Source organism: Nodularia sp. UHCC 0506 (assembly GCF_034931045.1).
Lineage (GTDB): Bacteria > Cyanobacteriota > Cyanobacteriia > Cyanobacteriales > Nostocaceae > Nodularia.
Map to the genome: position 1 here is coordinate 28,781 of NZ_JAYGHH010000006.1, position 42,840 is coordinate 71,620.

Genomic DNA, 42,840 nt, shown 5'->3' on the forward strand with positions numbered 1-42,840 from the left:
TATGCTCAATAATTTCACAAATATGAAAAAACAAAGTACCCCTAGTGTCATAAAAACCTTTCCTATGTCCGCAAATACTGAAAGGTTGACAAGGAAACCCAGCCGTTAAAACATCAAAATAAGGTAACGATTTTAAATCAATCTTTCTGATATCCGATTCGGGTTTTTCTCCGAAATTATTCAAGTAAACCTGTTGACACGCCTGATCAATCTCACAAGAAAATATACACTCATAGTTAGCTTGTTCAAAAGCTAATCTAAAACCTCCAATACCAGCAAATAAATCAGCAAACTTTAATTCCCCCATAAATAAAAGTTAGTTAAACATTATTTAAATAGCCAAATTATACACCATAACAAATTTTACTTGTTTTTGATCTTGTTGATTTACAAATTAGTTTATCAGTAAAGGCGCATTTTGTGTGTAAGCTATGTTACACAGGATGCAATCTTAATGTTTTATCTATCAAATATTAACTAAATCTTAAAAGAAAAAATTCTGTTACCAAAGATACAGTATTTTTTATCTGTTAATTTTTCAATACAATAATAGCCTTTAATATATTGTCTGCCATAACCGTAAAATAAAGCTATCTCAAAGCATTGGTGATGGGGATCACTAAAATTCCAAGAAGATGTGTAATTATAAAATTAATTTATATATCTAAAGTGGGATGGTAAATTGAGCTAAAAATGAAGATAATTTATAAAACTTAAACAAATGCAAATCTAAAATTTTCTTTAAAAAATTTAGCCAGATTATGGCTATTTGTTGACTTGAAGTAAACACAAAGTATCTATCTACTGATTTAAGTCGCAGTTTTGTCAAATAATAAATAATTACAACCAGGGTTTTAAAATGAATACAATCCAAAAAATTCACTGTCCCAACTGTGGCAGTGGTGCGGAGCGTCACTATATTTCTGATAGTCAATTAACTCGGACACAATGCCCAAGTTGCGATTATTTGATGATTACTTGTACTGTTACTGGTAAGGTAATTGAAGCTTACGCCCCAGGGATTAGTGCCAAAAAACAATTGAGTGTTCAGGCTAAGTAAATAGAAGTCGTAAGGGCGCAAAGTTTTGCACCCCTAATACGTGATCTATTTACCTGAAAATACCTGTAACTCAGCACTTTTATTTACTTGCACGAAGTTGTCCACAAGCAGCATCAGCTTCTAATCCACGAGAATAACGGACACTCACAGCAGTATTGTGTTGTTTGAGAACGTTAACAAAAGCTTGGATGCGATCGCTGCTAGGGCGCTTGTAGTCAACTTCGCTGATGGGATTGTAGGGAATCAAATTTACATGGCTTTGAAATCCCCTCAAACATTTTGCCAGTTGTACAGCGTGTTCTGGTAAGTCATTGAACCCAGCCAATAGAACGTATTCAAAAGAGATGCGTCTTCTGGTGATTTCCACATATTCCCGACATTCATCTAACAAATCTTCTAGAGGATAGGGGCGGGCGCTGGGAATGAGTTTTTCTCTGAGTGCTTGGTTAGGTGCGTGTAGACTCACAGCCAGAGTGACTTGTAAATTGTGTTTGGCAAACTCACGGATGCGACCACGAATACCTACTGTAGAAACGGTAAGCGATCGCTGTCCAATCCCTACGTCTTGATTCAAAGATTTTAACGATCCTAAAACATTATCGGTGTTCAATAACGGTTCGCCCATGCCCATAAATACTACATGGCTAACGCGTTGCTGAAAATCTTCTTGCACAGTCAAAACTTGATCGACAATTTCATGTCTTTCTAGATTACGCGTCAAGCCACCCTTACCAGTAGCGCAGAAATCACACGCCATCGGACAACCTACTTGAGTAGAAACACAAACTGTCAGGCGTTTTGCTGTGGGAATGCCAACAGTTTCAATAATTTGACCATCTGCAAGTTTTAAAAGATATTTGATCGTCCCATCTGGTGCAACTGCACGATGATGTATGGTTGAACGTCCAATGGGGACTTCTGCAACTTCTGCACGCCATTGTTTAGAAAAAACAGAAATATCAGATAGCGATCGCACGCCTTTATGATAAATCCAATCGTGCAGTTGCTTACCTCTATAAGCAGGTTGTCCCTGTTGCTGAACCCAAAGGCTTAATTCGGTAACTGAAGCCCCTAATAAGGGCGGAATTATTTCTGATTTGACTGAATTAAGCTGAGAAACAAGTGGCGTAGCAGACATAAATATTTTATTTAAAATTTGATGCTAGATTTCTATGCTACAACTTTGGCTTCAACCCCGCATGACTAATTAACCCGACTTACATCAGTTTTTATGTATTTGAATTACATCTGTTGTCAAGGTGCAAGGCCTTGCGCCCCTATCATCTGGTCTATTTACCTGAAAATATCTATCATATAATTATTTTGTGTATGAGGAACGAACCGCAAAGTACGCTAAGTACACAAAGAAAGAAAGAAAGAAAGAAAGAAAGAAAGAAAGAGTATTATTACTTACAACTGAGGCAATTTTTGTACTTGATATTCGGCTGATTCGACAATTGGATAAGATTTTCCCATTGCTTGAGTAAATTGCTCTTCAATTATCTGTAAATCAGCTAAGGGTATGGCTTTCCACTGTTCTCTTGTTGCCCAACGAATGATTAAAATTAGTTCTGTGGGATCATTGGGGTCAATCCAAACTTCTTTCCCTAAAAATCCTGGATACTTAGCCAGTCCTGTTGTCCAAATTTCTGCATCCTTCTGGATATAATTTTCTCGCACTTCTGGAGCAACCCGAAACTTAAGTAGTTCGATAACCATACCCTTGAATTCCCTCTGTTGTGTTTACGAATTTGCCAAAATAGAGATGTAGGCTAAAAAAACCACTTTTCCACCATAGCTTGATTGCATACACTCAAGCAGCCTAGTCAGCTAGTGGGAAATCATGAAGAGGAAGGGAGTATGGATAATAATAACTGGTTACAACAGTTAATGATGCTCGGTATTGGTACAACGTCTTTGGTAGCCGAAAAAATGCGGCAAGTTAGCGATGATTTGGTTAAGGACGGTAAGCTTGATCCTGAGCAAGCTAAGGCGGTAATGGACGATGTTGTACAGCAATTAAAGTCAGAGCAGGGAAACTGGGAAGACCAAATGCAACGACAAATGCGGAATATGATGCAGGATTTAGGCGTGGCTCGTCAGTCTGAGGTCGATGAATTACGGGGGAGAATTGACCGTTTAGAGCGTCAACTGCGTGATTTAGAAAATAAGCTTTGGCGATAAAATGCCCTTTCTGATTTACACTTGATCGTGTCCTGTTGGTAATCTGCAAAATACCAGATTGCCTAATTAGGGAGAACTTATTTTGAAATCAATTTTACTCAGCGTGGGTTTCATGCTGCTATGTGTTGCGATTTTGGTAATAGCACAAGTTAGTAAAAATGTCAACTCTCCTACTGCTACTAATTTGACCGAAACTGCACCAGCACCCACCAGTGTCACACAAAACCAAACCTTGATTGCGAGCAATACTATGTCTGATGCCAATGTCGTAACCAACCCATCTGGACTGAAATATATTGAATTAGAAGAGGGAACTGGGGCGACTCCTGAACCTGGACAAACGGTTGTAGTTCACTACACTGGTACTTTAGAAAATGGGACTAAGTTTGATAGTTCACGCGATCGCAATAGTCCCTTCGAGTTTAAAATCGGTATCGGACAGGTAATAAAAGGTTGGGATGAAGGACTTAGCACTATGAAAGTAGGCGGTCGTCGTCAGCTAATCATTCCTTCCGAATTAGGTTATGGCTCCCGTGGTGCCGGTGGCGTAATTCCACCCAATGCCACTTTGCTCTTTGACGTAGAATTGCTGGGCGTTAAGTAGAGTGCTAAGTCAAGAAAGTGATTAGTATAAACTCAGTTGCTTTCGGGACTGACACTATCAATACGTCTGATATCAAGTCCGGTTAATTAATTGCCATTACCACAATTATTGAACCCCACCCCCAACCCCTCCCATATCAAAGGTTTATCCTTTTCTTCCCCCCGTTGCGGGGGGATTGAGGGGGGTGCGAGGAGGGGAGATAAAGCAAGGGTTTGGCGGGTTTTCTGCCGGGTTGAGTAAGTATTCAACCGGACTTGATGTAATCATCTGAGCGATCGCTATTTTTTCTTACCGAATTACGAATTACGTAAAGCCTGGGGCATAGCTGCGCTTAGAGCGAAGCTCCTCTGAAAGAGGCATTACGAATTACAAATTACGTTAGCGAAGCTCCTCTGAAAGAGGCATTACGAATTACGAATTACGAATTACGAATTATTAATAATTGCCTTGTTTGGCTAAATTTTTAAACTTTGTAAATTGCGGATCAAATAAAAGTTTCACAGTACCTGTGGGGCCGTTGCGGTGTTTAGCAATTATCACTTCTGCAATCCCACGATCAGGACTGTCAGGATTATAATAATCATCGCGGTATAACATCACAACTAAATCCGCGTCTTGCTCAATACTCCCACTTTCCCGCAAATCCGACAACATGGGACGCTTATTTGTACGTGCTTCCACCCCACGACTCAACTGAGATAGGGCAATTACTGGTACAGATAATTCACGAGCTAAACCTTTCAAAGAACGGGTGATTTTTGATAACTCTTGAACGCGGTTATCACCAGCACCCTCCATTAATTGCAGGTAATCTATAACAATTAATCCTAAGTCACTTCCCTGTTCGGCTTGCAATCGCCTGGCCTGGCTACGCATTTGGGTGATGGTAATATTTGCCGTGTCATCAATAAAAATGGGCATTTCTGAAAGCATCCCAATAGCACGGCTTAAAGGTTCCCATTGTGTTTGACTAATGCGCCCACTCCGCAGATAACCAGTTTCAATTCCCGCTTCACTAGCCAATAATCTCTGTACTAGCTGTTCTTTAGACATTTCTAAACTGAAAAAGGCTATCGGTAATTTATAACCAGCTGCAATATTGTGAGCCAAATTCAAGCAAAATGCTGTTTTCCCCATTGATGGTCTACCGGCAATAATGATTAAATCAGAACGCTGGAAACCACTGGTTAGGGAATCTAAATCATAGAAGCCGCAAGGAATACCAGGTAAGGCAATGCCTTGGTGACGAGTTTCAATATCTTGAAAAGTATTAATCAGGGTATCCGAAATGTGAGTTAAACCTGATTGGGGACGTTCTTGAGTAACACCAAAAACTTTTTGTTCAGCTTCATCTAAAACTATTGGTAATTCTTTCTCTGTTTCGTAACCAAGATGAACAATTTCGTTACCAGATTTAATTAACTGCCGCCGCAGGTACTTTTCCATTACCAAGCCGGCTAAGGCATCAATGTTAACGGCTGACACTGTGCGGTCTACGAGAGTGGCTAATTTGTTTCTGCCTCCAATGCGGGCGAGGATATCGTTATCAGACAGCCAACTGGTAACTGAAAGTAAGTCTGTGGGTTTACCTTGAGCGTGAAGGCGCAGCGCTGCTTGATAGATATCTTTGTGAGCGCTGATGTAAAATGCTATTGGTAAGAGGCGATCGCTCACTCTCCCAATGGCTTCTGGATCTAGTAAAATTCCCCCCAAAATCGCTTCTTCTGCTTCAATATTTTGGGGTGGTAGGCGATCGCTACCATCACCTTGAAAACTCAGTTCTTCAGACATAAGCAATTTTAGTTGGGAGATTTTGGATTTTAGCTTGGGGTTTACTATTACCCTTATAATCCAAAATTTAGGAAATCATTCTGTAGTGGTAAAGTTACCTGAAAAACTGTTGAGTAGAAAGTACTGTGAGCGTAGTCCGTGCTGAGTCCGAAAAAGCACTTGTGGTGCTGAATCAGGAAATTTCATATTCTTTCTTCTTACTCAGCACTCAGCACTACTAAAAGTTAGCTGGCTACAACTTCAATATTAACTTGAGCTGTTACGTCAGAATGTAGCTTGACTTCTGCTTGATAAGTCCCTAGATGGTTAATATCAGGAATGGTAATCCCACGTCGATCAATTTCTTGACTGGTAGCGGCTTGAATTGCATCTGCGACATCTTGGGTGGTAACTGTACCAAAAATTGCTTCGTTTTCACCAAGGGGTTTAGCAATTTGCAAACTGCCAATTTTTTCTAAAGCTGCTTTTTGTTCTAAAGCTTGTTGACGAAGTTCTAATTGGCGTTGACGCTCTTTCTCGCGACGGCGTTCTACTTGTTTGAGAATTCCGGGAGTAGCATGGGTTGCTAAATTCTGGGGAATGAGATAATTACGCGCATAGCCGGGAGCTACGTCTACTAAATCGCCTAATTTTCCCAGCTTGCTAATATCTTGATTTAAAACTAACTGTACACGTTTCGCCATCGGTTTCGTTTTTTCCTGTAAAATCTGATTAACTTGGGTTTTAGCAGCATAGCTTACAATCACCAGCAGCTTTGCTTATAACCTAAAGCTTACAGATCCTAGCGAATCGTAGGGTGCGATCGCAACTATTTATTCATCCAAAAATTCAGATGCGATCGCATCGCCGCATTTTGCTATCGTCTCAGGTGGGGCAAAATCCATTGCACTGGACTAGAATTAATCGCTTAAAACGTCTTTTTTCAGTTTACGAAATTGATTTTTCACTTGATCGAGGGTTGCTTGCAACTGACTTTTTTCTGCTGGTGCGGGTATATTCGCCGCAGGTAGCGCTGGATTGAGATGACGGTAATGTTCCCAAGTTTGCCAGTAAGGACAGCCGGGTTGAATCCGAATCCCCGCCCAATGCAGGTATTGTAGTGATTGATTGACTGTAGGATCAAAGAGAATATTACCTTCAGCCTGAAAGTGTGGTGTTCCTGCCCAATTGCCCGGTGCTTTACCCTCTCTGCGAACTACATTAAAGCGACGTGGAATCCGCTTCAGCAACATATAGTTAATAATTGGTTGGTCAGAGGTCTTTTCGGAAAAATCAAAGTATTCTGGATGGGCTGCACACTCGCTAAAAATTTCGTATAGATCATTTTCCGAGACTAAATTTTTCTTAGAACCCCAAAAACCACCATTAAAAATATCTTTAACTTCTGTTTCAGTAAATATTTTATCTTCTAATACTTGGGAACTAAAAACATTTTTGATTCCGCCCAAATGTTGATAATCGCAACAAATAAAATCTGATGTGGCCAGATAGTTCAAATTATCAATGATTTTTTCAAAAACGACGATATCAGTATCAATGTACAAAAATTCATCAAAGGGACCAAACCAACAAGCCTGCTTCCGAAATTGATTAGGGCGAGCGAAAAATTTACCCCCAAAAGTTTCATGTAATTTTCCCGCTAGACGATCAATAAAATCTAAGTCTTCATAAACTTTTACGCGATAATGTTGCTTCAGTGTGTCGGCTATTTGATGATAATTATCATCATAAGGAATCATGATAATGGGTGTATCTGCATCATGTAACCTGATACTATTCAAGAGAGCGATCGCCTGATCTAAAACCTTGTCATTAGCAATAATATAGATTCCGCGAGTCATGTTATTTACCTCCACCTGTTAATCCTAACTTTTTTAAAACTTTTGTAGCTAAACTGGGAGAGGCGTTATAAGCCTTGGCCTTAGTTGTAAACTTTGGTCGCTTGTCTGGTTCATGCAGATAGCGATAATATAAAAAAATATCCCGATAAGGAAAATCAATATTTTCTCCTTCACAAACTCGCTGGAATAACTTAGAACTCAAGCCAATATAGTGAAGATAAGTTAATCGTTTACCTTTGTCATATAAGATATTATCTTGCGCCTGAAAATGCTCAGAAATTACACAACAGCCTGTTTTTTCAGATTCTGGAAGTTCTAGAGCCAAATTACAATTAGAGATTCCTGAACGCATGACCATATAATTTAGAATAGTTTGGTCAGGAGCCATAGTGTAAAGAATTTCAGCTTCTCCTTGGCAAAGTTTTTCTAGTAACAATTCTTGCATTTGGACATCGAAAACCCCTTTTTTAGACGCATAAAATCCCGAACAGAATATTTCTGTTTGCAGTTGTTGTGGTGTAAATATTTCTGTTAATTTTGCAGAAGATTGATTATACACATGAGATAAATCTGTGTACTGAAAATCATATACTACCCAGTCACAATATTCTAACTGGTGAAAAATTTTTGTTAATGGACTCATTAATAAAGTATCAGCATCCATATAAACGAAACGGTCAAACGGCCCATCAAAAGCACCGTAACGTCTATGTGTTCCCACTCGATGATACTTATCATTCCCGAATTTCGACCAATGTTCTATGGCTGTGGGATGTGCGTCCCAAATCTTGCAAATAAATTCATCCCATCTCTGAATTGATTCTCGATCATCGTAAATTTGCACTTGGGGACGATGAGCAATTTCCGCAGCTATTTTTGCTGTATTGTGATCATAGGGATAAATGCAAACTGGCATTTCCTGTCCATAAATTGCTTCTATACTGTTGAGTAAAGCAATGACTTGTTCATAAACTTGGTCATTGGCAAGAGTACAAATACCATCCATATAAAAATCCTAAATTTATTCAGAAACTTTACCGACAAATTCCGATAACCAGTTAAGTAGATTCAATTTATGTAAAATAATTTGTCTAGCTTCTGCGATCGCATCTTTAGCAGCGTACCAAGCATCAGGAGTAGCTGTCACTTCCTGAATGTAGGCCAGACCTTTAGCATCTAAACTAGGTAAGCGTAAAAAACTACCCGGTGGTAATAATTTATCAGCTGCTGGACCACCATAGTAAATAGGTAGACACCATGCTAACAAAGCATCCCAAAGTTTCTCACTCACATACCAATTGTTATCAGCATAGTTTTCAATTGACAGATTATAATAATACGGTGCCATACCATACCATTTATTACCCAATTCACCAGACGTTTTTACCCATTTTGGCAAACCACGTCCATACAAGTCAAATTTAAGATGATTCTCTTGTAAAGATTGTAAAAAGTCCAATCTTTGGCGATGGTTAGCTGTGCGACTAATTCCAGAAGTAATCCAACTACAAGGAGCAACTTTTTCCGGTGGAGGCATTTCATTCAATTCTCGGAATGAGTTTGCATGATACCAAATTGCAGGCATATAGTCAGGAATGGGGGCGAAATCATCAGGGCCGGAAATATAACCGCAATATTTTTGAGCTTCTTGATAATTGAACTGATTTCGGTCAACAATCTCACTTAATGGTGGTTCTCGTAATAGGTATATCACCCGTTCTGGAGCAATTCCTTTGAGGACAGAGTTGATGTTTAATTCTGATTTTTGTCGTTTTTGATTTAACTGTTCCCACCAAGATTTTGGTTGGGGAGGTTTGGGAAAGTCAAACTGATACATCAGCAGAAAATCTGGTTTTGATGCCAGCGCCTGCATTTGTATGTTATCCCAAACACCAAATTGATGGGGGGTTTGTTGCCAGAGCCAATCGCCTCTTTTTTCCAGAGCGCGATAACTACTAATCATACCAACAGTTTTTTTCGCCATTGCTTTTTTAATTCTTAATTATCGATTTGTGGACTAAGCTCAGTGTATTTATTTTTTAATAAATTCTTTTTCATATTCTTTTAATATTGGCTCATTCATGAATCTAAAATATTTAATATTTCAGAGTAGTAGTTATGATTATTAACCCGATTTTCCTGAAGACTCTCAGGATAAGTACGGCAAAGTTTTAAGGCATCTTGCCAACCATCAGTTTGACACGAAAATTTGTTTTTATACGAGAATTCCCACAAGGTTTTTTTGAATAACGACAGCTTAATTTTTTGCTGTAACCACTTGGAAATAGGAAATATTCCAGGTGGATGCTTGAGAGTATAGAATTTACTACTAAATGGAAAAGATAAAACTTTTCTTCCCAGTAATGTACCCCAGTATGCGCCATGATAAGAACTAGTTAATATAGTTTCACCAGAACCCAGAAAATCCAAAATCTCCTCCAAGTTTTGATTATTATTAGTCATTTGAGGAAAATTACCAATTTTGATTTGAAACTTTTTATGTGAAAAAACTACAAATTCATGTTTAATTTCTCGCTTTTTATCAAATTCTGGATGCATACAACTAGGGCAAGGTACCCAATTATATTTATAGTTAAAATCTCTGATGCCAACCAAGTCAAAATTGCTCAAATATTGAGAGTAGTCAAAATTTTGAAGTTTTTGCAGATCAAAACTACTTCCGTATATCTGTTGTCCAATTCCCCAAGCAATTAACTTTGTATGTGATTTTGTTTCCATCAGTTTGGTAAGAGCAGGTAAAAACGGAGAGTATAAAAGCCCACCTCCACCAACAATAATGTGTTTATCTCTTATTTCATCAATATTGATTGTCCGGATATCTGCTTGTTCAACTGAGTATCCAGGAAAAGTAAAATATTTTGTAGGTGCAGAAAATAAATCTCCGATATTCGTGTGATCAATCACATGGTAATTAATAATGGATTTCATAACGTTAAGAATTTTTTAGCAAAATTTGTGTCAAGTATAGTGATCATAAATTAATAAGTGGGAGTTTCTAATTTTGGATCAAAATAGGAAGCCACAACATCATTTATCTCTGACATGAATCTCTGAGTAGAAAATAAATCTTTTTGCTGATTCAGCGATTGAAGTAATTTGTTTTGTTTAGCCGAATTACTTAAAACATCAATAATTTTCTCTACAGCTTCTTGTTCATTATTAAAAAATAATTCTTGATTATGTTGACCTACTATTTCAATTTGCCCCCCTTCACTTTTTACAAAAGGAACTGCACCAGCTTTCACCATTTCTGCAATAGATATCCCAAAAGGTTCTTGCTTGAAGTGAATCCCGTATTTACATTTACCTAACACTTGAATGTACTCTTTATAGGGAAGATTTTCATGTAATGTAATCCAATCTGAATTTTGTTTCACCATTTTTTTGACTAAATTCAGATATTTCCATTCATAAAAACCTCCTCCTCCTCCTGTTATATGTAGCTGAATATCAAAGCCTCTTTCACGAACCGTCTTGAGAATTTTTATGACTTTATGGGGCTGTTTAGCTTCTACTATTCTGCCACTGCAAATGAATGCTTCTTCTTTATCCATCCAATCTATATCAGGGGTTTCTATAACAACTGGGGGATACACTACAACATTAGCATTAATTCCATAGTGCTTATTGAAATTATCTGCAACACAATAAGAATTAGCGATAGAAATGTTTTGGAGTAGTTGTTTTTGAGAAAAAGCCGATATTTTTCTGTGAAAAGGTTTACCTTCAAGAACTTTGATCCAATGTACATACTGAATTCCTTTTTGACCCATATCCATTGCATTATATCCAGACATAACTAGGTCATATTTATGGCTATTTTGCTTAAATATACGAATTAAAAGATGAAAAAATAGCATTCGGAAATTATTGTTTTTGGCCATAATTAAATAACAAATAATGTCCAAAAATGGGGGGAGTATACTCTTAATTTTGATATCTTCGTCAAAAATACTTGTTCCATACATAGAATTAAGTTTTTTAAGTTGAATATCTCCTAAAGTAAATAATGTGATGTCATACTGGTCTTTTAATGCTTGGATAATCCATAACCCTACTGCTTCCGCACCACCACCCATGAAATATGGATAATAGATAGCTATTTTTTTCATAATCAATTTCTCTGTTGTTATCTAGAACTTCTTACTAAAGATTCAGGTCTACAATCGCTAATGATATTTTTATTTATACATATTTTAGATTTTTTCTAGTGTTTCCACACTATCCAGTAAATAAATAGCTAAATGATATGAGTCAGTAATTAATTCATTTTGTTGTTGCACATTATCTACTAAATCATCTGCAAGTAAAACTAGGTGGTTGATCATATTCTTGAGTTTTGTTTGAACTTCTTCAAAGATTTGCCTAGTGTTTTGCTCATGATCATTAATTTTATAAATTTTGTTCAGAAATGCCGATGATTGCCAGCTATTTTGTAATTGAATACTCTCTTGAAAAATTTCAATATTTGTAATAATTCTCAATGTTGATTTGTAAGATTCATTCAGTAATTCTTGCCTTTCTTGGGCATCATCTACCATGCCATCGGCTAAGAGTCTCAGGCAACCAATGATGGAGTTCAAGCGTGTACGAATTTCGTAAGAAATCCGCACAAAAAGTTGATGAGAGTTGCGAGAAACTTCTGCTTGTTCGCCAAATTGCATTTGATAGAGGCGCGAATAGTAACCATCTTTTTGTAAAAGTTCGTTATGGGTTCCTAGTTCTACTACACGTCCCTGATCAAATACGGCAATTTGATGAGCTTTTTGGACGGTAGAAAGACGGTGAGCAATTACTAAAGTGGTGCGATCGCGGCTTAAATCATCTATTGCCTCTTGCACTAAACGCTCTGATACAGTATCTAATGCTGAGGTAGCTTCATCTAAAATCAGAATTTCTGGGTTTTGCAACAAAGCCCTTGCAATGGCTAGGCGTTGGCGCTGCCCACCGGATAACATGACACCGCGATCGCCAATCATGGTGTCTAAGCCTTGGGGTAATTTGCTAATAAATTCATAGGCATTAGCTCGTTTACTGGCTGTGATAATTTCTTGGTCACTAGCACCGGGTTTGCCGTAGGCAATGTTATGTTTTACTGACTCATTGAAAAGAAAAGTATCTTGACTGACGATACCCATTGCCTTACGCAAAGTTTTGATATTAAATTGACGTAAATCAATCCCATCAATAGCAATATAGCCAGATACAGGGTCATAAAATCTCGGCAATAAATCAGCTAGAGTTGATTTACCAGCACCAGAACTACCTACTAAAGCTAAAGTAGTGCCTTTTGGTAAGTATAAATTTACATCCTTTAACACTAACTGATCATGGCCAGGATACGCAAAAGATATATGATTGAAATGTACTCCTTCCTGTAATTGTGTATAAGATATATTGCCGTTTGGCATTAATGGTTTATCATGGCGCTGTAAAAAATCAGCCACCATATCCACACTAGCTGAGTTATTAGCAAAGCTACTGCGAAGTGTATTTAACTGTGACACAAAAGGTAGCAGCCGCAGTAGGACTAATAGATATGTCAGGAGAACAGCTGAAAGCGAAGCAACTTGCTCTGCAAATAAAATTCTGCCTATAAATACAATCAAAATTAAAGATATCAGCCCCGCAACTTCGCTGATTGGGGCAATAATATTAGCATTTACCTGTGACTTAAATTCTGCTGTTTCACGGGCTTGAATTAATTCATTAATGTTTTGATAAGTTAAATCTTCATTCGCAGTTGCTTTAACTAAACGAATTCCGCTCAAGGTTTCTATCAGATTGTTAGTGAGCGTTTTAGACATTTCGGTTAACAACTTACCAAAATATTTAGAACGACTAATAGCAAACTGATTTACTAAGGTGACTCCAGCTAGTAAAATCGTGGATATAATCGTCAATTGCCAAGAAATTGACAATAAAATAAATATAAAAACTAAAATTGTAATTACAAGTATTATTAATTTAAGTATATTATTTACAGAATTAGCAGCACGGGGAATTTCTCCATTCAGGCGATTCATTAAATCACCAAGTTTCAAATTTGTATAATAATTAATATCAATATCTAGTAGTAACTTTATACCTGCTTTACGCATATCGGAGGTCAGGGTTCGGGATACAGAACTAGATGCCAAGCTACTAGCATAACTAGAAGCATTTTTTAGAAAAATTATAAATATAATTGAGGTTGCCATCAATCCCAGTCGATAATTTTCAGGAAAATTATCAAATGGAGACATAATCCCTCTAATCAGGGGCGGAGCATTAGTTAAATCTATTTCTTGCCCTACTATTTTTAGAACTATTGGCACAATCATGGCTGTGCTAATGCCATTAAATAAAGCTCCAGAAAATCCCAAGATTATTGTTAAAATAATTCTGCTTGGATAAGGCTTAATAAATGCGGTTAGTTGATTAAGATTAGACATAAATATTTTCGGAGAACCTTAGCAAATCGAACCGTCAAGATTTAATTTTTGATTTTCAGATTCCTGAAAACATTATAACTTTGTGAAAATTTATTGATCAAATTGAGCAATAACTTGAGATAGTGTCGCTGCCATAGTATCAACACTATAATATTTAACACACCTTTCTCTAGCCATTTGTCCTTTTGCCTTTGCTGCTTCTAAATTGTGGAATATCCACTGAATTTTTGCCGCTATTTGTTCTGGACAACTAGAATCAACTAAATAACCTGTTTCGCCCAGAATTTCGGGAATATCTCCTACTTTGGTTGCTAAAACAGGTTTTGCCATAGCCATACCATCAGTTAATTTCAAAGGAAATTGAGCTAAAGCGGCTGGGGTATTTCGCTGTGGAACCACAATAATATCTGCTGCTGCCACAATTTGGGGCATTTCTGTAGATGGATATTTTGGTAACTTGATGATCCAATGTCCCCATTTTTCCATAAGTTTAGCGTCATAATCATCATAGGGACTACCACCGACAATGACTAACCTTAAATCAGGCTCATTGAGTTGTTCTAAAGCTATTAAAACATCTTCAACTCCTTTGTATGGCCTTGGCGCACCAGGAAACATTAAAATTCGATATCCAGAAAGCCCATAACGGGCTTTACTTTCTTCAGGGTGATAATGGTCAGGATTAAACAAATCAGTATCTTTGCCGTTGGGCAAATATACACCACCAAATCGCTCTTTTAAAAATTGGGTATGAATTGTAATGGCATCAGCATTTTGTGTCATACCTTCAACCCATTTTAAATAAAGTGGGTGATCGGGATATCTCAAAGCACCATTTTTTTGAAAAATATCTCGTACAAATTGTTTGGGAGAGGGCTGATATTGCCATTTTTCGCCACCATGCCAGCTCATTTCCCAGTCATCTATATCTAAAATAATTGGTTGATGACTTTTGAGCTTTTTCAACATGGAGATACCGAAGGTAGTAGGTTTCGGCCTCATAGCATAAATAATATTACCATCAAGTTTTTTGAGAACTTGAGCAGCTGATTGCAGAAACTGCGGATAGTTATAGCCCATGACATGATTAACCGCGATTTCTGATTGAGGAATTACTGCTGCTTGTTCACCGAAAACAAATCCTAAAATTTCTACTTCATAATTAAGTTTTTGGAGTGCTTGAGCCAATAAAAATGAACGCACACCTCCACCACCCCATCGCCCAGCCCCCGCACTCGATAGATCGCTGACTAGTATTGAAACTTTTAATTGAGTTTTGCTTTGCTGTAAACTCACAATGATTTTGCTTGTGCTAATATTTACCAGAATATAACAGTAAATTGGCTATAGAGTCATGATTATAAGCGAAAGTATTCAGGTGGTTACATGATGGTTTTTATGCTTGCGTTAAAAATTACACAATAAATGTAACTTTGAATTGAGACTTTTTCCAGGGAGGTTTTACTGAGTAATAAGAATTAGCTTTGATGAACTTCAGTATTACTTACGTGTAAATACTATTATATATCATCATACTTTATTTAAGTATGACAGCTACAATAAACAAAATATAGACAGTTTCGTGAATTTGTGCAAGTAGTTCAGTGACTTACTGGGGGTCTAGGATAGGTAAAATACATGATTAGGGAGAAAGAGGAAATGCAGGTAATTCGTCTGGAGGCACTCTCAGACAACTATATATTCTTACTGTATAATCAGCGACAAAATATTGCTGCTGTTGTCGATCCGGCAGAGGCTGAACCAGTATTGCAGAAACTGGCTGGACTCAAAGCCGAGTTGGTAGCTATTTTTAATACTCACCATCATAACGACCATGTGGGTGGAAACAAGGAGTTAATCAAACATTTCCCCAACTTGACAGTGTATGCTGGAGCCGAGGATCGAGGCAGAATTCCCGGACAAGAGGTATTTTTGCAAGCAGGCGATCGCGTCCAGTTTGGCGATCGCACTGCTGAAGTTTTCTTCATTCCTGGACACACCCGCGCTCATATTGCTTACTATTTCCCCCCTGTTACATCTCGTGAAGCCGGGGAGTTATTTTGTGGTGACACCCTGTTTGCTGGCGGTTGTGGGCGCTTGTTTGAAGGCACACCAACGCAGATGGTGGAATCATTGAGTAAAATACGCTCTCTCCCAGATAATACCCGCGTTTGGTGCGCCCATGAATACACTTTAAAGAATCTGCAATTTGCTCTGACTGTGGATAGTAATAATACTGAATTACAAAGACGCTTCGACGAAGTAAAGAATTGCCGTAGTCGCCAAGAAGCTACTATCCCCTCATTACTGGGTATGGAGAAGCTTACCAATCCCTTTTTACGTTGGGAACAAACATCATTACAGTTAGTGACCAAAAGTAGTGATCCAGTACAGACTTTTGCTCGTTTACGGGGAATGAAAGATAGATTTTAGTTAATTTGACGCTGACGCAACTTCACTAAAACTTTATTTCGCCGCTTGAAGTCTACAAATTCCTCTGGACTCAGTGCGGTTTTTTGCTATGCTGGACGCTACATTAAGTTTTTAGACCAATGATTGAGCTATCCCTGTTGATTAAACAGTTCGGCTGCTTGTTGGAGAATTTTTGCTTTTGTTTCTTCGCCTTTAGACATAAGAATTTAAGGCTAATATGACATATATTTAATAGTCAATCAAGACTTGAAATGGGGGATCTTGTGCTGATTATGTACCATTGATCATGGACCAAACTCTCTGAGCATATTGTAGGAGTTTTTGCTATATGCGATCGCGCCTCATCAATCATCACACTGATGTTTTGCCGTTTACATTAGATATTCTGAACACAGTTATTGCACTCCAAACGCCTTGATTCCTTTAAATAAATAGTGCTGATCACTATTGTCCCGGCTTTCAATATGGCGCATTTAAATAATAAAAACTTATATTTTCATCCTGAAATCGGATTGATAGCATTCTAACTGCACACCTTTTAGCGATCGCTATCAAATCCTACTAATTTCTACCAATTTTCTCACCTTATGTATATAATGCAAGCAAGTGCTTACATTTGACCAAAACAGATTGCTTAATTATTTATTTATGGCGAGAAATCAACCACAATTTTTACAAAATTAAAATGTACCCACAAACTTCCTTTAACAACCTTATACCTTAGATAAGGTTTGTCAACCAAGCTAAAATTACAACTGCCCAGTCGATTTATCAGATAAGAAAATAAAGATGCTCAACTCTGAACCCCCTGAGTCTCCAGTTGCTGCTGAAATGGAACAGCAAGAACAAACATTTAAACCCAGTCCAAAACGACGTTGGCCGCTAATTTTGGGCATTGTCTTGTTAATTGCTGGTAGTGGCGGCGTTGGTTGGCACTGGTGGCAAAATAGCTTTGGAGGTAATGCACCAACAGGCGATAGAGCTGCTGCTGGCCAACCAATGGGAGTTCCTGTGAAATTAGCCACTGTAGAAACTAAAACTATACAAGACACTTCAGTAATAAATGGTTTTTTAGACTCTCCTGGCTCAGTCGAAATCAAGCCGGAAATTGATGGGCGCATCAGTGAAATTTTATTTAAAGAAGGCGATCGCGTCCAGAAAGGGCAAGTTATAATTCGTCTGCAAAGTGCCGACACCCAAGCCCGCCTACGACAAGCAAAAGCAACATTAGACCGTACCCAAGCCCGACTAGCAGAACTCAAAGCAGGTACACGTTCCGAAGAAATTGCCCAAGGCAAAGCGAGATTAGCTCAAGCTGAAACTCGTCTCAAAAATGCCCAAGGGGGAGCGCGTCCCGAAGAAATTGCTCAGGCGGAAGCTCAAATTGAGGTCGCTAAATCTGATCTGGAATTAGCACAGTCAAGAGGTCAACGATATCAACAATTAAGAACAGAAGGAGCTGTTTCTCAAGACGTATTAGAAGGATTTCTCGGAGAACAAAGAAGTGCTGAAGCTAGATTACAAGAAGCTCAAAGACGGCTCGACCAACTCCGCAAAAGCAGAAGTTCAGATATTAATGAACTAGCTGCGGCTTTAGAACTAGAAAAACAAAACCTCAGACAACTAGAGAATGGTCCCCGCCCTGAAGAAATTGCCCAAGCCCGTTCCCAAGTTATGGAGGCCGCAGCCCAAGTCCAGGTAGCCGAAATCCAACAACAATACACCAATGTTGTCGCTCCTCTGACTGGTATTCTCGGTGATATCCCGGTGAAAGTAGGAGATTTTGTCAGCGAGGGAGACGAACTCACCACACTCAGTCAAAATAACACTTTGGAACTGAATTTATCTATCCCTTTCAATGAAGCCGAAAGGTTGCGTGTGGGATTACCTGTCAAGGTTCTAGATGCTGAAGGCAAACCTGCCGCCACAGGTCAAGTCAGTTTTATCTCGCCTAACATCAATGTTAATACGCAAAATATTTTAGCTAAAGCCACTTTTGCTAATACCAGAAACCAAATACTCAATCGCCTGAATGTCAAAGCCAGAGTTATTTGGGATGAGCGTCCAGGAATCTTAATTCCCACTGAAGCAATATCTCGTATGGGTGGACAAACTTTTGTATTTGTGGCTGAAGCACCAGCAGAATCCAAACCAGGAATGCCCAACCTCATAGCTCAACAAAAACCTGTTAAATTGGGTCAAATTGAAGGAAACGATTATCAAGTTCTCGAAGGATTAGAAATTGGAGAAAAAATTGTTATTTCGGGAATTCTTAATCTCACCAATGGTGTGCCTATTATCCCTGAAGGCATGGGTAAAGGGAAACCGTAATTCGTAATTCGTAATTCGTAATTCGTAATGCCTCTTTCAGAGGAGCTTCGCTAACGTAATTCGTAATGCCTCCTTTCCTGCGGAACGCTACGCGAACGGAGGAGTTTCGCTCTAAGCGCAGCTATGCCGTAGGCTTTACGTAATTCGTAATTCAATATTTTTTGGATTCAGAATTTGAAAATTTAGATATTACAGCACTTTGCCAGTCAATGAAGTACACATCTGAATTGAGATTGTACATCTTGTGGGCTGGTAATATTGCTTTTGTGTACGTCACTTAGATGAAATGCGCTGTCAATGAAATCCCAAATTGGTTGACTAATTGCTAACTACTAATTTCTGAAATCTATGTTTGTTGATTTTTTTATTAAACGGCCAGTTTTTGCCACAGTTACTGCATTGATTGTGCTGTTATTGGGTTTGATTTGTCTCCCTACATTGCCCATCGCTCGTTTCCCAGATATTGCTCCTACTCAAATCAACGTCTCTGCTAACTTTAGCGGAGCTAGTGCTGAGGATGTCGAAAGCGGTGTGACGAACATTTTAGAAAGGCAAATCAACGGTATTGAAGGTATCCGCTACATTACTTCTAGTAGTAGTAATGATGGTTCGACTGATATTACAGCTACCTTTGATGCATCCCGAAATCCCGATATTGCTGCTGTGGATGTACAAAACCGGGTTTCTCTTGCCCAACCGCAACTACCAGAAACAGTACAACGCACAGGGGTTAGGGTTTCAAAAGAGTCTAGTAATATACTATTAGCTATTGGTATATTTGCTGAAAATGATGAGTACGACAATATCTTTTTAAGCAACTATACCGACCTTTACTTAGGGGATGCCTTAAAAAGAGTCAAAGGTGTTGGCAATGTCGTAATCTTTGGCGAACGTCGTTATGCAATGCGGCTATGGTTAGATCCCAATCGTCTTTCTGGTCGGGGGCTAACGACTGCGGATGTAGCTAATGCTCTATCAGAACAAAACTTGCAGGTTGGTGCGGGGAGAATTGGTCAAGAACCTGCTCCTGAAGGACAAAGATATCAAATTGATGTCCGTGCTGCCAGTAGATTAGTAGAACCATCTGAATTTGCCGAAATTGTCCTCAAAACGAATGATGATGGCACATTAATTAAGTTAAAAGATGTTGGTAGAGCTGAACTGGGAGCAGAAAATTACGACTCATTTTTGCGATATCGCGCCAAAGATGCGGTAGGCTTGGGTATTTATCAGCTTCCTGGAAGTAATGCCTTAGATGTGGCGCGGGGAATTAAAGAAGAAATGGCGCGACTAGCTCCCAATTTTCCACCAGGATTGCGGTATGAAGTAGCTTTTGACACTACACGCTTTGTGGAAGAGTCGATGTTAGAGGTAGTTAAGACTCTAATTGCCGCAGTAATACTGGTTGTGATTGTAATTTTTGTCTTCTTACAAGACTGGCGCACTACTTTAATTCCTGCCCTGACTGTTCCTTTGTCTCTGATTGGGACATTTATTTTTGCTAGACTTTTTAATTTTTCTATTAATAGTTTGACTTTATTTGGTCTGACTTTAGCATCTGGGATGGTGGTAGACGACGCGATTGTGGTAGTTGAGCAAATTAGCCGTTTTATCAAAGATAAAGGTATGAGTCCTCGCCGAGCCGCCAGTGAGTCAATGGCGGAACTATTTGGTGCAGTGATTGCCACTTCCTTGGTGCTGATGGCGGTATTTATCCCCGTGGCGTTTTTTCCCGGAACAACAGGCGCACTTTATCGGCAATTTGCCCTGACCATCGCCTTCTCTGTTGTGATTTCTACGTTTTTGGCTTTGACTCTCACACCTTCTTTGTGTGCCTTGCTGCTACGTCCTGGACAAAAAGCTACAGGCTGGCTGGGTCGGGTTTTTGAGCGCGTTAATCAGGTACTCGATTCGGTACAAAGAAGGTATGAGCGATCGCTTAATTTTCTAGTCCGTTTCAAAAACATCATCATAGGACTATTCATCGTCTCCTTGGGAATGACGGCTTGGCTATATATCACAGTACCTACAGCCTTTATCCCAGAAGAAGACGAAGGCTATTTCATCACACTGCTCCAAGGACCGCAAGGAGTTTCCCTACAATATACTAGTGATGTCATTGCCCAGGTAGAAAAAGAACTTCTACAAATTCCTGAAGTCGTGGGAACCTTCGCCGTTGGCGGCTTTAGTTTTAGTGGTAGTACTGCCAATAACGGTATTATATTTACCACATTAAAACCTTGGGGAGAACGCTCACGACCAGACCAAACAGTACAGGCAATTATCGGTAAATTACGCGGAAAATTATTCGCCATCCCAGAAGCCAGAATCTTTCCCGTAAATCCACCACCGATTCAAGGCGTAGGTAACTTTGGCGGCTTCAATTTTCAACTCCAAGACCGTAGAGGGAGTAGTAGCTTAGACAGTTTAGTTCAATCAATGGGGCAAATACTGGGTCGCGCCAACCAAACACCAGGATTACAAGCTGTATTTAGTACTTTTGCCGCAGAAACACCACAATTACTCGTAGAAGTAGACCGCAACCGAGCCAAAGCATTGCAAGTTCCCATAGATGATATCTTTCGGACTCTACAAACTGCATTGGGTTCTCAATATGTCAACGATTTCAACCTCCAGCAACGTAATTATAGGGTGTATATCCAAGCAGACAAACAGTTTCGCTCTAACCCCAAAGATATTGGTCAACTATCTGTTCGTTCTCAAACCAATCAAATGATTCCTTTGAAAAACTTAATTACAACTACTCCTATGGTGGGGGCGCAAACAATTAATCACTATAATCTATTTCGCTCAATTGAAATCAATGGTTCTGCTGCTCCCGGTTCCAGTTCGGGAAACGCTATTCAAGCTATGGAAAAGTTAGCTGAGGAAATTTTACCACCTGGTTTTGGTTATGAGTGGTCAGGAACCGCATTAGAAGAAATAGAATCTGGCGGTTTAGCACCGATTATCTTTGGTTTAGGAATTGTCTTCGTCTTTTTAGTCCTAGCGGCTCAGTATGAAAACTACATAGACCCCTTAATTATCCTGTTAGCAGTGCCTTTAGCAATTTTTGGCGCACTCATAGCACAATCAATGCGAGGTTTTGCCAATGATGTTTACTGTCAAATCGGTCTAGTAATGTTGATTGGTTTAGCCAGTAAAAACGCCATTTTAATTGTAGAATTTGCTAACCAACTGCGAAATGAAGGGTTTTCCATTACTAAAGCGGCTGTTGAAGCTGCACAAGAGCGTTTACGCCCGATTTTGATGACCGCATTTTCTACACTTCTAGGTATTTTTCCCTTGACAATAGCCACAGGTGCAGGTGCGGGAAGTCGCCAGTCTTTGGGAACAACCGTATTTGGTGGGATGTTAATTGCTACCTTTTTAAGTTTGTTTGTAGTGCCAATTTTGTATATTGTAATTAAAACAACTACAGAAAGCTTATTCAAACCCAATCGCCATCAAATGCAACTAGATCGAGAAACAGCTACATATTCGTCAAAACATGACGAATAAAACCCCACTCCCCAAGGCGGAAGTTAAAAAGCTCTGGAGTGATTTAATCATTTGTGTGTAAATTTGAGTCGCAAGGGAGGAGGGAAGAGGTTTTTTTATAATCATCTAACTCTCTCTTCCTCTGTGCCTCTGCGTCTCTGCGTGATACATAAACACCCAAACCAAGAAACTAATGGAGATATTTCAAGTCATAGAGGACACCATCACCAAACCACCAATTCCCCACGAACCACACAAGCAATCATTAAAAGCTTGGGCTATGTATTGCTTACGAGACAAAGGTTTTAAAGTCGTTTATGCCCAAAATGCCGACTTTGCCATTGAACCAAAGGGACAGGAAAAGGTGTATTTTAAAGTTACTAATAATGCAGAAGATGTAGATAATTCTACTAATTGGATAGTTTGGGACAGTGCAACCAAAAACGTTAGCCTAATTCGACCTGAATAAAAGTTCGTAGTGTTCGCGTAGCGTCTCGTTCGCGTAGCGTCTCCGAGAGGAGATAGAGAGGACTTTAGTCCTCTCCATCCACTAGGCTTGCTTTTCAAATATCATTAAGTGCTGCTGGGGTAACAAATTTTTGGTTTCTCGCCAAACTAAACCCACGGATTGCATTTCTTTACGGACTTGCTTTTGAGTCATTTTATGCAAACGTTTAATCATAATCAAGGGATTTTCGCCCCGATATTCCACCAGCACGACTTTACCTCCTGGTTTCAGGGCTTTAACAATTTCTGTCATCACTTCTTGGGGATATTCTAACTCGTGGTAAGCATCCACCATCAAGGCTAAATCCACACTTGCAACTGGAAGGTTAGGGTTGGTGAGAGTTGCTAAAATTGGCTCAACGTTGCTAATATTTTTCTCTTGTTTAAAAAAGTCGATTATCTCTAGCATTTCTGGTTGAATATCTACAGCTAAAACTTTGCCTTTTGTTAATAAGGGTGCAATGCGAAAGCTGAGATATCCTGTGCCTGCGCCAATATCCGCCACTACATTATCGGGTTGTAAGTTCAGCGCACTGACTATTTTACTAGGTTGTTCTTCTACCTCACGTCTAGGTCTTTCTAACCAACCTGCGCCTGTGTGTCCCATGACTTTGGCTATTTCTCGCCCCATGTAGTACTTTCCGATACCGTCTGAACTGGGATAAGTGCGCTGTTCATAAATATGATCGGAGAGGGTAGTGGCTTTTGCTGTGGTGATGGGGGTAAATAAGAAGTTTAACAGGAGGAGGAGGATGGTAATCAGTTTCATTTTTTAAACGCAAAGGTACGCGGAGGTTTTAAATTACAAATGGTTGAATTTGAGGAGTGTGCCATTCTTTGCCTACGCGATCGGCTACTAGGGGTGTGACAATAAATTTGGGTGGAGTACCAGCTTGAACATCAATTTTTACGCAGGAGTAAGGTAGATGCTTGTGGGGGTTTTTGCCGTTGCGACCAACAAATAGTAAGGACTCGGCTACTTTGCGTGGGGGACGACCAGGAAGTTCTGTGAAAACTTCTATTAAGTCATTGCCTTCTCGACGTTGACGGCGGGGATAATGACCACTGCCACCGGAGATGATACAGTTAATATGAGAATCGGCGTATCCTGTGTTATCTGTGCGAATATGTTCTAAGCAGTGGGCGTGTCCGTTGAAGATTAAATCGACTATGGGACGGTCTTTGATTTGGAAACCCAAGGTTTCTGCTACCTGTTCAAATACCCAGCGTAGACGATGGCGAACTGCTAAGGTTTGGGCTTGATTCCATTTTGTGGCTTCTGTGACATAGGGTGGATGATGAAAGAAGATAATTCTTCCCCGCACTTCTGAAGTGTGCCAAGATTCTATGAGTCGGTTCTTTAACCAATTCAGTTGTTCAAAATCTATAATGTCTGTGGTGTTGGATGCTAGTTGTTTTTCAATGTCAATTTTAATTTCGTTGATTTGCTCTAATTTGGCATTGAGATAATCGAGTTGTTCCGCTTCGGTGGGTTTTTCGGGGTTGAGTTGATCGCAGGTTGCCAAAATCTGTTCTTCTTCTTGGTCTATGACTTGGCGACGCTGTTGTAATTCCCGACGGTTCATTTCCCCTTCGAGAGTGTTTGATAAGGGGGATGGTGTATTAAAGGTGTTGGAATCTAAGGCGAAAAAGTCAATACCGCCATAACGAAAGGTGTAGTAGCGGTTGGGTAAACGGGTGAATTTTCCAGGTTGATAACGCAAACAACGCCCCGTGTCAATTATACCAGTGTAATGTTGATCTAAATGATTTTGTAATTGTTTTGGGGAAGCGATCGCTCCTATATAGTCAAGAAATGCTCTGGCATAAGCATCACCTTTATTTGATCCATGCCAACCAATTTCCAGGTCTTTGTACCGCAGTAAACGACGTAACGGCCGAGTGCTTCCTGTCAATAAACGATACATCAATGGCACGTCATAGTAATCGTGATTACCGGGTACTGCTAAAAATGGCAGATTGAATAACATCCGGTCATAGGAAATATTTTCAGGTTTGTTTCCGCCGACGAGAAATTCCCGATAAGGTTGAATAAAGTTTTTATCATAATACTCATGGGAACCCACTGCATAAATTACATCGCCAGTGTGTAAGACAAAACGGCAATCATCTTTATGGGGAAGCATTAATTCGGCAACTTTGCGTTGGGGATGGTATCCGTAAAGAGATGTTGTCCCAGTGTCACCAATCACCATAAAGGAAAATTCCGGATTATCCTCTTTACCATCATCAATTACCATGCTGGTTTGGTCGATTCCCTGAGAGACTATCTGGGGATGAAGCCACCTTACTCTTTGCTTCATTTTGTGGATTTTCTCGGAAATGGATGGTTCGGTAATTAATTTCATCTGTAATTTTCCTGAAGTTTAAGTTTTTTTATGACAGCAATCTTTGATTTGGGGACTTTCAGGAAATAAACGAACCACAGAGGCACAGAGGACACAGAGTTATGAGTGTTTTAGAGGTTTTTGCGTTCGGTGGTTGAGTGTTTTTTTTGTTTGTCAGTCCCTTATTTACTTAATTTGCTCTCAATAGCGTGACCATCGCTTGCATGGTTTTGGCAGTTTGCGTAACAATAAGAGTTAGGATGCCTTAATTTATCTTAACAATGGCGCTCACACAGCTATATCAAAATTTTTCCCTTGCACAAACACCGCCAGATCATCGGGGATATGATTATGATTTGGTCATTGTTGGCGGTGGAATTATTGGTTTAACTTTGGCTTCGGCTTTGAAGGATTCTGGCTTAAGTGTTCTGCTAATTGAGGCTAGAGTCGCTTCAGCCGCAGTTGCGAAGGGACAAGCTTATGCAATTCATATGCTTTCAGCTCTCATTTATCAAGGAATTGGTATTTGGGAGGAAATATCGCCTCAAATCGCTAAATATTGCCAAGTTCGTCTTTCGGATGCTGATTACCCTGATGTGGTGGAATTTGCTACAGACGATATCGGTACGCCAGAGTTGGGTTATGTGGCGGAACACCAAGCACTGTTACAGCCTTTGCAAGAGTTTGTCCAAACCTGTCCAAATGTGACTTATCTCTGTCCGGCTGAGGTGGTAAAGACAGAATATCAGCAGGATATTGTGACTATAGATATTAAAATTGCTGATGATATTCAGACAGTCCACAGTAAATTAGTGGTGGCTGCTGATGGTTCAAAATCGCGCATTCGGGAAGCTGCGGGAATTAAAACTTCTGGATGGAAATATTGGCAGTCTTGCATTGTAGCATTTGTGAAGCCAGAAAAACCACACAATAATACTGCTTACGAACGATTTTGGACTAGCGGACCCTTTGCAATTTTACCTCTGCCGGGGAACCGTTGCCGTATCGTTTGGACAGCCCCCCACGCAGAAGCTAAGGCTTTGTGCGACTTAGATGACGAGGAATTTTTGGCAGAACTCAGCCGCCGCTATGGTAATCAAATGGGTAAGTTGGAATTATTAGGCGATCGCTTTATTTTTCCAGTGCAACTCATGCAAAGCGATCGCTACGTACTCCCCAGATTAGCCTTAATTGGTGACGCGGCACACAATTGTCATCCCGTCGGTGGACAAGGTTTAAATTTAGGGATTCGGGATGCAGCCGCTTTAGCGCAAGTGATACAAACAGCACATCAAGCAGGTGAAGATATTGGCAATGTCAAAATCCTCAAACGCTATGAACGCTGGCGCAAGGTAGAGAACCTGACAATATTAGGTTTCACCGATTTATTAGATCGAGTATTTTCCAATAACTTTTTACCAGTGGTATTAATTCGCCGCCTGGGTTTAGGGATGATGCGACGCATACCGATGTTAAAAGTGTTTGCGTTGAAATTGATGATTGGTTTAAAAGGACGCACCCCAGAATTAGCCAGAAGGTAAGAGGCGGGGGGCAGGGTGCAGGGGAGAATAAATTGGAATGATAGGAAAATCCTTCTTCCTTCTTCCTTCTTCCTTCTTCCTTCTTCCTTCTTCCTTTGTGTACTACACATCGCTGCGCGCGTGCGTCCTTTGTGGTTTGTTCCTCATGATATAGTAGACGCGATGAATCGCATCTCTACAAAATTAGAAAATCCTAAAAATTATATTCTTGCCAGCAAATTGGTAAAATATTTAATGCCCTCATACTGGGTGCAATGTATGTGACTTTCGGCTAAGATAGCTAAAAAATTCATATCATCTACCAAAGATAGATGTCACAGGGTCAAGGGTGTGCAGTAGAATTCATTACTGGCAACAGTTTTTATTCTCCAATAAATTAAAAATAAAAACGGAAAAAGTGATTACACCCATCGCCAGGAATGCTAGAGTTTCAAGAAATTTATCGGAACTTCTCAGCGAATATTCATGCTGAAGAAACTACAGAAAAAACACATTTCTCTCATTGCTTTTGCAGCACTGTTTGCCTTTTCAGCAGGCGCAATGGTATCAGCACCTGAAATCGGCAAATTTTTAGGGCAAGGATTCAACCTGGCTAGAAATCAGTTTGAGCAAATATCTCCAGCTAATCAAACTCAGTCAACCGTATTTCCACTAGTATCACAGTCTAGAACAGAACGAGCAGAAAAACTAGAAGCGATCGCTAATGGTTCCAATTCACCAGACAGGGAACGGGCCCGTTATTTATTAGCGAGTGATTTAATTGCGTCTAGGGATGCGGAAAAGGCTTTAAGTCTTCTCCAAGGATTACAAAAAAGCTATCCCAGTCTCGCCCCCTACATTTTACTGAAACAGGCACAGGCAGAAGATATTCTCGGTGAAAGCGGTAAAGCTTCTGATCTCAGACAAAGAGTACTCAGAGAGTATCCCGAAGCAGCAGGAACAGCCAAAGCTCTATATATGATCGCCCTACCAGAGCATCATGATACAGCGATCGCGCAGTTTCCTTCTCATCCCCTCACCTGGGAAATTATTCAGAAGCGGTTACAAGAAAATCCCAATCAGCCACAGTTACGGTTAATTTTGGCAAAGTACGCCTATAATCAAGCCGGAATCGTTGGCGTTTTAGATCGGTTAATAAAAGAGCCGAATCTCAAACCCGAAGAATGGGAAATTGTTGGCACAGCCTATTGGGAAAATAATCAATTTGCCAAAGCTGGTGACGCATATATTAAAGCACCCCCAACACCCCGTAATCTTTACCGCGCCGCCAGAGGCATACAGATAGGAGGTAAAGAACGGGAAAAGGCGATCGCCACTTATAATCAATTAGTACAGCAATTTCCTGAAGCCAACGAAACGGGACTAGCTTTGTTACGCTTGTCAGAATTGGCTAAAACTCGTCAAGGTGCTTTACCTTATCTTGACAGAATAATTGTGAAATTTCCTCAAGAAGCCAGTAGAGCAGTTGTAGAAAAAGCCAAAATTTACCAAGGACTCAACGACCAAAAATCGGCTCAACAGGCTTGGGAATTACTTTTAAGTAAATACGGCAGTTCTAATCAAGCCGCAGAGTATCGTTGGGAAAAAGCCAACCAGCAAGCCAAAGCCCAAAATTACGCAGGCGCTTGGCAATGGGCGCAACCAATTGCTACCGATAATCCTAATAGTATTTTGGCTCCTAGAGCCGGTTTTTGGGTAGGCAAATGGGCTACTACATTAGGAAATCAACAAGAAGCTAAAGCCGCTTATGAGTATGTACTGAGTCATTATCCTTACTCTTATTATGCTTGGCGCTCGGCAGTCTACCTGGGGCTGAATGTGGGCAACTTTGACAACCTGCGCCAATTACAACCAGAAATAGTTCCGAATCAACGTCCCGTACCTCCCGCCGGTTCAGACACCTTCAAAGAACTGTATTTGCTGGGCGAAGATAATGACGCTTGGTTGCAATGGGAAACAGAATTTTTGAATAAACTCCAGCCGACAGTAGCTGAACAATTTACTGAAGGGCTAATGCGGTTAGTTAGGGGACAAAATCTCTCAGCAATTAGTCTGATTTCTCGATTAGAAGACAGAGAAACACCAGAAGAACAAGCCGAGTATCAGGCTTTAAGCCAACAGAAAAAATACTGGAAAGCTCGTTATCCTTTTCTCTATCGCCAGGAAATTAAAAAATGGTCTGCTGAACGGCAGTTAAATCCTTTGCTAGTTACAGGCTTAATGCGTCAAGAGTCCATGTTTGAGCCAAAAATTAAGTCAGTAGTCGGTGCGACTGGTTTAATGCAGGTCATGCCCGCTACAGGTGAATGGATTGCGCCGCAAATAAATTTGGATAGCAAAAGCATTAATTTAGAAGACCCCGACGAAAATATTAATCTGGGGACATGGTATTTAGACTATACCCATCGACGGTATAACAATAACTCCATGTTAGCGATCGCTAGTTACAATGCCGGCCCCGGTAACGTCGCCAAATGGTTGCGAACTATTGGTAAAAATGATCCAGACGATTTTGTGGAAGACATTCCTTTTAATGAAACGAAAAATTACGTGCGGCAAGTATTTGGTAACTACTGGAATTATCTGCGACTTTACAATCCTGAGATGTCGGCTAAGGTAGCAAGATATTCAGAGGCACATCCAAAATTGCCCCAAAGGTAAAGCACAAGTCAAAATTGAAATACTTGCTGTGAATGGATTTTAGCCCTTTGCCATGTCCTCAGTACCTTGGCGATTGCTATATCTGAAAAAGTCTCTAAAATCTTCATGCGGCCAAAAATATAGTTTGGTCGCAGCTTCCCCGGATACAATAGTTAACAAACGTTGCCTATTGAGCTGACTAATGACACCCTCACAAGATGTAACTACTCCTGATCTCGACCAAGAGGAATACGGCAACTCAGAAATTGATCCTCTCAATGAGTTACCAGATGAAGTCGAAATGTCCCTTTTCGACCACCTAGAAGAGTTACGACAACGGATTTTTTATTCTCTGATTGCTGTCGCAATTGGTGTTATTGGCTGTTTCATCGCCGTTAAGCCGATTGTTAAGTTATTGGAAATTCCAGCTCAGGGAGTCAAATTTCTCCAACTTGCACCCGGAGAGTATTTCTTTGTCTCTATCAAAGTCGCAGGTTACAGTGGCTTGGTACTTTCTAGCCCCTTCATTCTGTACCAAATTATCCAGTTCCTGCTTCCAGGACTAACTCGCCGGGAACGCCGCTTACTAGGGCCAGTGGTTTTGGGTTCTAGCGTGCTGTTCGTCGCCGGTTTAGTATTTGCCTACTTGCTACTAATTCCCGCAGCCTTGAATTTTTTCATTAGCTACGGTGAAGATGTTGTAGATCAACTTTGGTCGATTGACAAATACTTTGAATTTGTGCTGCTACTGTTATTTAGTACTGGTTTAGCATTTCAAATTCCGATTATCCAATTATTGTTAGGTAATTTGGGAATAGTTTCTTCTAAAACGATGATTGCTGGCTGGCGGTTTGTGATTATGGGAGCAGTAGTTTTAGGTGCTGTCCTCACCCCTTCCACTGACCCCCTTACCCAAAGTCTGTTAGCAGGAGCAGTTTTAGGACTGTACTTTGGTGGTATTGGTCTAGTGAAACTCACAGGTAAATGACACAAATAAATTATGATGATTTTGAGAAAATAGAAATTCGTGTAGGCAGAATAATTGATGTTAAAAATTTTCCTCAAGCACGAAAACCAGCTTATAAACTGTGGATAGACCTTGGTGAATTGGGCGTTAAAAAATCTAGCGCCCAAATTACTAAACTTTATAATTCCGAAGATTTAAAAAACAAATTAATCTTAGCCGTTACCAACTTTCCACCCAGACAAATAGCCGATTTCATGTCAGAAGTTTTAGTTTTAGGGGTAGTAACTGAAAATGGCGAAGTTGTGTTAATTCAACCAGATAGAGAAGTACCATTAGGCAAAAGAATCTCATAAAATATAGAAACTCACCCCAGCACCTGTCCTGACTACAGCTATCGAATTGCCCCTAACCCCCAATTATGGGGGAACAAGAATTTTCAAAGTCCCCCAAACTAGGAGGATTTAGGGAGCAAAACAGGCTCAAAGGCATACAGGCAGGAATCAGCCATCAGCAGTTTTTTCCGTGGCTAACTTCTGCCCAATTTTCGGTTCCACACCAGCAAGTATCCGCTCAATATTAGTCCGATGGCGTAAAATCACATACAATCCCCCAGCAACACCAAACAGGATATAAGGTAGCGGTTGCTGTAGAAGCATCATCAAAATAGGAACAGCGATCGCACCTGCAATCGAACTCAATGATACAATCCTGAATATAGCGATAAACACAGCAAAAACACCAGCTGTAGCCAAACCCACCTGCCAATTCATCGCTAATAAAATTCCTAAACTGGTAGCCACAGACTTACCACCAGAAAATCCCAAAAAGATAGATTTACTGTGTCCCAAAATAGCGAATAAACCAGATAGAGTAATCATCCCAGGTTGCCAAATGGGAATATCTACCGTAGAGGGGATAAAACTTTGACCAGAAGCAACAGAGAATAACCAATAAATAAGTGCGATCGCTAAAACACCCTTCAAGCAATCAATCACTAAAACAAAAGCTCCCGGACCCTTCCCCAAAGTCCTTAATACATTAGTTGCACCCGTTGAACCCGAACCAACTTCGCGAATATCAATACCCTGTAACAGCTTCCCCGCAATATAGCCAGTGGGAAAAGAACCCAATAGATAAGCTACAACCAAAGCCACACCACATAAACTGAGCCAAATAGCCATAATTCAATCAGTTATCAGTTAACAGTTAACAGTGAGGAATTAAAAATCATCATTGTAATTCTTTACTGCTTTAGGGTCAGGTGCAAAAGCCAACCATAAAGGAAATTGCAGCATTGCTAAACTGATTTGCTCTTCCGAATCATCAATAATAATGAAGGGTAATTGATTAGCCTTTACTAATCGGTCTGCTTTTTGAGCCAAAGCTGCCGGTGTTTCAAACAAAGCCACGCCTCTATCTGGGCCAAAATCTGGACGGTCAATTCCTAAGCAGTCCTGCAAACCGCGCCGCCATTCACCTAAACGTTCTGGTGTATTAGCTAAAACCAAAGTGCGGATGCGATTCCCATATAAGCGGTGTAATATCGAAGCCACAGCCGAAGCAATGAGAATATTCTGCAAGCGGCTACCCATACTCCGTAAAGCACCCCGTCCTCCTTGGCTGAAGAACCAATCAGAAACTCGTTCAGCGTGGACAGGTTCAAAAGTCCGGCGCAGTTGCCAAGCCGGTCCATAATAATCAGGTTTGCTGCGATATTGGTCAATCAGGCGGCGAATTTTATTTGTAGTATCTTGAAACTGTTGTTGGGCAAATTGCGGTGTTCCCGGCTGTTCTTGGACGGGTTTCTCCTCTTGGGCTAAAGGTTTAGCTCGTTCTACTACTACAGGTGGAGTTAGTTGCAATTGCTCTGCTGACATAGCCAAATCCTGTAAACTACCAGTGAGATAGTCTTTAAAACCCTGCACCCGAATTGCTAAATCTTGGGATGTTCCCGCAAAAGTGGTTCGCATTTCATTCCGAATGCGTTCTTGACGGCGTTCTAGCTGTTCTACAGAAATTTGCAATGCTTGTTTGCGTTGTTCTAACTGCACCAACGACTCTTGTACCAGTCGTCCCAGTGAAGTTTGAGTTTCGCTTATTTGTTCCTGAAGCGTTTTGTAAGTCACTTGTAGGTTAGCTATTTCCGCCTTCAAAGCTGCTTCAGTACGTTGTAAATCCGCGACTCTTTCCTCAACTGCGGCGGATAGTGAATTATCTTCTGACTCCAGTACAGGCGTTTCTGCTGGTAACGGGACTCCTAATTCTACTGTTGATTCTTCTGTAGGCTCAGTTGCAGAATTTGCCACTGCTGGATGAGAGATGATTGGCTCAAGTTTTACGTTATTTGGTTGTATATCAAGTGATGAAGTTGGCGCTTCTACTTCCAGGACTGACTCTACAGATGAGTTTTCTGGCTTCTCCAGGTTTGGTTTTTCTGCTTCTATTTGTTCCAACCACTCATCCATCTGTTCTGGGGTTTGAGATTCCTCTGGGTTCATAAACAATAATGCAATTCCTATGATGCAAATAAATAACTGTCGCAAAATATAGTCTAAATTCAAAACCACTCAGTACGAGCTACGCTAACAGAATTTAGAAAGCTACTTAGATACGTGGACAACGTTCTTCTAAGCAAATTTTCAGGGTTTTGGGGTCAAACAAAATTGGTAAAAAGTGAATGCTATTGACTTCCTTAAAATAGAATAGGATGGGAATTCCATTCCAGAATATCCGCCAGTTTTGCCATTCCTGGTAAGGAAAGCGCCGCAGTAATTTTTCACCTCTGTAAATATCTAAATCTGTAGCGGTAAAGTGTAACCGTATTGTCCGAGTTTGAATTAAAAGAAATAAACCCAACAATCCAATGACTACTCCTACCCAAAGCTGCACTATCAGTAATGGAATAGCCGCAACTAGCAACACGATAGGGATATTGTAGCTAGGCTTGAGTTCCACAGTTGATGTGGAATTAGGCGCAAATGAACTTGTCACAGTTTCCCTTCCTGTTTTTTACTAGACATCTATCCTATTTTAAGAGTTACGGGTTATAAGTTTTCACTCAGCACTCCTAAAACCCTTGCAGCAATGCACTACCTGTACCCTGAAACATTATCCATGAAAGAAAGAAGTTGCTGGTAAATATAATCAGCAAAGAAGTAACAACAGCAGTTGTAGTTGATTGTCCCACGCCTTTAGCTCCTCCCTTCGTAGTCAAACCCCAACTGCAACCAATAACGGCAATTAACAACCCAAAGCAGCACGCCTTAATTAAAGCGCTCAGAATATCCCAAATGCCTACAAGGTTACGAGCTGAATCTAAAAATACAGTATCGGCAATACCATATATATTCGTCGCAATCAATAATCCTCCTAGAATCCCAGTTATCAAAGACAGAAGGGTTAAAATCGGCAGCATTAAGCAGCAAGCAAGCAGGCGAGGGATAACGAGGTAGTCAATGGGATCTGTTTTTAAGATAAATAAAGCATCAATTTGTTCGGTTACTCGCATCGTACCTATTTCGGCGGCAAAGGCAGAACCAACTCTTCCGGCCAAGACCACTGCGGTTAGCACGGGTGATAGTTCTCGTGTCAATGCTACCGCCAACACTCCGCCAACAAGATTACCAGCGCCAAAGTTAATAAACTCCCGCGCGACCTGAATTGTAAATACTGCACCCACAAACACAGCCGTTAATAGGGCAATAAATAGGGAATCTGGGCCAACAGCTGCCATTTGTTCTACAGTGTTGCGCCAATTAATTTTTCCTCTTAACAGGTGAACTATTACTTGTCCACCCAGGAAAATCGCCGCCAGCAGTCGCTGACTCCATGCTCCTAAACTGGATTTGGATTTAGTCTCACTCAATGTTTTGTAGCTAACACAGTAACTGCATTAAGAATAGCGGATGTCGGTTGCTTTTGGTCAGTGGTTATTGGTTATTGGTTATTGGGAAGTTACTGTCTTCTACTCCCTGCCTCTTCTGCCTGGTGAAACATTAACTTAATTTAAAGTGCATCTCAGAAAGTAAAGTTGCTGAAATCTTGGTTTTATCCCATTATTACGAAATGTTATCGAGCCAAAGCTTTGTTTTATATGGGTTTTAGATAATTTTAGTCTGTTTGATGCTCAAATTATCTGATTAAACAGAGTGCTATTTCTTTTAATGAAAACTTAAGATTTTTGACATATGGCCTGATGAGGAGCGATCGCCCGTATTCTGGAAGATGACATCTCAGTTTTCGGCGACTATTCACTTTATCAACGGAGCTTGCTGTAAATGTCTGTTTTTACCAACTTCCTTCGATCTCTACTGCTAACTATATTTTTTAGCTTTATTGCTCCCATGTCTTTAATCGGTGGGGTGTTATTCTTTCTGCCCCTCATCGGTCACTTTCCGGCTTTACAAGGTGCTGCTGAGACTAGCGCGACTGGGATTCTGCATTTTCTCTCGATCTTTGGTAGCGGTCATCCTCTTCATGGACTTGTAATTATTAGTTTGACTTGTAGTTTCGTCGGCGCTTTATTTGATACTTATGCTTATTACCGTTATCAAATTTTACGTATCGACTCTTAGTTGATCAGAACCCCTGTTTGGGTGTTCACTGACAAATCAAGACAATGCCATCTGTTACCTAGATACACAAGACTATTTTTAAGTTTATATCACTAAGCTTTTTTAATAAATATTAATTAAATAATCAATAGTTACTAAAATAGTCATAAATTATGATATTTGAATTTTTTGTTATACTACTGAATCAGTTTATCCCGATATTTCCATAAATATACGTAGGAAATCTAAAAACTTAATTAAGATTTTAGAGTGCATGATGACGGTTGATTGTTTTGCACAAAGCAAAGTAGGTCGTTTAAGTGGTGGGCAATTTATATTGAGTGTATTACAGAGGTTTTTTAACTGCTCATGGTCTGGCCTTTCAAGTCAAAATTTCGTAAACAAATTGCCCGGATTGAAATTACTGGGGCGATTGGTGGTTCTACTCGCAAGCGCGTCTTAGAAGCCTTAAAAACAGTAGAAGAGAAAAAGTTTCCGGCTTTACTCTTACGCATCGATAGTCCCGGAGGTACAGTTGGAGATTCACAAGAAATCTACAGCGCTCTGAAAAGGTTACGCAAGAAAATCAAAATTGTCGCCAGTTTTGGTAATATTTCGGCTTCTGGTGGTGTCTACATTGGTATGGGAGCCGAACATATTATGGCTAACCCTGGTACAATCACCGGGAGTATTGGCGTAATTCTGCGAGGGAATAACTTAGAACGCTTGTTGGAAAAAGTTGGTGTTTCCTTCAAAGTCATCAAGTCTGGCCCTTACAAAGATATTTTGGCATTTGATCGTCAACTGACTTTACCAGAAGAAAGTATCCTACAAGAGTTGATTGATGTCAGTTATCAGCAGTTTGTGTACACAATTGCTGAAGCGCGTTCTTTGGAAGTAGAAACTGTTAAGACTTTCGCTGATGGGCGCATTTTTACTGGAGAACAAGCTTTAGAATTAGGCGTTGTAGACCGTCTAGGAACCGAAGAAGATGCACGTTGTTGGACAGCTGAAATGCTGGGTCTTGATCCGGATAAAGCACCCTGCTATACCCTAGAAGAACGAAAACCTTTATTGAGTCGCGTTCTACCCGGAAGCCGTCTGGTTTCGTCAGGGCTGGGAGCGGGAATTGATTGGTTGGAGTTTGAAATGTCTACCAGTGGTCTACCACTGTGGTTATATCGACCATAAAAAATTAACAGTCATTGGTCATTAATACAAGACTATTGACCAATGACTCATGACTCATGACTAATTAAGGAGGATTTGGCGTGGAGTGGCAAATGCGGGCGATTCGCGGAGCAACAACCGTTTCCGAAAACACCATTGAAGCGATTGGAGAAGCGGTAACGGAACTCATAGATGAATTAGAACAACGGAATCAACTCCAGCCAGAGGAGATGATTAGTGTAACTTTTTCGGTGACAAAGGATTTGGATGCAATTTTTCCGGCAGCGATCGCGCGATCGCGTTCTGGTTGGGATAATGTAGCTATGTTAGATGTACAGCAAATGCACGTCGAAGGTAGCTTACAGCGTTGTATTCGGTTTCTTATTCACGCTTACCTCCCAGCCTCTACATCCATTCATCATATTTATTTACGCCAAGCTGCTAAATTACGTCCAGATTGGAGTTTATCCCAGGCGTTACAACCATCACAGCACGTAGTTAAGTCAAAAGTTTAAAATACGGCTGTAAATTATATGTAAAAATTAGTACAAAATGAGCTATTACAGTGGTGATGCTGCTCAACATACTGCCATTGGTGGGAGAATGTTTACTGAGAGGGGAACCGGTGTTTGTGTGAAGTTAGAGGATTTTTTGAGCATTCTCTCCAAAATGGAGCAGCCACTAGTAATTATCACGAGTGAAGGGTATTTCACCAAAATCTATAAGTATGTCACAGCATACAAAGGTTTTGTGTTTTTTGCCGAGTCTTTAGACAAATTAGATTTTGGTAGCAATATTGAGGTGATTTACGCTCAAAATCTCTGCACCGATATTTGAATTAGACCAGAGTGCGTCAATCTCAAGTCTATTTGGCTGTGATCAAGTACGAAATACCAGCTATACAACAGTCAGGTAACATTATCTGGCTGTCGCTATCTTTTTCACTCTTGAGTCCCTGAAGCTACTTTCAGGTTATGCGTTTGATTCGATTTAAGTTCATCGATATTTTCTGTCTGGATAAATTCGTCAAACAGGTTAAAAAACGTCTGTAAAGCAGTTTGTTGATCCTGTGAGCAAGATAAAATAATTTGATCCCAGGTTTGATTGGAAGTCCGATTAACTTTCTGCTGAATCCAGGATTGAAACTGGGAAAAATGCTTTTCTTGTGAGGTTTGCGGGGTTCCCATCTGGCGACGAGCAAAGCAATAACCAGCTAAAAAAGTGCGGAGGTTCGAGATGGAAGGTTCTCCCAAATACATGGCAGGACGTTTCCGAATATTGCTGATTAGTTCATACAAATCAAACATTTTTCTCTCCTGCTTAAAATTCAGTTTCGGTGATTTGGAAATTTCCGCCTAAATCTTGGACGGGGCAGTAAAGGTTATTTATCCAGTCTACTCTGGAAATTCCTTCGGGGTGGATGTTGTCAAAGATGAGTTCCTGTCCATCAATTTCTACAGCGATCGCTTCATGTCTTCCGTTGATAGAAATGTTTTCTTGGAGGCGTTCATGATAAATGTTACAGAAGGGATCTTCTGTAGTCCCTGTAGATAGGCTAATCTGTTTACCGGAAACTTTTTGATCTATGAGGAATTGCCGCAGGGCGATGGCACAGGAAACACATTCAAAAATTTGAAATTTTTCCGCGATCGCACTCAGTTGAATGTGAACCTTCCCATTGGTTATTTTTTTGTTAGGTAGCTTTCTTGTTTCTGCCATTAGTAGGCGATACGATACACAGAATCAGCTACGCTAACGCCACTCTGTAACTATTCGTGATGACGATTAAATCTGATTCCTACAAAGATGTCATACACAAATTCAAAAAAGTCTTTTTTCTGCAATAACCCCGATGTCTGAGGGCTACCTTTTTCATCCAATAACGGCTTCATGGCGTAATAAGCAGGTTGGTAGTTATACCAGGGAATTGAAGGCCATAAATGATGGATGAGGTGGTAATTTTGACCCAAAATGAGGATATTTAGCAGTTTACCAGGATACACACGGGCATTTTTCCAGCGATCGCGTTCTACAAACGGACGATGTGGTAAATAATCAAAAAATAATCCTAATGCTATCCCCACCAAAAACGCCGGGATAAACCAAAAATTGAGAATATAGCCTAAAAAGTGATATTGAATCGAAATATAAAAAATTGTCACAACAATTAAGCGGCTGACAAACCATTCTAATAGTTCATACTTCCGCCACAGTCGCCTTTGAAAGAAAAACACCTCATGGTACAAAAAACGCACCGCAATCAACCATAACGGTCCCCCTGTAGAGACATAATGATCTGGGTCGTTTTTGGGGTCATTCACATGGGCATGATGCTGTAAATGCACCCGTGTAAATACTGGAAAAGCAAAAGCTAATATCAAAGCGCTACCATGCCCTAACATGGCATTAATCACGCGGTTGCGATGGGCTGACTGGTGACAAGCATCGTGAATCACAGTGCCAGCACAATGTAAAGCAATGGTGTTAATAGTAAAACACAACCAGTCTGGCCATTGCCATAGCCAGTAACCGAAGTTAGATAACACCAACATTGTGACTGTGGATAGAAACAGCAACAGTGTAGGATTAAAATCACCAGGAGGCGCTAAAAATTCCTTGGGCGGTATTTTCAGTGACTTCTGTGCCTCCAATGTGAGCATTCTTAACTCCTTCCTTGATCAAACATTACAAATATACGATAAAAATGAGCCGAACATAAACTTTTGTAAGCTTTTGTTTAGCAATATTTAACTTTATCTTTGCTGAAGAGGAGATGAATAGCGCTATGATTCCAGACGAGAGATAAGTTTTTGCTGATCAGTAGGATGTGCTAGGCAAAAACCCAAGAGTTGATCAAAAAATCTCTCTGATGCAGGATGTAACCAAGTTTGGTGTACGATATCTACTCTATCTCACAACTCTTGGGAAATGTTAAGCAGGGGAAAATAAATAATTGCTGCTCAAAGTGACTCTCACCCCCCCATTCATCCTCTGCCTCTGTTGGTTATGGATATAGCAGTGACTGAAAACGAAACGCCCCTTAACTTACTATGAATCTCTAGATAGAGATAGCCCCCTAGAATCAGCCCCTATGCAATTAAGAGACTCTCTACGCCGGACAAAAATTGTTGCTACAATTGGGCCTGCCACCAGCAGCCCTGAAATGCTGAAGGCGATTATTGAAGCGGGTGCAACGACACTGCGGCTCAACTTCTCCCACGGTACTCATGCCGACCATCAGCGTAGTATTCGCTTAATTCGGCAAACAGCCTTTGAATTAAATCAGCCAGTAGCAATTCTCCAAGACTTGCAAGGGCCAAAAATTCGCTTAGGTAAGTTTGAAAATGGGTCGATAATTTTAGCAAAAGGCGATCGCTTCACCTTGACAAATCGCCCAGTTATCGGTTCCCAAGAAATTAGTTGTGTTACCTACGACTATTTGGCAGAAGAAGTACCTGTAGGTGCGAAAATCCTCCTTGATGATGGACGAGTAGAAATGCTCGTAGAAGATATTAACCGTGACAAAGGCGATTTACATTGTCGTGTCACAGTGCCTGGTAAGTTGTCTAACAACAAAGGTGTCAACTTTCCCGGTGTTTACCTGTCCATCAAGGCCATGACCGACAAAGACCGTGAGGATCTCATATTTGGTCTAGATCAAGGTGTAGACTGGGTAGCACTTTCCTTTGTCCGCAACCCCCAGGACATGATCGAAATTAAAGAGCTAATTTCTAGCACCGGCAAGCAAGTACCAGTAATTGCCAAAATTGAAAAACATGAAGCTATTGAACAAATGGAAGAAGTTCTAGCTTTATGTGATGGCGTGATGGTTGCTAGAGGTGACTTAGGTGTAGAACTCCCGGCTGAAGATGTCCCTGTACTGCAAAAGCGGCTCATTGCTGCCGCCAATCGTTTAGGGATTCCCATCATCACCGCTACCCAAATGTTAGACAGCATGGTAAGCAACCCCCGTCCCACTCGTGCGGAAGTGTCAGACGTAGCTAATGCCATTTTAGATGGGACAGATGCCGTGATGCTATCTAATGAAACTGCTGTGGGTGACTTTCCTGTGGAAGCAGTAGCAACAATGGCACGAATTGCCGAACGTATGGAGCAGGAAGAGGTACTGCATCCAGTAGTCCGCCCCAAGCGTGATAATCGGCGTTCTATTCCTAATGCCATTAGTCAAGCCGTGGGACAAATTGCTGAACAGTTAGGAGCTGCGGCAATTATGACCCTGACGCAAACAGGAGCTACAGCCCGTAATGTCTCCAAATTTCGTCCCCATACGCCTATTTTGGCTGTGACACCCCATGTAAATGTAGCACGACAGTTACAAATGGTTTGGGGCGTTAAACCCTTATTAGTACTGGGGCTACCGTCCACAGGGCAGACATTTCAAGCAGCTATCAATGTGGCGCAAGAGCATAAGTATCTGTCTGAAGGTGATTTGGTGGTCATGACTGCTGGTACACTCCAAGGTGTTTCAGGATCAACGGATTTGGTAAAGGTGGAAGTTGTTACAGCTGTTCTAGGACAGGGTATTGGTTTGGGACAAGGTTCTGTCAGTGGTCGTGCTAGAGTGGCTCACACTGGTATGGACGTGAGTAATTTTAATCCTGGAGATATTTTGGTTGCACCCTGCACCGATGCCGATTTTGTCGAGGCAATTCGGAAATCTGCCGGGATTATTACTGAAGATGATAGTCTCACAAGTCACGCCGCAGTCATTGCTTTACGTTTGGGTGTACCTGTGATTGTGGGTGTGAAGACAGCAACAAAAGTAATTCATGATGGAGCAATTGTGACTTTGGATTTGCAACGGGGTTTGGTCTACTCTGGGGCTGTGGGAACTCCGTAATTCGTAATTCGTAGTTCGTAATTCGTAATTCGTAATTAAGAATTGCTGGAAACATCTACTCTGATTCAAATTGCACTCTCTCGTAAATCTGGCGATGGGGAATTTGGCAATTTGCGGAAGCTAAGGTTAAAACTCCGTCTTTATTGTCAGATTCTCTTAATAGCCAGTTACTTTCTGGTGTTTTACTAAACTGCTCAATGTGAATTTGATATTGGTCAATTAATATATATTCTTGGAGTTCCGGGATGGAACGATAATAAGTAAATTTATCGCCTCTATCTCTACTACTAGTAGATTTAGAAAGTACCTCAAAAATGATGCTAGGATTTAGCACTGTGTCAGTGCGTCCTTCTTGGAATATAGCTTCATCTTTGATAATCAAAATATCAGGATATGTGTATTCTCGGTAATTAGGAATCCATAAACGCAAGTCACTCAGGAATACTTCATAAGGTTGTTCTTGCAAGCTTAATTCTAAAAGTCTGCTCAGGTTGCGGATAATTCGGTTATGATTAATCGAGCCTCCAGGCATTGGTAAAATTTCCCCATTACGGTATTCGCTACGGTACTCAGCAGTTTCTTCATGTGCTAGGTATTCTTCTACAGAATATTGCCGGGGGGGAGTTTGTACAACCATAGGATTTATTGGTAAGGTTTTGAGCCAGATTACTTTAGCCTAGCATTCATAAATAGCGTGATAAAACTTCGGCGGTAGCCAGTCCGGTTTTTTCCCAACTGAATTGATTAGCTCTTTTTATACCTTGAGTGGAGAGGTGCGATCGCACTTCCCTATCCTCAGCTATAATCCGCATGGCCTCTGTAATTTCTGCTGTGTTATGAGGATTGATTAAAATCGCTGCTTCCCCTGCTACTTCTGGCAGTGAAGAAAGGTTAGAGGTAATTACCGGAGTTCCACAAGCCATAGCTTCCAGAATCGGCAAACCAAAGCCTTCCCACAGACTCGCAAAAACTAGAGCGATCGCACTATTAATAATCTTTGGTAATTCGTTATAAGATACATAGTTGAGAAACTTTACTTGTTCAGTGATTCCCAATTCAGCAACCTGCGTTTGTAAAGCTGGAGTATAACGCGAATCAATCGGGCCTGCTAACCATAATTCATACTCACCCCTATTTCGTAGCGTCGCAAAAGCAGCTATCAGGCGATGTAAATTCTTATAAGGATCATGTCTGCCAATATAAAGGAAATAACGCCGATTTCCTCCCAATTTTTCTTTAAAGGGTCGAAAATGTTGGCGATTATAAGCCAAAGGAATGGGCGTAATTTTGCTGGCGGAAATTTGGTAAAAGTCCATCATATCCTGCGCTGTAGCGTGGGAATTACAGATTATATGCTGCGCTTGTTTGAGGACTTGAGGTATGTAGTAACGATGGTAAGGTGTTAACGGCGAAAACCGTTTGGGAAAGCGCAACGGTATTAAGTCATGAGACATCACTACAAAACGACAGTTGCTGTAAAGTGGTGCTTCTGCTAAGGGGGAAAATAACAGCCGAGATTTTAGGTTTTTATAGATTTGTGGTAGTTGCAACTGTGTCCACAATAAGCGGCGCAAATGCCCCTTTATACCTTGGTCTGGTGTTAAATTATATGGAATTGGGTAACATTCATAATTCGGAATATTCTCCGCAGTGAGTAATGTTAGTTGGGGAAATTTTAGATTCGGGAGAAGATTTAACGCGTAAGTCGATATCCCCGTAGGTTTTGTGGAAATAAAAGATAGATTGACTAACAATTTTCTAGTTTTTTATAGTAAGCTAATTAATTTAATTACACAAATGATCAAGAAACTCTTCAGCAGATTCTCGCCATAAAAATGGTTTATACTCATTTGTGATCCGATCTACTAAATGATTGTAGTAAGTGTCTGAATCAAGTAGCCTTTGTAAAGCTTGGTATAGTTCTGTTGGTTGATTAGGATCGAAATATATACAAAAATCACCGCCAACTTCAGGTAAAGAACCGCCATTACTAGCAACCACAGGTTTACAATTTTGCAATGCTTCTACAACTGGTAATCCAAATCCTTCATAG

40 protein-coding genes and 1 pseudogene are annotated in these 42,840 nt (G+C 40.4%); 16 read left to right on the plus strand and 25 right to left on the minus strand.

The window, feature by feature from the left end:
• Positions 1-307, minus strand: a 307-nt coding sequence (locus tag VB654_RS06315) for a DNA (cytosine-5-)-methyltransferase (RefSeq protein WP_323212748.1), incomplete at its 3' end; no start/stop codon positions are given.
• 552 nt (positions 308-859) lie between these two features.
• On the opposite strand from VB654_RS06315, the gene VB654_RS06320 reads away from it, so the two are divergent.
• The gene (locus tag VB654_RS06320) at positions 860-1,060 is read left to right on the plus strand and encodes a replication restart DNA helicase PriA (RefSeq protein WP_323212749.1); all 201 of its coding nucleotides are present in this window, start codon (positions 860-862) and stop codon (positions 1,058-1,060) included.
• A 79-nt stretch (positions 1,061-1,139) separates the two neighbouring features.
• Here VB654_RS06320 and rlmN read toward each other — a convergent pair whose 3' ends face one another.
• Positions 1,140-2,198 (minus strand): 23S rRNA (adenine(2503)-C(2))-methyltransferase RlmN, encoded by a 1,059-nt coding sequence (gene rlmN, locus VB654_RS06325; protein WP_323212751.1) that lies wholly within the window; start codon positions 2,196-2,198, stop codon positions 1,140-1,142.
• Between the two features lie 272 nt (positions 2,199-2,470).
• A complete protein-coding gene (locus tag VB654_RS06330; protein ID WP_323212752.1) occupies positions 2,471-2,779 on the minus strand; it encodes a TIGR03792 family protein in 309 nt (102 codons plus the stop codon).
• A gap of 141 nt (positions 2,780-2,920) precedes the next feature.
• On the opposite strand from VB654_RS06330, the gene VB654_RS06335 reads away from it, so the two are divergent.
• Together VB654_RS06335 and VB654_RS06340 are read left to right on the plus strand one after the other, a co-directional pair.
• Positions 2,921-3,244: a phasin family protein gene (locus VB654_RS06335; RefSeq protein ID WP_063873469.1), complete on the plus strand. Its 324-nt coding sequence runs from the start codon at positions 2,921-2,923 to the stop codon at positions 3,242-3,244.
• 82 nt (positions 3,245-3,326) lie between these two features.
• Positions 3,327-3,848 carry an FKBP-type peptidyl-prolyl cis-trans isomerase gene (locus VB654_RS06340; protein ID WP_323212753.1) on the plus strand — a complete coding sequence of 174 codons (522 nt, stop codon included), beginning with the start codon at positions 3,327-3,329 and terminating at the stop codon, positions 3,846-3,848.
• A 435-nt stretch (positions 3,849-4,283) separates the two neighbouring features.
• Here VB654_RS06340 and dnaB read toward each other — a convergent pair whose 3' ends face one another.
• From dnaB to VB654_RS06385, 9 genes are all read right to left on the minus strand, one after another.
• The gene (gene dnaB, locus VB654_RS06345) at positions 4,284-5,639 is read right to left on the minus strand and encodes a replicative DNA helicase (RefSeq protein ID WP_323212755.1); all 1,356 of its coding nucleotides are present in this window, start codon (positions 5,637-5,639) and stop codon (positions 4,284-4,286) included.
• Positions 5,640-5,863: 224 nt separating this feature from the next.
• On the minus strand, positions 5,864-6,322 hold the full coding sequence (rplI, locus tag VB654_RS06350) for a 50S ribosomal protein L9 (protein WP_323212757.1): 459 nt from the start codon (positions 6,320-6,322) through the stop codon (positions 5,864-5,866).
• 216 nt (positions 6,323-6,538) lie between these two features.
• Entirely contained in the window at positions 6,539-7,480 is a 942-nt protein-coding gene (locus VB654_RS06355; protein WP_323212758.1) for an Npun_R2821/Npun_R2822 family protein, read from the minus strand.
• 1 nt (position 7,481) lies between these two features.
• Entirely contained in the window at positions 7,482-8,486 is a 1,005-nt protein-coding gene (locus VB654_RS06360; protein WP_323212759.1) for an Npun_R2821/Npun_R2822 family protein, read from the minus strand.
• A gap of 15 nt (positions 8,487-8,501) precedes the next feature.
• Positions 8,502-9,464, minus strand: coding sequence for a glycosyltransferase family 10 domain-containing protein (locus tag VB654_RS06365; protein ID WP_323212760.1), 963 nt, complete (start codon positions 9,462-9,464; stop codon positions 8,502-8,504).
• Between the two features lie 95 nt (positions 9,465-9,559).
• On the minus strand, positions 9,560-10,429 hold the full coding sequence (locus VB654_RS06370; protein WP_323212761.1) for a polysaccharide pyruvyl transferase family protein: 870 nt from the start codon (positions 10,427-10,429) through the stop codon (positions 9,560-9,562).
• A 50-nt stretch (positions 10,430-10,479) separates the two neighbouring features.
• Entirely contained in the window at positions 10,480-11,613 is a 1,134-nt protein-coding gene (locus VB654_RS06375) for a glycosyltransferase (protein WP_323212762.1), read from the minus strand.
• Between the two features lie 84 nt (positions 11,614-11,697).
• Entirely contained in the window at positions 11,698-13,935 is a 2,238-nt protein-coding gene (locus VB654_RS06380; protein ID WP_323212763.1) for an ATP-binding cassette domain-containing protein, read from the minus strand.
• 90 nt (positions 13,936-14,025) lie between these two features.
• Positions 14,026-15,231: a glycosyltransferase family 4 protein gene (locus VB654_RS06385; protein WP_323212764.1), complete on the minus strand. Its 1,206-nt coding sequence runs from the start codon at positions 15,229-15,231 to the stop codon at positions 14,026-14,028.
• A 363-nt stretch (positions 15,232-15,594) separates the two neighbouring features.
• On the opposite strand from VB654_RS06385, the gene gloB reads away from it, so the two are divergent.
• On the plus strand, positions 15,595-16,368 hold the full coding sequence (gloB, locus tag VB654_RS06390; protein ID WP_323212897.1) for a hydroxyacylglutathione hydrolase: 774 nt from the start codon (positions 15,595-15,597) through the stop codon (positions 16,366-16,368).
• A gap of 131 nt (positions 16,369-16,499) precedes the next feature.
• Here the strand turns inward: gloB and VB654_RS06395 are convergent.
• Positions 16,500-16,568 (minus strand): annotated as a pseudogene (locus VB654_RS06395) (TetR/AcrR family transcriptional regulator); the annotation flags it as partial.
• Between the two features lie 589 nt (positions 16,569-17,157).
• On the opposite strand from VB654_RS06395, the gene VB654_RS06400 reads away from it, so the two are divergent.
• From VB654_RS06400 to VB654_RS06410, 3 genes are all read left to right on the plus strand, one after another.
• Positions 17,158-18,699, plus strand: a complete 1,542-nt coding sequence (locus VB654_RS06400; RefSeq protein ID WP_323212765.1) for an efflux RND transporter periplasmic adaptor subunit — start codon at positions 17,158-17,160, stop codon at positions 18,697-18,699.
• A 348-nt stretch (positions 18,700-19,047) separates the two neighbouring features.
• Positions 19,048-22,221, plus strand: coding sequence for an efflux RND transporter permease subunit (locus VB654_RS06405; RefSeq protein ID WP_323212766.1), 3,174 nt, complete (start codon positions 19,048-19,050; stop codon positions 22,219-22,221).
• A 172-nt stretch (positions 22,222-22,393) separates the two neighbouring features.
• A complete protein-coding gene (locus tag VB654_RS06410) occupies positions 22,394-22,669 on the plus strand; it encodes a hypothetical protein (protein WP_323212767.1) in 276 nt (91 codons plus the stop codon).
• 81 nt (positions 22,670-22,750) lie between these two features.
• Here VB654_RS06410 and VB654_RS06415 read toward each other — a convergent pair whose 3' ends face one another.
• On the minus strand, positions 22,751-23,476 hold the full coding sequence (locus VB654_RS06415) for a class I SAM-dependent methyltransferase (protein WP_323212768.1): 726 nt from the start codon (positions 23,474-23,476) through the stop codon (positions 22,751-22,753).
• Between the two features lie 28 nt (positions 23,477-23,504).
• Complete coding sequence (locus tag VB654_RS06420) at positions 23,505-25,076, minus strand: metallophosphoesterase family protein (protein WP_323212770.1); 1,572 nt, start codon at positions 25,074-25,076, stop codon at positions 23,505-23,507.
• Positions 25,077-25,336: 260 nt separating this feature from the next.
• Here VB654_RS06420 and VB654_RS06425 point away from each other — a divergent pair, with 260 nt between their 5' ends.
• The 4 genes from VB654_RS06425 to VB654_RS06440 all read left to right on the plus strand — a co-directional run bounded on the left by VB654_RS06425 (position 25,337) and on the right by VB654_RS06440 (position 30,556).
• On the plus strand, positions 25,337-26,596 hold the full coding sequence (locus VB654_RS06425; protein ID WP_323212771.1) for an FAD-dependent hydroxylase: 1,260 nt from the start codon (positions 25,337-25,339) through the stop codon (positions 26,594-26,596).
• A 465-nt stretch (positions 26,597-27,061) separates the two neighbouring features.
• The gene (locus tag VB654_RS06430) at positions 27,062-29,257 is read left to right on the plus strand and encodes a transglycosylase SLT domain-containing protein (RefSeq protein ID WP_323212773.1); all 2,196 of its coding nucleotides are present in this window, start codon (positions 27,062-27,064) and stop codon (positions 29,255-29,257) included.
• Positions 29,258-29,438: 181 nt separating this feature from the next.
• The gene (gene tatC / locus VB654_RS06435; protein ID WP_323212775.1) at positions 29,439-30,224 is read left to right on the plus strand and encodes a twin-arginine translocase subunit TatC; all 786 of its coding nucleotides are present in this window, start codon (positions 29,439-29,441) and stop codon (positions 30,222-30,224) included.
• Positions 30,221-30,556, plus strand: coding sequence for a tRNA-binding protein (locus VB654_RS06440; protein WP_323212776.1), 336 nt, complete (start codon positions 30,221-30,223; stop codon positions 30,554-30,556). The genes tatC and VB654_RS06440 overlap by 4 nt, the downstream gene beginning before the upstream one ends.
• Before the next feature lie 147 nt (positions 30,557-30,703).
• Here the strand turns inward: VB654_RS06440 and plsY are convergent, their stop codons facing one another.
• From plsY to VB654_RS06460, 4 genes are all read right to left on the minus strand, one after another.
• A complete protein-coding gene (plsY, locus tag VB654_RS06445) occupies positions 30,704-31,384 on the minus strand; it encodes a glycerol-3-phosphate 1-O-acyltransferase PlsY (protein ID WP_323212777.1) in 681 nt (226 codons plus the stop codon).
• 39 nt (positions 31,385-31,423) lie between these two features.
• Positions 31,424-32,701 carry a DUF3086 domain-containing protein gene (locus VB654_RS06450; RefSeq protein ID WP_323212779.1) on the minus strand — a complete coding sequence of 426 codons (1,278 nt, stop codon included), beginning with the start codon at positions 32,699-32,701 and terminating at the stop codon, positions 31,424-31,426.
• Positions 32,702-32,807: 106 nt separating this feature from the next.
• The gene (locus tag VB654_RS06455; protein ID WP_323212780.1) at positions 32,808-33,194 is read right to left on the minus strand and encodes a DUF3119 family protein; all 387 of its coding nucleotides are present in this window, start codon (positions 33,192-33,194) and stop codon (positions 32,808-32,810) included.
• Between the two features lie 76 nt (positions 33,195-33,270).
• Positions 33,271-34,068 (minus strand): MlaE family lipid ABC transporter permease subunit, encoded by a 798-nt coding sequence (locus VB654_RS06460; RefSeq protein ID WP_323212782.1) that lies wholly within the window; start codon positions 34,066-34,068, stop codon positions 33,271-33,273.
• A gap of 412 nt (positions 34,069-34,480) precedes the next feature.
• Between VB654_RS06460 and VB654_RS06465 the strand changes: the two genes are divergently transcribed.
• The 4 genes from VB654_RS06465 (at position 34,481) to VB654_RS06480 (ending at position 36,763) form a co-directional block, all read left to right on the plus strand.
• Entirely contained in the window at positions 34,481-34,777 is a 297-nt protein-coding gene (locus VB654_RS06465) for a hypothetical protein (protein WP_323212783.1), read from the plus strand.
• A 348-nt stretch (positions 34,778-35,125) separates the two neighbouring features.
• Entirely contained in the window at positions 35,126-35,947 is an 822-nt protein-coding gene (gene sppA / locus VB654_RS06470; protein ID WP_323212785.1) for a signal peptide peptidase SppA, read from the plus strand.
• An 80-nt stretch (positions 35,948-36,027) separates the two neighbouring features.
• Complete coding sequence (gene aroH / locus VB654_RS06475) at positions 36,028-36,441, plus strand: chorismate mutase (RefSeq protein WP_323212787.1); 414 nt, start codon at positions 36,028-36,030, stop codon at positions 36,439-36,441.
• Between the two features lie 37 nt (positions 36,442-36,478).
• Positions 36,479-36,763 carry a hypothetical protein gene (locus tag VB654_RS06480; protein ID WP_323212788.1) on the plus strand — a complete coding sequence of 95 codons (285 nt, stop codon included), beginning with the start codon at positions 36,479-36,481 and terminating at the stop codon, positions 36,761-36,763.
• Between the two features lie 104 nt (positions 36,764-36,867).
• On the opposite strand, the gene VB654_RS06485 is transcribed toward VB654_RS06480, so the two are convergent.
• The 3 genes from VB654_RS06485 to crtR are packed head-to-tail and all read right to left on the minus strand — an operon-like array spanning position 36,868 to position 38,586.
• Positions 36,868-37,233, minus strand: coding sequence for a hypothetical protein (locus VB654_RS06485; protein WP_323212789.1), 366 nt, complete (start codon positions 37,231-37,233; stop codon positions 36,868-36,870).
• A gap of 13 nt (positions 37,234-37,246) precedes the next feature.
• Entirely contained in the window at positions 37,247-37,645 is a 399-nt protein-coding gene (locus VB654_RS06490; protein WP_323212790.1) for a papain fold toxin domain-containing protein, read from the minus strand.
• 50 nt (positions 37,646-37,695) lie between these two features.
• Positions 37,696-38,586 carry a beta-carotene hydroxylase gene (gene crtR, locus VB654_RS06495; RefSeq protein ID WP_323212792.1) on the minus strand — a complete coding sequence of 297 codons (891 nt, stop codon included), beginning with the start codon at positions 38,584-38,586 and terminating at the stop codon, positions 37,696-37,698.
• 431 nt (positions 38,587-39,017) lie between these two features.
• On the opposite strand from crtR, the gene pyk reads away from it, so the two are divergent.
• Positions 39,018-40,787 carry a pyruvate kinase gene (gene pyk / locus VB654_RS06500; protein WP_323212794.1) on the plus strand — a complete coding sequence of 590 codons (1,770 nt, stop codon included), beginning with the start codon at positions 39,018-39,020 and terminating at the stop codon, positions 40,785-40,787.
• Positions 40,788-40,842: 55 nt separating this feature from the next.
• On the opposite strand, the gene VB654_RS06505 is transcribed toward pyk, so the two are convergent.
• From VB654_RS06505 to VB654_RS06515, 3 genes are all read right to left on the minus strand, one after another.
• Positions 40,843-41,424, minus strand: a complete 582-nt coding sequence (locus tag VB654_RS06505; RefSeq protein ID WP_323212796.1) for a Uma2 family endonuclease — start codon at positions 41,422-41,424, stop codon at positions 40,843-40,845.
• A 46-nt stretch (positions 41,425-41,470) separates the two neighbouring features.
• On the minus strand, positions 41,471-42,541 hold the full coding sequence (locus VB654_RS06510; RefSeq protein ID WP_323212797.1) for a glycosyltransferase family 1 protein: 1,071 nt from the start codon (positions 42,539-42,541) through the stop codon (positions 41,471-41,473).
• A 31-nt stretch (positions 42,542-42,572) separates the two neighbouring features.
• The coding region (locus tag VB654_RS06515; RefSeq protein ID WP_323212798.1) for a glycosyltransferase at positions 42,573-42,840 on the minus strand (268 nt) is incomplete at its 5' end.

Coding starts and splice junctions, on each gene's coding strand:
- pyk (WP_323212794.1), top strand. CDS start 39,018: ATGCAATTAAGAGACTCTCTACGCCGGACAAAAATTGTTGCTACAATT.
- VB654_RS06480 (WP_323212788.1), top strand. CDS start 36,479: ATGAGCTATTACAGTGGTGATGCTGCTCAACATACTGCCATTGGTGGG.
- VB654_RS06330 (WP_323212752.1), bottom strand. CDS start 2,779: ATGGTTATCGAACTACTTAAGTTTCGGGTTGCTCCAGAAGTGCGAGAA.
- VB654_RS06505 (WP_323212796.1), bottom strand. CDS start 41,424: ATGGTTGTACAAACTCCCCCCCGGCAATATTCTGTAGAAGAATACCTA.
- rplI (WP_323212757.1), bottom strand. CDS start 6,322: ATGGCGAAACGTGTACAGTTAGTTTTAAATCAAGATATTAGCAAGCTG.
- VB654_RS06430 (WP_323212773.1), top strand. CDS start 27,062: ATGCTGAAGAAACTACAGAAAAAACACATTTCTCTCATTGCTTTTGCA.
- VB654_RS06440 (WP_323212776.1), top strand. CDS start 30,221: ATGACACAAATAAATTATGATGATTTTGAGAAAATAGAAATTCGTGTA.
- VB654_RS06375 (WP_323212762.1), bottom strand. CDS start 11,613: ATGAAAAAAATAGCTATCTATTATCCATATTTCATGGGTGGTGGTGCG.
- VB654_RS06425 (WP_323212771.1), top strand. CDS start 25,337: ATGGCGCTCACACAGCTATATCAAAATTTTTCCCTTGCACAAACACCG.
- VB654_RS06370 (WP_323212761.1), bottom strand. CDS start 10,429: ATGAAATCCATTATTAATTACCATGTGATTGATCACACGAATATCGGA.
- VB654_RS06415 (WP_323212768.1), bottom strand. CDS start 23,476: ATGAAACTGATTACCATCCTCCTCCTCCTGTTAAACTTCTTATTTACC.
- sppA (WP_323212785.1), top strand. CDS start 35,126: ATGGTCTGGCCTTTCAAGTCAAAATTTCGTAAACAAATTGCCCGGATT.
- VB654_RS06400 (WP_323212765.1), top strand. CDS start 17,158: ATGCTCAACTCTGAACCCCCTGAGTCTCCAGTTGCTGCTGAAATGGAA.
- VB654_RS06380 (WP_323212763.1), bottom strand. CDS start 13,935: ATGTCTAATCTTAATCAACTAACCGCATTTATTAAGCCTTATCCAAGC.
- VB654_RS06420 (WP_323212770.1), bottom strand. CDS start 25,076: ATGAAATTAATTACCGAACCATCCATTTCCGAGAAAATCCACAAAATG.
- dnaB (WP_323212755.1), bottom strand. CDS start 5,639: ATGTCTGAAGAACTGAGTTTTCAAGGTGATGGTAGCGATCGCCTACCA.
- VB654_RS06335 (WP_063873469.1), top strand. CDS start 2,921: ATGGATAATAATAACTGGTTACAACAGTTAATGATGCTCGGTATTGGT.
- VB654_RS06465 (WP_323212783.1), top strand. CDS start 34,481: ATGTCTGTTTTTACCAACTTCCTTCGATCTCTACTGCTAACTATATTT.
- rlmN (WP_323212751.1), bottom strand. CDS start 2,198: ATGTCTGCTACGCCACTTGTTTCTCAGCTTAATTCAGTCAAATCAGAA.
- VB654_RS06320 (WP_323212749.1), top strand. CDS start 860: ATGAATACAATCCAAAAAATTCACTGTCCCAACTGTGGCAGTGGTGCG.
- VB654_RS06405 (WP_323212766.1), top strand. CDS start 19,048: ATGTTTGTTGATTTTTTTATTAAACGGCCAGTTTTTGCCACAGTTACT.
- VB654_RS06355 (WP_323212758.1), bottom strand. CDS start 7,480: ATGACTCGCGGAATCTATATTATTGCTAATGACAAGGTTTTAGATCAG.
- crtR (WP_323212792.1), bottom strand. CDS start 38,586: ATGCTCACATTGGAGGCACAGAAGTCACTGAAAATACCGCCCAAGGAA.
- gloB (WP_323212897.1), top strand. CDS start 15,595: ATGCAGGTAATTCGTCTGGAGGCACTCTCAGACAACTATATATTCTTA.
- VB654_RS06360 (WP_323212759.1), bottom strand. CDS start 8,486: ATGGATGGTATTTGTACTCTTGCCAATGACCAAGTTTATGAACAAGTC.
- VB654_RS06365 (WP_323212760.1), bottom strand. CDS start 9,464: ATGGCGAAAAAAACTGTTGGTATGATTAGTAGTTATCGCGCTCTGGAA.
- VB654_RS06490 (WP_323212790.1), bottom strand. CDS start 37,645: ATGGCAGAAACAAGAAAGCTACCTAACAAAAAAATAACCAATGGGAAG.
- tatC (WP_323212775.1), top strand. CDS start 29,439: ATGACACCCTCACAAGATGTAACTACTCCTGATCTCGACCAAGAGGAA.
- plsY (WP_323212777.1), bottom strand. CDS start 31,384: ATGGCTATTTGGCTCAGTTTATGTGGTGTGGCTTTGGTTGTAGCTTAT.
- VB654_RS06410 (WP_323212767.1), top strand. CDS start 22,394: ATGGAGATATTTCAAGTCATAGAGGACACCATCACCAAACCACCAATT.
- VB654_RS06485 (WP_323212789.1), bottom strand. CDS start 37,233: ATGTTTGATTTGTATGAACTAATCAGCAATATTCGGAAACGTCCTGCC.
- VB654_RS06450 (WP_323212779.1), bottom strand. CDS start 32,701: ATGAACCCAGAGGAATCTCAAACCCCAGAACAGATGGATGAGTGGTTG.